Source organism: Mesorhizobium sp. M0968 (assembly GCF_040319065.1).
Taxonomy (GTDB): domain Bacteria; phylum Pseudomonadota; class Alphaproteobacteria; order Rhizobiales; family Rhizobiaceae; genus Mesorhizobium.
Window position 1 is genome coordinate 1 of the sequence record NZ_JAMYNL010000020.1, and the last position, 54,757, is coordinate 54,757.

Annotated in this window: 58 protein-coding genes (1 of these 58 cut by a window edge); 42 read left to right on the plus strand and 16 right to left on the minus strand. The window is 62.7% G+C overall.

Annotated features, from left to right (window positions below; all coding sequences use genetic code 11):
* Positions 1-328: 328 nt before the first annotated feature.
* Positions 329-2,368, minus strand: coding sequence for a lytic transglycosylase domain-containing protein (locus NKH67_RS25540; protein ID WP_352501911.1), 2,040 nt, complete (start codon positions 2,366-2,368; stop codon positions 329-331).
* 327 nt (positions 2,369-2,695) lie between these two features.
* Here NKH67_RS25540 and dapA point away from each other — a divergent pair, with 327 nt between their 5' ends.
* The 4 genes from dapA to NKH67_RS25560 all read left to right on the plus strand — a co-directional run bounded on the left by dapA (position 2,696) and on the right by NKH67_RS25560 (position 5,548).
* A complete protein-coding gene (dapA, locus tag NKH67_RS25545) occupies positions 2,696-3,577 on the plus strand; it encodes a 4-hydroxy-tetrahydrodipicolinate synthase (protein ID WP_352501812.1) in 882 nt (293 codons plus the stop codon).
* Between the two features lie 25 nt (positions 3,578-3,602).
* Positions 3,603-4,082 carry an SsrA-binding protein SmpB gene (smpB, locus tag NKH67_RS25550; protein WP_023768487.1) on the plus strand — a complete coding sequence of 160 codons (480 nt, stop codon included), beginning with the start codon at positions 3,603-3,605 and terminating at the stop codon, positions 4,080-4,082.
* A gap of 106 nt (positions 4,083-4,188) precedes the next feature.
* Entirely contained in the window at positions 4,189-4,917 is a 729-nt protein-coding gene (locus NKH67_RS25555; protein ID WP_352501813.1) for a GH25 family lysozyme, read from the plus strand.
* Positions 4,918-5,026: 109 nt separating this feature from the next.
* Entirely contained in the window at positions 5,027-5,548 is a 522-nt protein-coding gene (locus NKH67_RS25560) for a hypothetical protein (protein WP_352471043.1), read from the plus strand.
* Positions 5,549-5,578: 30 nt separating this feature from the next.
* On the opposite strand, the gene NKH67_RS25565 is transcribed toward NKH67_RS25560, so the two are convergent.
* Positions 5,579-6,256 (minus strand): uracil-DNA glycosylase, encoded by a 678-nt coding sequence (locus tag NKH67_RS25565; protein WP_245274739.1) that lies wholly within the window; start codon positions 6,254-6,256, stop codon positions 5,579-5,581.
* Positions 6,253-6,834, minus strand: a complete 582-nt coding sequence (locus tag NKH67_RS25570) for a LabA-like NYN domain-containing protein (RefSeq protein WP_023677774.1) — start codon at positions 6,832-6,834, stop codon at positions 6,253-6,255. The genes NKH67_RS25565 and NKH67_RS25570 overlap by 4 nt, the downstream gene beginning before the upstream one ends.
* Positions 6,835-7,112: 278 nt before the next feature.
* Between NKH67_RS25570 and rpoZ the strand changes: the two genes are divergently transcribed.
* The 19 genes from rpoZ (at position 7,113) to NKH67_RS25665 (ending at position 25,689) form a co-directional block, all read left to right on the plus strand.
* Positions 7,113-7,514, plus strand: coding sequence for a DNA-directed RNA polymerase subunit omega (gene rpoZ, locus NKH67_RS25575; protein WP_023677773.1), 402 nt, complete (start codon positions 7,113-7,115; stop codon positions 7,512-7,514).
* Positions 7,515-7,625: 111 nt separating this feature from the next.
* Positions 7,626-9,854 (plus strand): RelA/SpoT family protein, encoded by a 2,229-nt coding sequence (locus NKH67_RS25580; RefSeq protein WP_352501814.1) that lies wholly within the window; start codon positions 7,626-7,628, stop codon positions 9,852-9,854.
* 65 nt (positions 9,855-9,919) lie between these two features.
* Positions 9,920-10,498 carry an orotate phosphoribosyltransferase gene (gene pyrE / locus NKH67_RS25585; protein ID WP_352471045.1) on the plus strand — a complete coding sequence of 193 codons (579 nt, stop codon included), beginning with the start codon at positions 9,920-9,922 and terminating at the stop codon, positions 10,496-10,498.
* 42 nt (positions 10,499-10,540) lie between these two features.
* A complete protein-coding gene (locus NKH67_RS25590) occupies positions 10,541-10,951 on the plus strand; it encodes a VOC family protein (RefSeq protein ID WP_352501815.1) in 411 nt (136 codons plus the stop codon).
* Positions 10,952-11,181: 230 nt separating this feature from the next.
* Entirely contained in the window at positions 11,182-11,763 is a 582-nt protein-coding gene (locus NKH67_RS25595; protein WP_023677769.1) for a DUF2062 domain-containing protein, read from the plus strand.
* Positions 11,760-12,173 (plus strand): holo-ACP synthase, encoded by a 414-nt coding sequence (acpS, locus tag NKH67_RS25600; protein WP_352467214.1) that lies wholly within the window; start codon positions 11,760-11,762, stop codon positions 12,171-12,173. Before NKH67_RS25595 ends, acpS begins: the two co-directional genes overlap by 4 nt.
* Positions 12,174-12,250: 77 nt before the next feature.
* Positions 12,251-13,000: a signal peptidase I gene (lepB, locus tag NKH67_RS25605; RefSeq protein ID WP_352471047.1), complete on the plus strand. Its 750-nt coding sequence runs from the start codon at positions 12,251-12,253 to the stop codon at positions 12,998-13,000.
* Positions 13,001-13,004: 4 nt separating this feature from the next.
* Complete coding sequence (gene rnc / locus NKH67_RS25610) at positions 13,005-13,730, plus strand: ribonuclease III (RefSeq protein WP_352501816.1); 726 nt, start codon at positions 13,005-13,007, stop codon at positions 13,728-13,730.
* Positions 13,727-14,653: a GTPase Era gene (gene era, locus NKH67_RS25615; RefSeq protein ID WP_352501817.1), complete on the plus strand. Its 927-nt coding sequence runs from the start codon at positions 13,727-13,729 to the stop codon at positions 14,651-14,653. The genes rnc and era overlap by 4 nt, the downstream gene beginning before the upstream one ends.
* 369 nt (positions 14,654-15,022) lie before the next feature.
* Positions 15,023-15,727 carry an antitoxin Xre/MbcA/ParS-like domain-containing protein gene (locus NKH67_RS25620; protein ID WP_352501818.1) on the plus strand — a complete coding sequence of 235 codons (705 nt, stop codon included), beginning with the start codon at positions 15,023-15,025 and terminating at the stop codon, positions 15,725-15,727.
* Positions 15,728-16,090: 363 nt separating this feature from the next.
* Complete coding sequence (locus NKH67_RS25625; RefSeq protein WP_352501819.1) at positions 16,091-17,179, plus strand: porin; 1,089 nt, start codon at positions 16,091-16,093, stop codon at positions 17,177-17,179.
* A 116-nt stretch (positions 17,180-17,295) separates the two neighbouring features.
* On the plus strand, positions 17,296-18,084 hold the full coding sequence (recO, locus tag NKH67_RS25630) for a DNA repair protein RecO (RefSeq protein ID WP_352501820.1): 789 nt from the start codon (positions 17,296-17,298) through the stop codon (positions 18,082-18,084).
* Positions 18,081-18,278 carry a hotdog fold domain-containing protein gene (locus NKH67_RS25635; protein WP_352501821.1) on the plus strand — a complete coding sequence of 66 codons (198 nt, stop codon included), beginning with the start codon at positions 18,081-18,083 and terminating at the stop codon, positions 18,276-18,278. Before recO ends, NKH67_RS25635 begins: the two co-directional genes overlap by 4 nt.
* A 161-nt stretch (positions 18,279-18,439) precedes the next feature.
* The gene (locus tag NKH67_RS25640; RefSeq protein ID WP_352501822.1) at positions 18,440-21,157 is read left to right on the plus strand and encodes a DUF2339 domain-containing protein; all 2,718 of its coding nucleotides are present in this window, start codon (positions 18,440-18,442) and stop codon (positions 21,155-21,157) included.
* Positions 21,158-21,312: 155 nt separating this feature from the next.
* Positions 21,313-21,831 carry a sigma-70 family RNA polymerase sigma factor gene (locus tag NKH67_RS25645; RefSeq protein ID WP_023719875.1) on the plus strand — a complete coding sequence of 173 codons (519 nt, stop codon included), beginning with the start codon at positions 21,313-21,315 and terminating at the stop codon, positions 21,829-21,831.
* Positions 21,828-22,619 carry an anti-sigma factor family protein gene (locus NKH67_RS25650; protein ID WP_352471054.1) on the plus strand — a complete coding sequence of 264 codons (792 nt, stop codon included), beginning with the start codon at positions 21,828-21,830 and terminating at the stop codon, positions 22,617-22,619. The genes NKH67_RS25645 and NKH67_RS25650 overlap by 4 nt, the downstream gene beginning before the upstream one ends.
* Positions 22,620-22,827: 208 nt before the next feature.
* Positions 22,828-23,934 carry a peptidase C39 family protein gene (locus tag NKH67_RS25655; RefSeq protein ID WP_352471055.1) on the plus strand — a complete coding sequence of 369 codons (1,107 nt, stop codon included), beginning with the start codon at positions 22,828-22,830 and terminating at the stop codon, positions 23,932-23,934.
* Entirely contained in the window at positions 23,931-25,394 is a 1,464-nt protein-coding gene (locus NKH67_RS25660; RefSeq protein WP_352501823.1) for a RimK family ATP-grasp domain-containing protein, read from the plus strand. The genes NKH67_RS25655 and NKH67_RS25660 overlap by 4 nt, the downstream gene beginning before the upstream one ends.
* A 22-nt stretch (positions 25,395-25,416) precedes the next feature.
* Positions 25,417-25,689, plus strand: coding sequence for a DUF3303 domain-containing protein (locus tag NKH67_RS25665; protein WP_023719871.1), 273 nt, complete (start codon positions 25,417-25,419; stop codon positions 25,687-25,689).
* Between the two features lie 118 nt (positions 25,690-25,807).
* On the opposite strand, the gene NKH67_RS25670 is transcribed toward NKH67_RS25665, so the two are convergent.
* The 3 genes from NKH67_RS25670 to ygfZ all read right to left on the minus strand — a co-directional run bounded on the left by NKH67_RS25670 (position 25,808) and on the right by ygfZ (position 29,503).
* Positions 25,808-27,946: a putative bifunctional diguanylate cyclase/phosphodiesterase gene (locus NKH67_RS25670; RefSeq protein ID WP_352501824.1), complete on the minus strand. Its 2,139-nt coding sequence runs from the start codon at positions 27,944-27,946 to the stop codon at positions 25,808-25,810.
* 64 nt (positions 27,947-28,010) lie between these two features.
* Positions 28,011-28,643, minus strand: a complete 633-nt coding sequence (locus NKH67_RS25675) for a YfbR-like 5'-deoxynucleotidase (protein WP_352501825.1) — start codon at positions 28,641-28,643, stop codon at positions 28,011-28,013.
* The gene (gene ygfZ / locus NKH67_RS25680; protein ID WP_352501826.1) at positions 28,643-29,503 is read right to left on the minus strand and encodes a CAF17-like 4Fe-4S cluster assembly/insertion protein YgfZ; all 861 of its coding nucleotides are present in this window, start codon (positions 29,501-29,503) and stop codon (positions 28,643-28,645) included. Before ygfZ ends, NKH67_RS25675 begins: the two co-directional genes overlap by 1 nt.
* 83 nt (positions 29,504-29,586) lie before the next feature.
* On the opposite strand from ygfZ, the gene NKH67_RS25685 reads away from it, so the two are divergent.
* On the plus strand, positions 29,587-30,918 hold the full coding sequence (locus NKH67_RS25685) for a dihydroorotase (protein ID WP_352501827.1): 1,332 nt from the start codon (positions 29,587-29,589) through the stop codon (positions 30,916-30,918).
* Here NKH67_RS25685 and NKH67_RS25690 read toward each other — a convergent pair.
* From NKH67_RS25690 to NKH67_RS25705, 4 genes are all read right to left on the minus strand, one after another.
* On the minus strand, positions 30,915-31,718 hold the full coding sequence (locus tag NKH67_RS25690; protein WP_352501828.1) for a hypothetical protein: 804 nt from the start codon (positions 31,716-31,718) through the stop codon (positions 30,915-30,917). The genes NKH67_RS25685 and NKH67_RS25690 overlap by 4 nt on opposite strands.
* Before the next feature lie 80 nt (positions 31,719-31,798).
* Positions 31,799-32,056 carry a hypothetical protein gene (locus NKH67_RS25695; RefSeq protein ID WP_023677749.1) on the minus strand — a complete coding sequence of 86 codons (258 nt, stop codon included), beginning with the start codon at positions 32,054-32,056 and terminating at the stop codon, positions 31,799-31,801.
* A gap of 372 nt (positions 32,057-32,428) precedes the next feature.
* Positions 32,429-32,806: a TIGR02301 family protein gene (locus NKH67_RS25700; protein WP_023677748.1), complete on the minus strand. Its 378-nt coding sequence runs from the start codon at positions 32,804-32,806 to the stop codon at positions 32,429-32,431.
* Positions 32,807-32,854: 48 nt separating this feature from the next.
* Complete coding sequence (locus tag NKH67_RS25705; RefSeq protein ID WP_352471062.1) at positions 32,855-33,280, minus strand: NUDIX hydrolase; 426 nt, start codon at positions 33,278-33,280, stop codon at positions 32,855-32,857.
* A 123-nt stretch (positions 33,281-33,403) separates the two neighbouring features.
* Between NKH67_RS25705 and NKH67_RS25710 the strand changes: the two genes are divergently transcribed.
* The gene (locus NKH67_RS25710; RefSeq protein WP_352471063.1) at positions 33,404-34,165 is read left to right on the plus strand and encodes an SOS response-associated peptidase; all 762 of its coding nucleotides are present in this window, start codon (positions 33,404-33,406) and stop codon (positions 34,163-34,165) included.
* 56 nt (positions 34,166-34,221) lie between these two features.
* Here NKH67_RS25710 and NKH67_RS25715 read toward each other — a convergent pair whose 3' ends face one another.
* The gene (locus NKH67_RS25715) at positions 34,222-34,371 is read right to left on the minus strand and encodes a hypothetical protein (RefSeq protein ID WP_023677745.1); all 150 of its coding nucleotides are present in this window, start codon (positions 34,369-34,371) and stop codon (positions 34,222-34,224) included.
* Between the two features lie 413 nt (positions 34,372-34,784).
* Here NKH67_RS25715 and cysS point away from each other — a divergent pair, with 413 nt between their 5' ends.
* The 8 genes from cysS to rarD all read left to right on the plus strand — a co-directional run bounded on the left by cysS (position 34,785) and on the right by rarD (position 41,806).
* Entirely contained in the window at positions 34,785-36,254 is a 1,470-nt protein-coding gene (gene cysS / locus NKH67_RS25720; RefSeq protein ID WP_352471064.1) for a cysteine--tRNA ligase, read from the plus strand.
* On the plus strand, positions 36,251-36,637 hold the full coding sequence (locus NKH67_RS25725) for a VOC family protein (RefSeq protein WP_352448983.1): 387 nt from the start codon (positions 36,251-36,253) through the stop codon (positions 36,635-36,637). Before cysS ends, NKH67_RS25725 begins: the two co-directional genes overlap by 4 nt.
* A 6-nt stretch (positions 36,638-36,643) precedes the next feature.
* A complete protein-coding gene (locus tag NKH67_RS25730) occupies positions 36,644-37,135 on the plus strand; it encodes a GFA family protein (RefSeq protein ID WP_023677742.1) in 492 nt (163 codons plus the stop codon).
* Positions 37,132-37,608 carry a GFA family protein gene (locus NKH67_RS25735; RefSeq protein WP_352448982.1) on the plus strand — a complete coding sequence of 159 codons (477 nt, stop codon included), beginning with the start codon at positions 37,132-37,134 and terminating at the stop codon, positions 37,606-37,608. Before NKH67_RS25730 ends, NKH67_RS25735 begins: the two co-directional genes overlap by 4 nt.
* Entirely contained in the window at positions 37,605-38,561 is a 957-nt protein-coding gene (gene pip / locus NKH67_RS25740; protein WP_352501829.1) for a prolyl aminopeptidase, read from the plus strand. The genes NKH67_RS25735 and pip overlap by 4 nt, the downstream gene beginning before the upstream one ends.
* Positions 38,558-40,180 carry a citramalate synthase gene (cimA, locus tag NKH67_RS25745; RefSeq protein ID WP_352501830.1) on the plus strand — a complete coding sequence of 541 codons (1,623 nt, stop codon included), beginning with the start codon at positions 38,558-38,560 and terminating at the stop codon, positions 40,178-40,180. The genes pip and cimA overlap by 4 nt, the downstream gene beginning before the upstream one ends.
* A gap of 3 nt (positions 40,181-40,183) precedes the next feature.
* The gene (locus NKH67_RS25750; RefSeq protein ID WP_352501831.1) at positions 40,184-40,723 is read left to right on the plus strand and encodes a hypothetical protein; all 540 of its coding nucleotides are present in this window, start codon (positions 40,184-40,186) and stop codon (positions 40,721-40,723) included.
* Between the two features lie 150 nt (positions 40,724-40,873).
* The gene (gene rarD, locus NKH67_RS25755; RefSeq protein ID WP_352501832.1) at positions 40,874-41,806 is read left to right on the plus strand and encodes an EamA family transporter RarD; all 933 of its coding nucleotides are present in this window, start codon (positions 40,874-40,876) and stop codon (positions 41,804-41,806) included.
* 55 nt (positions 41,807-41,861) lie between these two features.
* Here the strand turns inward: rarD and NKH67_RS25760 are convergent, their stop codons facing one another.
* Positions 41,862-42,152 carry a muconolactone Delta-isomerase family protein gene (locus NKH67_RS25760; protein ID WP_352501833.1) on the minus strand — a complete coding sequence of 97 codons (291 nt, stop codon included), beginning with the start codon at positions 42,150-42,152 and terminating at the stop codon, positions 41,862-41,864.
* 100 nt (positions 42,153-42,252) lie between these two features.
* Between NKH67_RS25760 and NKH67_RS25765 the strand changes: the two genes are divergently transcribed.
* Positions 42,253-43,158 carry a LysR substrate-binding domain-containing protein gene (locus tag NKH67_RS25765; RefSeq protein WP_353032014.1) on the plus strand — a complete coding sequence of 302 codons (906 nt, stop codon included), beginning with the start codon at positions 42,253-42,255 and terminating at the stop codon, positions 43,156-43,158.
* Positions 43,159-43,259: 101 nt separating this feature from the next.
* Here the strand turns inward: NKH67_RS25765 and NKH67_RS25770 are convergent, their stop codons facing one another.
* Complete coding sequence (locus NKH67_RS25770) at positions 43,260-43,871, minus strand: LOG family protein (protein ID WP_352501912.1); 612 nt, start codon at positions 43,869-43,871, stop codon at positions 43,260-43,262.
* Positions 43,872-43,985: 114 nt separating this feature from the next.
* Between NKH67_RS25770 and NKH67_RS25775 the strand changes: the two genes are divergently transcribed.
* From NKH67_RS25775 to NKH67_RS25790, 4 genes are all read left to right on the plus strand, one after another.
* Positions 43,986-45,491: a LysM peptidoglycan-binding domain-containing protein gene (locus NKH67_RS25775; RefSeq protein WP_352501835.1), complete on the plus strand. Its 1,506-nt coding sequence runs from the start codon at positions 43,986-43,988 to the stop codon at positions 45,489-45,491.
* 60 nt (positions 45,492-45,551) lie between these two features.
* A complete protein-coding gene (locus tag NKH67_RS25780) occupies positions 45,552-45,926 on the plus strand; it encodes an ArsR/SmtB family transcription factor (RefSeq protein WP_352501836.1) in 375 nt (124 codons plus the stop codon).
* A 19-nt stretch (positions 45,927-45,945) separates the two neighbouring features.
* Positions 45,946-47,832, plus strand: a complete 1,887-nt coding sequence (locus NKH67_RS25785) for an ABCB family ABC transporter ATP-binding protein/permease (RefSeq protein WP_352501837.1) — start codon at positions 45,946-45,948, stop codon at positions 47,830-47,832.
* Positions 47,833-47,921: 89 nt separating this feature from the next.
* Positions 47,922-48,269 carry an antibiotic biosynthesis monooxygenase gene (locus NKH67_RS25790; RefSeq protein ID WP_352471114.1) on the plus strand — a complete coding sequence of 116 codons (348 nt, stop codon included), beginning with the start codon at positions 47,922-47,924 and terminating at the stop codon, positions 48,267-48,269.
* 5 nt (positions 48,270-48,274) lie between these two features.
* Here NKH67_RS25790 and NKH67_RS25795 read toward each other — a convergent pair whose 3' ends face one another.
* Entirely contained in the window at positions 48,275-49,141 is an 867-nt protein-coding gene (locus tag NKH67_RS25795; RefSeq protein ID WP_352501838.1) for an SMP-30/gluconolactonase/LRE family protein, read from the minus strand.
* 263 nt (positions 49,142-49,404) lie between these two features.
* On the opposite strand from NKH67_RS25795, the gene NKH67_RS25800 reads away from it, so the two are divergent.
* The 3 genes from NKH67_RS25800 to NKH67_RS25810 all read left to right on the plus strand — a co-directional run bounded on the left by NKH67_RS25800 (position 49,405) and on the right by NKH67_RS25810 (position 51,398).
* A complete protein-coding gene (locus NKH67_RS25800; protein WP_352501839.1) occupies positions 49,405-50,103 on the plus strand; it encodes a phosphatidylserine decarboxylase in 699 nt (232 codons plus the stop codon).
* 3 nt (positions 50,104-50,106) lie between these two features.
* On the plus strand, positions 50,107-50,922 hold the full coding sequence (locus tag NKH67_RS25805; RefSeq protein ID WP_023677728.1) for a CDP-alcohol phosphatidyltransferase family protein: 816 nt from the start codon (positions 50,107-50,109) through the stop codon (positions 50,920-50,922).
* 212 nt (positions 50,923-51,134) lie between these two features.
* Positions 51,135-51,398 carry a hypothetical protein gene (locus NKH67_RS25810; protein WP_352479217.1) on the plus strand — a complete coding sequence of 88 codons (264 nt, stop codon included), beginning with the start codon at positions 51,135-51,137 and terminating at the stop codon, positions 51,396-51,398.
* 121 nt (positions 51,399-51,519) lie between these two features.
* Here NKH67_RS25810 and NKH67_RS25815 read toward each other — a convergent pair whose 3' ends face one another.
* Positions 51,520-53,742 (minus strand): AMP-binding protein, encoded by a 2,223-nt coding sequence (locus NKH67_RS25815; protein WP_352501840.1) that lies wholly within the window; start codon positions 53,740-53,742, stop codon positions 51,520-51,522.
* Positions 53,743-53,899: 157 nt separating this feature from the next.
* Positions 53,900-54,307 carry a tautomerase family protein gene (locus NKH67_RS25820; protein ID WP_352501841.1) on the minus strand — a complete coding sequence of 136 codons (408 nt, stop codon included), beginning with the start codon at positions 54,305-54,307 and terminating at the stop codon, positions 53,900-53,902.
* Between the two features lie 112 nt (positions 54,308-54,419).
* Here NKH67_RS25820 and NKH67_RS25825 point away from each other — a divergent pair, with 112 nt between their 5' ends.
* Positions 54,420-54,757: the 5' portion of a LysR substrate-binding domain-containing protein gene (locus NKH67_RS25825; protein WP_352501842.1), read on the plus strand. 517 nt of this gene lie beyond the right edge of the window; the window shows 338 of its 855 coding nt (coding positions 1-338); its start codon is at positions 54,420-54,422; the stop codon falls past the right edge of the window.

The window sequence follows — 54,757 nt, forward strand, 5'->3', positions numbered from 1 at the left end:
GGCATGCGGCAGCGTTCCCTCCCCCTTGTGGGGAGGGTTAGGGTGGGGGTCCATCTTCGTAAGAATCCAAATGCGATTGCCCTGCGCTTGGGGGGATGTCTGGTGATTGGCAAGGAGGGCAGGACAGAGCGGGCCGCTGTCCCGCCAACTCCACGTCCGGAACCTTCATAGCCAGAAACAAAAAAACCGCCTCGGTGGGCGGGTCGTTGGAGCCAATTAGCACCATACCGAAATTAGTAGCATAGCTGCCGGCACAAAGCAAGAACAAAATACGCCGTGACCGACAAATTCGCGAAGGATCGCAGCTGACTTGGTTTGAGACCGGTCGTCACCCCCGGCCGTTCACCAGATCTCCGACAATATCGTACTTGCCGGAGATACGCATCTTGTAGACCTCGTAATTCTCCATCACGCGCTGAACGTAACTTCTTGTTTCCGTATAGGGAATCCGCTCTATCCAGTCGACGACGGCGTCGACGTCCTTGCCGCGCGGATCGCCGTATTTCGTCACCCACTGGGCGGCGCGTGCGGGGCCGGCATTGTAGCCGGCGAAGGTCAGCACGTAGGAGCCGTCGAAACGGCCGAGCTGCTCGCCGAGAAAGGCGGCGCCCAGCGTTGCATTGTAGCCGGCATCGGTGGTCAGCCGGGCCTGCGAGAAAGTCATGCCGGCCTTCTTCGCCAATTGCTTGGCCGTGCCTGGCATCAGCTGCAGCAGTCCGCGCGCGCCGGCGCTGGAGACGGCGCCGATGTTGAACTCGCTTTCCTGGCGGGCAATCGCATAGGCCAGCGCCTTGCCCGAGCCGGAAATGTTGGCGGTGTCGGGAATGACGCCGAGCGGATGCGACAGCGCGCCGACATCGATGCCACGTGCGCCGGCGATCTTGCCGACCTTCAGCGCCATGAAATGGTTGCCTTGTCTTTCCGCCAACACCGCAAGCAGCGCCAGTTCGCCGGGGCTGTTCAGCTGCCCGGCAAGGTCGCGGTAGAGGGTTTCGGCATAGCGGTCATAGCCTGCCTGCTGCAGCCGCTCGATGGCGCTGACCGCCTCGCGGGTGGCAAAATTCCGGCGGTCGGCGGCACTTGGCTGGGGGTAGACGATATTGTGGGTCTTCCGGCCGACACGCTCGCCGGCGAGCTGGCCGTAAAAGGTCGTGCCGTAGCTGGCGGCACGGCTGAAAAAATCCTTGGCATTGCCGGGCCCGCCGACTTCGGCGGCACGGCCGAGCCAGTAATAGGCGCGTGACAGCGACATCGGCCCTTGGGCGAGCTCCGCGATTTGCGCAAAATGCTTGGCGGCGGTGCTCGGGTCGTTGAGGCCGCGCAACGCGTACCAGCCTGCATGGAATTCCGCCTCGGCGGCATTGGCGGGACTTTCGGCGGCATGCGCGGCGACTATTCTGTAGGCGGTCTTCATGTCGCCCTGGTCGACCAGCTCGCGCGACAGCACCCGGCGTTCGACCCACCAGGCGTCCGCATCGACCAGAGCGTCACGATCGCCCGGCGCCTTCATCACCAGCGCGGCCGCGTCGGAAAATTTCTGTTGCTTGCGCAGATATTCGGCTTCGGCAAAGAGATAGCCGACCGCCCGCTGCGCTGCCGGCACCGCCTTCAGCAGCTTGGCCGCGTTCTTGTCGCCCTTGCTGACCGCCGCCCAGGCGTCGGCCAATTGCTGGGCGCCGGCGAGACCGGCGACGCGTAGCGCCGAAGCGACCCGGTCGGCATAAAACATGCGCTCCATGCGGAAGCGATGGTCGGCGGCCGGGATCAGCGCGCCGAACTCGCGGATGACCGCCGCCTCGTCCCCGGCTTCGAGCTTTTCGGTGCGCCAGAATGGCGACAGCACCGAGCGCGCCGCCTTGGTATTGCCTAGCGCTACATAGGAGCGCGCAAGGATCACCACGCCCTCGAAGGTCAGCGGCTGGCTGCCGTCGAACGCCCGCACCACGACCTGTGGCGCGGGGTTCTCGCGATAGAGCGCGCGCTCGCTGTTCTTGCGCAAGGCGATCGTGCCCGGCCAGTTCGGCAGCATCTTCGCGGCATCGGCGATGTCACCGCTCGGCACCTGGTCGCCGCCATAGAGCGCAATCGCCCAGGCAAGGATGTGCCGATCGAGCGATTTGGCCGGCAGCGCTTCACGCGCCTGGCGCGCGCGCTGAATGTCGTTTGCCGCCAGCGCATCGAGACCGCTCTTCAGCACCGCGACGCTGGCGGATGGCGAAGGGGACTGCTGCAGTGCATCGTTCTGCGGCTCCGTCATCGGGATCGCCGACGTGACCTGCCCATCGACGCTGCCGCCGATCGCCGCGCCGGGGACCAGCACAACGATCGCGCCGAGAAGCGCGAAAAGATGGGGCCGCCTGGTCGGCATGGATTTGGTCATTTCCTATTCTTCGATGCTATCACTGGCACAGATGAACTGCAGCCTATTCGTCTGTGATGAAGGGCCCGTAAAGAAAACCTTATCGAGGTCGTTCGAATTGCAATTGCTGGCGCAATGCTTGCCGCGCAACAATGTCGAGACTATGGTGCGCCGCTTCGCTTTCGGCTAGAAGGCGCGCACGACAAACACCTACAGCGCCGCGGGTCTTCTCAGACGCGCAAAGGACGATGTAGCAATTTAAATTTGGCGCATAACCCTTTCCGAAATCGACTGCGATTTTCGGGGTCATGCGCTAGTCCCAAGGAGTTGGACGACATGCTAAGAGGCTCGCTGACCGCGCTCGTCACACCGTTCGAAAAGAGCGGCCGTTTCGACGAGAAAGCCTTTCGCGCGTTCATCGCCTGGCAGATCGCCGAAGGCACGACGGGCGTGGTCCCGGTCGGCACCACCGGCGAGTCGCCGACGCTGTCGCATGACGAGCACCGCCAAGTCGTCAAGGTTTGCATCGAGGTCGCCAAGGGCCGGGTTCCGGTCGTCGCCGGCGCCGGCTCCAACAACACCGAAGAGGCGGTCGGCCTAGTCCAGTATGCCGAGAAGGCGGGCGCCGACGCGGCCCTTGTCGTCACGCCCTATTACAACAGACCGACACAGCGCGGCCTCTATGCGCATTTCGCCGCCGTCGCCAAGGCAACCGGCCTGCCGATCATCATCTACAACATTCCGCCGCGCTCGGTGGTCGACATGAGCCCCGAGACGATGGGCCAGTTGGTGCATGACTTCAAGAACATCGTCGGCGTCAAGGATGCCACCGGCAAGGTCGAGCGGGTTTCGGAGCAGCGCGCCACCTGCGGCAAGGATTTCATCCAGCTCTCCGGCGAAGACGCCTCGGCGCTCGGCTTCAACGCGCATGGCGGCGTCGGCTGTATTTCGGTGACGGCAAATGTCGCACCCAGGCTTTGCGCTGAATTCCAGGAGGCAACGCTTTCCGGCGACAGCGCTAAGGCGCTCGACCTGCAGGACCGTCTGTTGCCGCTGCACAAGGCGATTTTCATGGAGCCCGGCGTTTCCGGCGCGAAATATGCGCTGTCGAAGCTGGGCAAGGTCGAGAACGTGCTGCGCTCGCCGCTAATGACGGTCGAGCCGTCGACCGCCGAGAAGATCGACGCGGCGATGAAGCACGCCGGCTTGATAAACTAGGGATGAGGCGCCACCTCTCCGCATCATGAATCAAGTCAGAAAAGCCGATCCCAACAACAAGACCGTTGCGGAAAACCGCAAGGCGCGGTTTTCCTATGAGGTGCTCGACACGATCGAGGCCGGCTTGGTGCTGACCGGTACGGAAGTGAAATCGCTGCGCCAGGGCCAGGCCAATATCCAGGACAGCTACGCCTCGGTCGAGGGCGGCGAGATCTGGCTGATCAACTCCTATTTGCCGGAGTATCTGCAGGCCAACCGCTTCAACCATGAGCCGCGCCGCCGCCGCAAACTGCTGCTCAACAAGCGTGAGATGGCCAAGCTGGCGCAAAGCGTCGACCGCGAAGGCATGACGCTGGTGCCGCTGAAGATCTACTTCAACGACCAAGGCCGTGCCAAGCTGTTGCTCGCCGTTGGCCGCGGCAAGAAGCTGCACGACAAGCGCGAGACAGAAAAACAGCGCGACTGGTCGCGCGAGAAGGGCCGGCTGCTGAAGGAGCGAGGGTGAGGCGCGGTCCGCGAGGCGGACGAAAAGCCAGCGATTTGGCTTTTCGAGCGACGAACGCCCGGAGCCATAGCGGCGGGCAGGGCGGACAAAAAGGGGTAGGTCTCGTTTGAAAAACCGGATCGTCTTATGGGGCGCGGCCGGTCTGCTCGTGGCGGGCCTCGTTTTGGCCGGCGGCTATACCTACTTCCAGACGTTTTCTCCGGACCGCCGCAAATATCCGGTCAGGGGCATCGACGTCTCCCATCATCAGCGGCAGATCGACTGGCGGCGTGTTGCCGCCGACGATGTCGCCTTCACCGTGATCAAGGCGACGGAAGGCGGCGATCATGTCGACGATGCCTTCGCCGCCAATTTGCGCGCGGCCCGCGCCGCCGGTCTTGCCGTCGGTGCCTATCATTTCTTCACCTTCTGCAGACCGGGTGCGGATCAGGCACGCAACTTCATCTCGGTGGTGCCGCACGATCAGCCTTTGCTGCCGCCGGTGGTAGACATCGAGTTCGGCGGCAATTGCCCGCAGCGGCCAACTCCCGAACAACTGAGCGCCGAACTCTCCGCCTTCCTCGGCCCGGTCGAGGCGGCGTTCGGCAAGACGGCGATCCTCTACGTGACCGACGAGGCGGCGCAAGCCTATGCCGGGCAGCTAGCCAGCCGCCCGCGCTGGCTGCGTTCGCTGGCGCTGCGGCCGGGCCATGACAACTGGATCTACTGGCAGTATCACAACCGGGGCCGCGTCGACGGCATCAGCGGCGACGTCGACCTGAATGTTCTCCAGGGCGGACCTGCGACGCTGGCCGCATTGTTTGCCGCAGCGCCTGAAGCGACAGCGTCGGATTGATGCTATTCCTGTCCACCAAAACACCCTCGATGGCACGAAGACAGAGCGACGAAGCGCGTTCCCCATCTGGCTATTCATATCGCAGGCGGCGCCGTGCTAAGTACATTTGATGCCGGAGCGCCCTTCATCAACCAATGACAGCAACGCCCCGCCTGCTGCGACGGACGGCGGCGACCCCCGCCTGGCATTTGTCTATGCGGAGGCGGTGCGTGGCCTCCAGCACCAGCAGGGCGTGGTTGAAAGTCTCAATACGCGCGCCGGCAATCTGATCTTCGCAACCGCGTTCGCGAGTTCTCTCCTCGGAGGCAGGGCGCTCCTGGATGGCGTGGGGCCCTGGGACTGGCTGGCGCTGATATTGCTTTTTCTTATCGGGCTGCTGGTCGCGATTATGGTTTGGCCGTATTATAACTATACGTTCCGTTTCGATCCAGAGAAGCTGCTCCAGGACTTCGTCGATCAGCACCCTCCCGCAACCCTGGACGGGATGCACCGAGCGCTTGCGCTGCGCATCAAATCCGACATGGCCAGCAATTGGCGGATCATCCAACGCCTGCGCGTCGCGCTGCAGCTTGCACTATTTCTGTGGTTGCTGGATCTCCTGGCCTGGTTGTTCGCGATCGCCCGAATCTAGGGCTCGTGCCCTGGCCGGCGTCGTCCGACTCTATGTCTTCAGAAAAGCTTCTATCTGACTGAAGACGTTGACGAACATCGCTTCCGTCAACACGCCGGTATTGGTGTTGTAGCGCGAGCAATGATAGCTGGAAAACAGCGTGATGCCATTGGCCTGCTGCTGCCCACCATGCCGGAACGGATAGGCGGCAACGCGTTGGCCGAGCGCCCGCACGGTCGACTGGTGCGCGATCGAGCCAAGCGCCAGCACAGCGCGCAGATTTGGAAATCGCGCGATCGTCGGCACCAGGAACGTCCGGCAGGTCGCTATCTCGGCGCCAACCGGCTTGTTGTCCGGCGGCACGCAGCGCACCGCATTGGTAATCGCCGTACCGACAAGCTCCAGCCCGTCATCCGGTCGCGCTTTGAATTCGCCGCGCGCAAAGCCGTGCGCGATCAGCGTGTTGTAGAGCAGGTCGCCGGCAAAATCGCCGGTGAAGGGGCGCCCCGTCCGGTTCGCCCCGCGCAGTCCAGGCGCCAGCCCGACGATCAGCAGACGCACTGCGTCCTCGCCTTCCGGCGGCAAAAAGGTCGGCACCGGCGCGTTGAACCAGGACGGCTCGCGCCGCCGCCACTCGGCGATGAAATCGTGCAACCGCGGGCAGAGCGGGCAATCGCGATCGGGTTCGGGGGAGACGACCAGGGGAGCGGTCAAGGCAACGACCGTCAATAGTCTTCCTCGTCGACTTCGGCCGGTTCGGGCCGGCGCACCGGCCGCTCCGACGGGTCGCGGCCGACTTCATTCTTGAGCGTCATCAAGTCGATGAAATGGTCGGCCTGGCGGCGCAGATCGTCGGAGATCATCGGCGGCTGCGAAGCCATGGTCGAGACGATCGACACCTTGCGCCCGCGCCGCTGCAGCGCCTCGACCAGCGTGCGGAAATCGCCGTCGCCCGAAAAGATGACATAATGGTCGACGACATCGGCAAGCTCGAGCGCATCGACGGTCAGCTCGATATCCATATTGCCCTTGATCTTGCGCCGGCCGGTCGAGTCGGTGAATTCCTTGGCCGGTTTGGTCACCACCTTGAAGCCGTTATAGTCAAGCCAGTCGATCAGCGGCCGTATCGAGGAGTATTCCTGATCCTCGACCAGCGCGGTGTAGTAATAAGCGCGCAGCAGATAGCCACGTTTCTGGAAACTCGCCAGAAGTTTGCGGTAATCGATGTCAAAGCCCAGCGCGCGCGAGGTGGCGTAGAGATTGGCACCGTCGATAAAGAGAGCGATTTTTTCACGAGGATCGAACATGGAAAATGTCCTTTTTCGAAATAAGCGGTCGTCTAAATGCGTGGCGACTATCGGCCGGTCTGATAATAGACCTGTTGGCCTTCATCGTTCGAGATAACGCCAGTTTTACGGCAATCCAAGGCACCATGGCGCACCGCAAGCAATTGTGATCGGCGCTGTGTCGCCGCAGGCGGCCCGCGTCAGAGCTGCGCACCGCCATAAAAGCTTGTATTTTGGCGGCGTTCGGGTTATGGACCGCGCCTGTTTTCCATCAGATCCAGGCATGAAAGGGGCAACTCATGGCCCGCGTAACCGTTGAAGATTGCATCGACAAGGTCGACAACCGCTTCGAGCTGGTGCTCCTGGCCGGCCACCGCGCCCGTCAGATCAGCCAGGGCGCGCAGATCACCGTACCGCGCGACAACGACAAGAATCCGGTCGTTGCGCTCCGCGAAATCGCCGAAGAGACGCTGTCGCCGGACGACCTCAAGGAAGATCTCATCCATTCGCTGCAGAAGCATGTCGAGGTCGACGAGCCGGAAGCCGATGGCGAGGCGATTGCCGACCAGACCGGCAGCGCCGTTGCGGCCACCGATGCCGACGACGCCGAGGACAACGTCACCTTCGATCGCATGACCGAAGAAGACCTGTTGGCCGGCATCGAAGGCCTGGTGCCGCCGGAAAAAAGCGACGATTATTGATCTTAGCGACAACTGCCGACACTTTCGCGTCGGCAGTTTCGTGGCTATCTATGACATGCGCCGTACGCCAGTGCGGCGCATGATTCATTTCAGCATTGCGAGATCCCGCCCATGATGCGTCAGTATGAGCTTGTCGAGCGCGTCCAGCGCTACAAGCCTGACGTCAACGAGGCGCTGCTCAACAAGGCCTATGTCTACGCCATGCAGAAGCATGGCCACCAGAAACGCGCCTCCGGCGACCCGTATTTCTCGCATCCGCTCGAAGTCGCCGCCATCCTCACCGAAATGCACATGGACGAGGCGACGATCGCCGTTGCCTTGCTGCACGACACGATCGAGGACACCACGGCGACCAGGGCCGAGATCGACGAATTGTTCGGCCCGGAAATGGGCAAGCTGGTCGAGGGCCTGACCAAGCTGAAGAAGCTCGACCTCGTCTCGAAGAAGGCCGAGCAGGCGGAGAACCTGCGCAAGCTGTTGCTGGCGATCTCGGAAGACGTGCGCGTGCTTCTGGTCAAGCTCGCCGACCGCCTGCACAATATGCGCACGCTCGACCATGTGCCGGAAGCCAAGCGCCTGCGCATCGCCGAAGAGACGATGGACATCTATGCGCCGCTGGCCGGCCGCATGGGCATGCAAGGCATGCGCGAGGAGCTGGAAGAGATTGCCTTCCGCTTCATCAATCCGGAAGCCTACCGCGCCGTCACCGCACGGCTGGCCGAAATCTTCGAGCGCAACAAGGGCGTGCTGTCGGAGATCGAGAAGGCGCTCTCCGCGCTGTTCGACAAATATTCGATCAAGGCCGAGGTCAAGAGCCGGCAGAAGAAGCCGTGGTCGGTGTTCCGCAAGATGGAAGCCAAGGCGTTGTCCTTCGAGCAGCTGTCCGACATCTTCGGCTTTCGCGTCGTCGTCGATACCGTCGAGGACTGCTACCGGGCGCTCGGCGCCATCCACACCACCTGGTCGATGGTGCCCGGCCGCTTCAAGGACTACATCTCCACGCCGAAGCAGAACGACTACCGCTCGATCCACACCACCATCGTCGGCCCGTCGCGCCAGCGCGTCGAATTGCAGATCCGCACCTATCAAATGAACAAGATCGCCGAATACGGCGTCGCTGCTCATTCGATCTATAAGGATACCGGTGGCAAGATGAATGGTGCCGCCCATGCGATCTCGAAGGAAACCAATGCCTATGCCTGGCTGCGGCGCACCATCGAGCAGCTTGCCGAAGGCGACAATCCCGAGGACTTCCTCGAAAACACCAAGCTGGAACTGTTTCAGGACCAGGTATTCTGCTTCACGCCGAAGGGCATGCTGATCGCGCTGCCGCGCGGCGCCACGCCGATCGACTTTGCCTATGCCGTCCACACCGACGTCGGCGACACTTGCGTCGGCGCCAAGGTCAATGGCCGCATCATGCCGCTGATGACGGAGCTGAAGAACGGCGACGAGGTCGAGATCATCCGCTCGAAGGCGCAGGTCCCGCCGGCGGCGTGGGAATCGGTGGTCGTCACCGGCAAGGCACGCTCGGCCATCCGCCGCGCCACCAAGAACGCCATTCGCAAGCAATATTCAGGTCTCGGTATCCGCATTCTGGAGCGCGCCTTCGAACGGTCCGGCAAGACCTTCACCAAGGAAAGCCTGAAGCCGGTGCTGCACCGGCTGGCGCGCAAGGACATCGAGGATGTGTTGGCCGCGGTCGGCCGAGGCGAAGTTGCCTCCACCGATGTCATGAAGGCGGTGTTTCCCGACTACAAGGACGAGCGTGTCACGCTGGTAGCGCCCAAGCAGCGCGAGGAGGGCTGGTCGAAGATCCGCAACGCCGCCGGCATGCTGTTCCAGATTCCGGGCCGCGCCGCACGCAAGGACAAGAACCAGCCGCGCGACGACGCGGTGCCGATCCGCGGTGTGCGCGGCGATCTGCCGGTGCGCTTCGCGCCGGAGGGGGCAGTGCCAGGCGATCGCATCGTCGGCATCGTGCAGCCGGGAACCGGTATCACCATCTATCCGATCCAGTCGCCGGCGCTGCAGGCCTTTGACGACCAGCCCGAGCGCTGGATCGACGTGCGCTGGGACATTGACGAGCGCACCAAGGAGCGGTTCCCGGCGCGCGTCTCGGTCACCGCCATCAACGCGCCGGGTTCGCTGGCCGATATTGCACAGGTCGTCGCATCCAACGACGCCAACATCCACACTTTGTCGATGGTGCGCACCGCGCCCGATTTCACCGAAATGCTGATCGATCTCGAAGTGTGGGACCTCAAGCACTTGAACCGGCTGCTGTCGCAGCTAAAGGACAATTCGAGCGTCAGTGACGCAAGGCGCGTGAATGGGTGAATAGTGAATAGTGAAGAGGGTGCTCTCACTACCATTCACCATTCACCATGGACATGGAGTGAACGATGAACACCGATGAAGTGCTGGGTATTTTTCGCGAGGCCGGCGCCGTGCTCGAAGGGCATTTCATCCTGACGTCGGGCCTGCGCAGCCCGGTCTTTCTGCAGAAAGCGCGTGTTTTCATGCATGCCGACAAGACCGAGCGCTTGTGCAAGGCGCTCGCCGAAAAGATCCGCACTGACGTGCCCGGCAGGATCGACTACGTCGTCGGCCCGGCGATCGGCGGGCTGATCCCGGCCTATGAGACCTCGCGCCATCTTGGTGCGCCGGCGATCTGGGTCGAGCGGGAAGGGGGTGAATTCAGGCTGCGCCGCTTCGAGATCGCCAAGGGATCGCGCGTCGTCATTGTCGAGGACATCGTCACCACCGGCCTGTCGATCCGCGAGACCATCGACTGTCTGCGCGCACTTGGCGCCGATGTCGTTGCCGCTGCGTGCATCATCGACCGCTCGGCCGGCAAGACCGATGTCGGCGTGCCGCTGATCGCGCTCGCCGAATATGAAGTTCCGGCCTATCCGGCCGACAGGCTGCCGCCCGAGCTCGCCGCCATACCGGCGATCAAGCCCGGCAGCCGCAATATCTAATGCATGTCGCCCAAAAGTGTGCGGCGGTTTTGGGACAACGACATGCATAAAAACAAGTCAAGAGGCGCTTCCGTGATTGCCGGCATGGATCATTTCGTGCTGACGGTTCGTTCGGTGGACGATACCTGCGCCTTCTATCAGCGCGTGCTTGGCTTCAAGCGCCTCGACGAGCCGGACCGACCAACGGCGCTGCTGTTTGGAATGCAGAAGATCAATGTGCATCAGGTCGGGCGTACCTTCGAGCCGAAGGCCAAGGCGCCGACGCCGGGCTCCGGAGATTTCTGCTTGATTGCTGCCCGGCCGCTCGCCGAGATATGTGCCAACCTCGCCGCCAATGGTGTGGTGATAGAGGTCGGCCCGGTCGAGCGTGCCGGCGCTCGGGGGGCGATGATGTCGGTCTATTTCCGCGATCCGGACGGCAATCTCGTCGAGGTCAGCGAATATCGATCCTAAGTGACGCTCCTTAAATTCGCCGCGATCATGCCCTGTTCAGAACGGCGATACCCAAGGCTGGCGCGAGCGGCCACCGAGCGGATGCCCCGGCCTCGTTGTTCTTCGGCCAGCGCATCGCTATATCAAAGTCGTAGTTGCTTTTCGGCGACCGCAGAGCGCAGCATGGGGCTGTCGCGCCTGGCTGGAAAAGCCGGCGTGAAGCCATCGATGGAACTAGGAACAGGAACAGAGTGCTTTTTCGACGGCGCAAGCCTGATGGTTTTTTCGAGCGGGTGCGTACTTATTTGTGGCCGCGCCGCTCGTTCTCGCGCTCGCTGCGGTATTTTTCCAAGCGCATCCTGCGGCTTAGGGCCACGCCGCATGCCGTGGCCGCAGGTGTTGCGGCGGGCGTATTCGCGTCGTTTTTCCCGCTTGGCTTTCACTTCATCATTGCTGCCATCCTGTGCTGGCTGATCGCCGGCAATCTGGTCGCGGCAGCACTCGGCACGGTCTTCGGCAACCCCCTGACCTTTCCGCTGCTATGGGCCGCCTCCTGGGAGGTCGGCAAGCTGATCCTGCATGAACACCTGCCGGCGCATGGCCCGCCCGCGCATCTCGGCGACATGCTGCATAATCTTTCCTTTGCGCAATTGTGGGGACCGGTGCTGAAGCCGATGACGATCGGCGCAATACCGCTCGGCCTGGTTTTCGGCCTGCTGTTTTACGGCATCACCCGCTGGGGCATGGTCACTTTCCACGAGCAGCGCCGCAAGCGGCTGGCCGAAAGAGCGGCAAAGGCTGGAAAAACCGGGCCGGAAGTTCCTGCCGAATGATTATCGGTATTGGCAGCGACCTCATCGACATCAGACGCATCGAGAAGTCGCTGGAGCGCCATGGCCAACGCTTCATCCAGCGCATCTACACCGAGATCGAACAGGCGCGGTCCGAAAACCGCGCGGCGCGTGCGGCCTCCTACGCCAAGCGTTTCGCTGCCAAGGAAGCTTGCGCCAAGGCATTGGGCACCGGTATGGCGCAGGGTGTGTTCTGGCGCGACATGGGGGTCGTCAACCTGGCCAGCGGCAAGCCGACCATGGCGCTGACCAATGGGGCGGCAGCGCGGCTGGACGAAATTCTGCCTGAAGGGCACCGCGCGGTGATCCACCTCACCATCACCGATGATTTTCCGCTCGCTCAAGCCTTTGTGATCATTGAAGCGTTGCCGGTCGAAGAAGCGCCACATTGATTGCATCTGACCACCGGCATGACGTTGCCCAGCGCGCGCCGAGACTCTATACCATCCAACGCACAATCGAGGACGACATGAGCGTGGCTGAAAAAACCCAGAAGAAATCCGGCGGACTTGGCGAAACCGTCAGCGTCATAGTCCAGGCCCTGCTGCTTGCGCTGGTCATCCGCACGCTCCTGTTCCAGCCGTTCTCGATCCCGTCCGGGTCGATGCGGCCGACTTTGCTCGAAGGCGACTATCTCTTCGTCACCAAGTGGTCCTACGGCTTCTCCCGCTATTCACTGCCGTTCGGGCCGAACATCTTTTCGGGCCGCATCTGGGGCTCAGAGCCGAAGCGCGGCGACGTGGTGGTGTTCAAGTTTCCGCCGGATCCTTCTGTCGATTATATCAAGCGCGTCGTCGGCCTGCCGGGCGACAAGATCCAGGTCAAGGATGGCCAGCTCTTCATCAATGACGTGGGCGTGCCGCGCGTCAAGGTCGGGCAGATCGACAACCGCGACATCACCGAGGAGAACGGGCCGGTCGATGTCTATCGCGAGACGCTGCCGAACGGCGTCAGCTACGACACGCTCGACCTGACGCAGGCTTCGATCGGCGACAATACCAAAGAGTTCAAGGTGCCGCCCGGTCACTATTTCATGATGGGCGACAATCGCGACAACTCGTCGGACAGCCGCTTCACCGTCGGCTTCGTGCCGGACGAGAATTTGGTCGGCCGCGCCAACCTCATTTTCTTCTCGATCGGCGGCAGCGCCAGCCCGCTCGAAATCTGGAAATGGCCGTCACTGATGCGCGCCTCGCGCCTGTTCCACTTCGTCAATTAGGGCCATGGCGGCGACGAAACGGCTGACCGCCGATGCGCTCGCCGAGGCGCTCAGGGAGCGCACCGGCCACAGTTTTGGCGACCATCAGCGCCTGCAGCGGGCGCTGACCCATGCCAGCGCTCGCGGCAGTCACGCCGGCATCGACTACGAACGTTTCGAATTCCTGGGCGACCGCGTTCTCGGCCTTGTCGTTGCCGATATGCTGCTGGCGGCATTTCCCGACGCCGCCGAGGGTGAGCTGTCGCTGAGATTGAACGCTCTGGTCAACGCTGAAGCCCTGGCGGAAATTGCCGAGGAGATCGGCCTGCCGGAACTTATTCGCGCCGGTTCGGACGTACGCGGCCTCGACGGGCGCAAGCGCGTCAATCTGCGCGCCGATGCATTGGAATCGCTGATCGCCGTGCTCTATCTCGACGGAGGGTTGGAAGCGGCCCGTGCCTTCATCCACAAATACTGGCAGCCGCGCTCGCAAGCCATTGACGCCGCCCGTCGCGATGCGAAAACCGAACTCCAGGAATGGGCGCATCAGGCGGCAGGCGCAGTGCCGGTTTACATAATCGACAGCCGCGAGGGACCGGACCACGATCCGCTGTTCACCGTCAGTGTCAAGGTTGGCGCCTATCCGCCGGCGACCGGCAGCGGGCGCTCCAAGCGCGAGGCGGAGCAGGCTGCAGCCGCGGCACTTCTGCAGCGGGAAGGCGTCTGGCTCGATCAAGGGAGTGCCGCATGACCGCCACCGAAGCTCCGGCAACAGAAGCTCCCGCTACCCGCTCCGGCTTCGTCGCGCTGATCGGCGCGCCCAATGCGGGGAAATCGACGCTGGTCAACCAATTGGTCGGCGCCAAGGTGTCAATTGTGACGCACAAGGTGCAGACCACCCGTGCGATCGTGCGCGGCATTGCCACCCACAACAACGCGCAGATCGTCTTCGTCGACACGCCGGGCATATTCAAGCCGAAGCGCCGGCTGGACACGGCGATGGTGACGACCGCGTGGGGCGGCGCCAAGGACGCCGATATCGTGCTGCTCTTGATCGACGCCGAGCGCGGCATCCGGGGCGATGCCGACGCCATCCTCGAGCGGCTGAAGGATGTTCGGCAGCCGATGGTGTTGATCCTCAACAAAGTCGATCGGGTCAAGCACGAGACGCTGCTGGCATTGTCGGCTGCAGCCAACGAAAGGGTGCCGTTCAAGCGCACCTTCATGGTTTCGGCGCTGACCGGATCCGGCTGCAAGGACCTGCTCGACTATCTCGCCGAGACCCTGCCGGCCGGACCCTGGTACTACCCGGAAGACCAGATCTCCGACCTGCCGATGCGCCAGCTCGCCGCCGAGATCACCCGCGAAAAGCTCTATCTCAGGCTGCATCAGGAACTGCCCTATTCCTCCCATGTCGAGACGGAGAAATGGGAAGAGAAGAAGGACGGCTCGGTGCGCATCGACCAGACCATCTATGTCGAGCGCGACAGCCAGAAGAAAATCGTGCTCGGCCATAAGGGCGAGACGATCCGCGCCATCGGCCAGGCGGCACGCATGGAAATAGCTGGCGTACTCGAACAGAAGGTGCACCTCTTCCTGTTCGTCAAGGTGCGTGAGAACTGGGGTGACGACCCCGAGCGCTACCGCGAAATGGGGCTCGAATTTCCGCACTGAGCCTGTTTGGGCGATCCGCAGAGCGGCCTGTTGGCCGCCTCAGGTTTCTGAGCGGTCGCCGGGCTGCCCGATCGGTCGACTTGCATATTGAACAGCCGACCGAATCATTCCGGGAGACCATGCGCCGGCCATGTCGGGTCGACCCGTTCCTATTGGTACCGGCGCGACGGGAAATCCTGAGCGGGTTCTGAAAAATTTGCGATATTTCATGCAGAACCGGCCAGTTAGACCGGTTCGAGCACCTGCCGACACTGCGATCGTCCATGGTTCCCGTTCGTCGTCTCTCCGTCACACACTCTGCCTATAGGCTGTGCGAAAGACCCGCTTCCGAGCAAACCGGAACCGGCGGGCAAGCAGCCAGATCAGGACATGACAGGGACTTGGAATCGCATCGACCGCATCCGTCAGATCGAGTTTGCAAACGCCGTCGCTGTTGAGATCGAGCGCGTGCTGGCGCGGCAAGGCAAGGTGACGAACAGCGATGCGGTCGTTGCAGCGGGCAGGGTCGCCGGCGCCGTTGCCGCCGCCGTCGCTTTGCTTGCGCCGACCGACATCAGTGCGATCGACACCATGCGGGAAAGATTACCCGGTATGGCGTCGCGTTTCGTGCGGATATTGGCAGCCGAAGTTGCGGAACGCCGTGCCAGGAGGCCTCTGTCGACGGCGCACGAAGGCCAAGGGGCAGACATCCAACGCCTGGCCGGAACGGGCGACCTCGACTCGATGCGGGTCGAGGACTGGGCCGGTCGGGTCGCCGGGTCGACGTTCCTGCAGCACAATCTCGGCATATCGCGCTCGACTCTGCATCGCTGGCAGCGCAGCGGCACGGTCGTTGCGTTGCGCACCGGTGGCCGCAAACATGTATTTCCTTTGGCGCAGTTCATCGACGGCAGGCCGGCGCCGGGTATCAAGGAAGTGTTATCCGCGATGCCCGATCCACGGCATGCCTGGTCGTGGCTGATCCGCCCCGCGCCCGGCCTCGCCGGACGTATTCCCATTGAAATGCTCAAACGGGATCTGGTGGCGGAAGTCGTTCTTGCCGCACAGAACGCAGCGATGGCGAAGTCGGCTTGATCTCGCTGCCAACGTTAGAAGTCTATTCTAAAAAAAGAACACGCACAAGGAATGTATGTCGGATTCCGATCGGTTTGCCGGCTAATGGCATAAGTATATTTTTGTTCAATTGTGACAGTGTCTCGTTTGTGCCGATGGGCAAATGTGAAGCAAATATGAAGTGATATTTGTGCAACATGGATTTATTCTGTTATGCAAACAATTATTATTTTTGGAATCGTCATTGAGACTGGAATGCGGATGAGTATGTTCGCCGCCTGAAGAGGGGGTGCGGTGCGCGCCTTTTTCGACGTGGGTGAGGCGTTCAGCCGTTCAACCCATGAATCCAAAGCCATTTTTAACTTTGACTGGAGAGGTCAGAAAATGAATATCAAGAGCCTTCTTCTCGGCTCAGCCGCGGCATTCGTCGCGGTCTCCGGTGCGCGCGCCGCCGACGCTGTTGTGGTCGCCGAGCGGGAACCCGCCGAATACGTCAAGATTTGCGACGTCTACGGCGCCGGCTACTTCTACATTCCCGGCACCGAGACCTGCCTGCGCATCGGCGGCTATGTCCGCTATGACGCCAGCTTCGGCGACGCCGGCCGCGTTTTCGATGGCGCGACGACACACGACCTTTTGGACGGTGACGAGCAGCAGACCTGGAACAAGAATGCCCGCTTCACGCTCAAGACGTGGACCGGCCAGGAAACCGAGCTCGGCACGTTGAAGACCTATACCGAGACCCGTTTCAACTTCGGCAATACCAAACGCACCGTGAGCGGTGTTGATTTCAGCGTGCAGGACAACAAGGCGGTTACCCTGAACTTCGCCTGGATCCAGCTTGGAGGTTTCCGCGTCGGTAAGGATGAAACTGTCTATGATTCGTTCATCGGTTACGCCGGCAACGTCGTCCAGGACACTATCATTCCTTACGGCACCAAGGACACCAACCTGATCAGTTACTATTTCGACGGCGGTAATGGCTTTACGGCAGTCGCCTCGGTCGAAACGGGCTCCGGCGCTGACCAGTCGATCGACAGCTACGTTCCGTTTGTCGTCGGCGGCGTGAAATACAAGGGCGACTGGGGTGCGATCACCGCGGTCGGCGCCTATAACAGCACGTCGGAAGAATGGGCCGGCAAAGCTCGCCTCGACGTCAAGCCGATTACTGACCTGACCCTGTTCGTGATGGCGGGCTACGGCAGCGACGACAACGTCGCGAAGAACTTCTACAAGCCGTGGACTGGCAACTTTGCCGTCTGGGGCGGCGGCAGCTATGCCGTCAACAAGAAGACCTCTTTGAACGCCCAGGTCTCCTATACCGACGACCAAGACTTCGCCGTTGCGGCCAACGTCGCCTACACCATCGTTCCTGGTTACACGATCACCGCCGAAGTCGATTATTACGACAATTTCGATGCCGACGATGCCGACGCAATCGGCGGCATCTTCCGCTTCCAGCGCTCGTTCTGATCAAACGACGATCTCGTAAAAAACGGCCCGTAGCGATACGCTACGGGCCGTTTTGGTTTGGCGGCGGATAGTCGCTCATCTTGATTTCGCCATCCAACCGGTGACAAGCTCTCGTCATGGAATGGCACGACGAGGGAATCATTCTCGGCACCCGCAAGCATGGCGAAACCAGCGCCATTCTCGAGGTGATGACGCGCGCGCATGGCCGCCATCTCGGTCTCGTGCGCGGCGGCCGTTCGCGCAAACAGCAGCCTGTCTTGCAGCCCGGCAATCGCGTCGACCTGTTGTGGCGGGCGCGGCTAGACGAGCATCTCGGCACCTTCCAGGTCGAGGCTATCGAGATGAACGCCGCCCGGCTGATGGACAGCGCCGTTGCCGTCTACGGCCTGCAGACGATGGCCGCGCATTTGCGTCTTCTGCCTGAGCGTGACGCCCATGGCGGCCTTTACGAGACGCTTGCGGTGATGATCGCTCATCTCGACGATGCCGATGCCGCCGGCGAGCTGGTGGCCCGCTTCGAGCTGCTGGTACTCGACGAACTCGGTTTCGGCCTCGATCTCAGCCAGTGTGCGGCGACCGGCACCAGGCAGGACCTTGCCTATGTCTCGCCGAAATCCGGCCGCGCCGTGTCGCGGGCGGCGGGCGCGCCGTGGCGCGACAAGATGCTGGCGCTGCCTGCCTTCCTGCAGCGCGGCTCCGGGCTGCGCGCCGATCCGGCGGCGATCGAGGACGCCTTCCAGCTGACCGGCTTCTTTTTGACCCGCCATGTCTACGAACCGCGCGGCATCGAGCCTCCCGGCGCCCGCGCCGGGTTTCTCGCCGCCTTGCGCAGGCATCATTCACCCGGCCGTGAATCCGGCAAGGCAAGCGCCGGGGAAGCCGCCACCGGGGAAACCACCAGATGAGCGAAGTTGAACCTGATCCCGAAAACGTTTCGCCGCTCGGCCTTGGCACCATTTCGCAGGTGGGCGAGGCCTATGCGACGGCCGAGTTCAAAGTGAATTTGACGCGGCCGATCACGCCAAGGACGGGCGAGGTGGTGTGCGAGGGCAAAGTGGTGCACAAGGGCCGCACGCTGACGGTTTCGGAAGCAGCGTGAACGACGCCAACGGCAAGCTGCTGGCTTTCGGCACCGAAACATGCTCGATCTTTCCGGCCAATCTGGCGGCACGTTGAATGGACCGGCCGTTTGGCCGCCGCATTTGAATGTCACTGAACATTGAATGTCAGTGACAACTGGCTTGGTTTGGGGGAACCGCCATGTTTGAAAGCCTGATTGGCCTCGTCGCCATCATCGCGCTGTTCGTCATCATTTCACGCCAGCAGAGCCGCATCGGCCTGATCGAGCGCGAGCTTGGCGCCTTGCGCAGCCTTGTGCTTTCGGGCACGCCCGCGCTGCCGCCGCAAGCCAAGGAACCGGCTGCAAACGACAGCAAACCGGCGGATGCCGCAATCCCGCTTGCGGTCACAGCCGACATGGCCGTATCGCCACGGCCCGCAGCGGTCGTGTCAGCTACAGAGGCCGATGCCGATACAACGGCGCCGTCCGCGCCGGAGTCGGCGCAACCGGCGGCAGCGGCGAAGGCAGCTCGCCAGTCCGACGTCGAAACGGCGCTCGGTACCCGCTGGGCGGTCTGGGTCGGCGGCATCGCGCTGGCGCTGGGTGGCTTGTTTCTGATCCGCTACACCATCGAGGCCGGCATTTTCGGGCCACGCGTGCGGCTTGTCATGGCGGCGGCACTCGGGCTGGTGCTGGTCGCCGGCGGCGAGTTCATCCGGCGCACCGGCTTCAGGGTGCCGGTGCAAGGTGCTGCCGGTGCCTATATCCCGGCGATCCTGACGGCGGCCGGCGCTTTCATCCTGTTCGGTACCGTCTACGCCGCGTACAGCATTTACGGCTTCATCGGCCCGACGCTCGCTTTCACGCTGCTCGGCGCCATCGGGGTGGCGACGATCGCGGCAAGCCTGGTCCACGGTCAGGCGCTGGCCGGCGTCGGCCTACTCGGTGCCATGGTGACGCCGCTGCTGGTCGCCTCGCAGGCGCCCAATCCGTGGGCGCTGTTCGGCTATCTGGCGATCGTGCTCGCCGCCACCTGCGTCATTGCTCGCATCCGCGACTGGAGGCTTTTGATGGCCGCAGCCTTCGTCGCCACGGGCGTCTGGACCATCTTCTATATGACCGACGCGCCGGGGGCGAACCTTGCCGTCATCCTCTTTATCGACGGAGTGACACTGGCCGTGCTCGCCTTCGTCTGGCTTGGCCGCCGCGACGATGCGGGCGCCGGCAGCGGCTTCGACTGGCCGTCGATCGCGCCGGGCTTCTTCGTCGGCCTTTCGGCGCTGGCCCTGTTTGTCGATCCGGCCTTCGTCGCCATCCGCGGTGCATTGCCGGGGGCCGCCCTTGTCGCAGCCCTGGTGGCGGTGGCGCTCTACCGGCCGCGGGCGCTTGCACTGCTGCACGCCGCCGGGCTGGCGACGGTACTGGTCTATCTCGGCATCATTCCGCCGACCACGATCGCTTCAGATTTTTCGGGTGGCGCTCTCGGCGTCGACGGCATGCCGGTCGTGGCGTCCGATGCCTTGATGTTCAGGGTCGGCATCGCTCTCGGCCTGGTCTTCATCGGCGCCGGCTTTTGGGCGGCGCGCCGTTTTGCGGCCTCTGGCTGGCTGCGCGCCGCCGCATGGGCGGCCTGGAGCGCTGTCGCGCCACTGGTCATCCTGCTGGCGCTCTGGTCTACCTTCGGCAATCTCGACCGAGACCTTGCTTATGCGGCGGTCGCAGCCGTTTTGGTCGGAGTCTTCGTCGCCGGCGGCGAATGGATAGCGCGCGGCGAAGCGCCGCCGCTAACCGGCGGCGCTGCTGTCTCCTTTGCGCTCGGCGGGGCGGCGATTGCCGGCCTGCTGATGCTGCACATGGCCTTTGGTTCCGGCTGGACAACCATCCTGCTCGGAGCAGCCGCCGCCGTGCCGGCGCTGGCGACGCGCTGGCGTAGCTATCCGGTGCTTGGCTGGATTTCCGTTGGTGCGGTGATTGCAGTGCTTGGTCGCGCTGCCTTCGACCCGACCATCGTCGGTGCCGAGTTCCTGTCGAAGACGCCGGTGTTCAACTGGCTGCTGCTTGGATATGGCGTGCCGGCGCTCGCTTTCGGTTTTGCCGCCTGGCAGCTTGCCCGAACCACCAACGGCCGACCGCGCCTCGCCATGGAGGCCGGCGCCGCGCTGTTTGCCCTGCTCACCGTCGCCATGCTGGTGCGCCATGCCATGCATGGCGGCGTCATCGATACGGCTGCTGCGACGCTTGCCGAACAGGCGATCTACACGCTGATCGCCATCGGTGCCGGTGCCATCCTGGTCGCCATCGACATGCGCTCGCCAAGTTCGGTGCTGCGCTACGGCTCGATTGCAGCGGGCGTGGTCTCGGTCGCGTTCATCGTCCTCCAGCATTTTCTGGCGCTGAACCCGCTGCTGACGGATGAATCGACCGGCAGCATTCCGGTGTTCAATCTTCTGTTCCTCGCCTACCTCTTGCCGGCGGTTGCGGCCGGCGCACTGGCGCTCTATGCCCGCGACAAACGACCGAAATGGTATGCAGCGATGCTGGCGATGGTGGCGGCGGTGCTCGGCTTCGCCTATGCCACGCTGTCGGTCAGGCGCCTGTTCAAGGGCGAGTTCATCGGGCTGTGGAGCGGTCTCGGCCAGCTCGAGACCTATACTTATTCGGCACTGTGGCTGGTCATCGGCGTGGTGCTGCTCACCGCAGGTGTATGGCTGAAGTCGCAGGTGCTGCGCATAGCGTCGGCGGCGCTGATCTCGATCGCCGTGCTCAAAGTCTTCATCTTCGACATGTCGGAACTGGAAGGCGTGTTGCGGGCGCTGTCCTTCATCGGCCTCGGCGCGGTGCTCATCGGCATCGGCCTGTTCTATCAGCGGCTGCTGACAAGGGCGGCGAAAGCAAAGCTCGAGACGAGCAATAGCTGACGATTTCAATTTGGCCGGGAATAAACCTGCCACTGGCAGCGTTATTCATTTGCTTGGGTGACCGGGGCGGCGGACCGCTTCGCGCTGGCCGCTTGCGCCGCGCTGCAAAGGCGCGTTCAATCATCACGGACAGGGGCCCTCCAGAACCAGCGGTCATGGACGAAAAGAAGGCAGCAATCCTTGGTGAAATACCGCGTCTGCGCCGCTATGCACGCTCGCTGTTGCGCGACCGCGATTCCGCTGACGATCTCGTCCAGGATTGTCTCGAGCGGGCACTTGTGCGGCTCGACAATTGGCAGACAGGAGAAAGCCCCAGGAGGTGGCTGTTTACGATCATGCATCATTTGTTCATCGACCAGATGCGCAAGGTGAACCGGCGCGGCGAGGCAGCGATGCTGCCGCTCGAGGCGAGCGAGGCGCAGGCAGCACCCGCCGAGCAGGTCGAGAGCATCGCCTCGCGCGAGATCGTCGACGCGCTGCAGGCGATCAGCCCTGACCGGCGCGCGGCACTTGTGATGGTCGCCATCGAAGGGTTTTCCTACGCCGAAGCCGCCAACATCCTTGGGGTTCCCGCCGGCACCTTGATGTCGCGCATCGCGCGCGGGCGCGAGGAACTGCGCGCGCTGCTTGATGATACCGCGCGCCGCCGGTCGATAAGGATCGTCGAGAAATGAGCCGACGCGATTTCTCCGAACGCGACATCCACATGGCTCTCGATGGCGAGTTGCCGGGCGATGAGCGGACGGCCTATGAGGCATGGCTCGAGGCCAATGCCGAGATGAAGGCCAGGAGCGCACGCTACGCCGCCGACCGGGCAGCGTTGCGCGCAGCCTTTAACGGCGTGCTGGACGAGCCCGTCCCGGTGCGGCTGACCAAGGTGGTGCTTGGCGAGGCGCCGGTGGTCAGAGTGTCGCCATCGCGCTCGCGTTGGTGGCTTGCGGCCGCCGCTGCCGCCATCCTGGTGATTGGCGGCGCTGGCGGCTACCTTGCCGGCATCGGCCGCCTCGGCCTGGAAAACACGGCCGAAGACCAGCTTGCCGAAGAGGCGATCGCCGCCCATGTCATCTATGCCGCCGAAAAGCGGCATGCGGTGGAAGTGCCGGCAAGCGACAAGGATCATTTGCAGAGCTGGTTGTCGAACCAGGTGGGTTTGAAGCTCGTCGCACCGGATCTGGCCGCGCAAGGTTTCCAACTGGTCGGTGGCCGGCTGCTGCCTGCCGGCCAGGGCAAGGCCGCGATGCTGCTTTACGAGGACGACAAGGGCGAGCGCATTTCGCTCTTCGTCATCGCCGAATCGGCAGCCAAGGCCAAGGGCACTTATGGGGAAGAAGATGGTCCTGAGGCCGTCTACTGGCTGGACAAGGGTTATGGCTGCGCCGTCGTCGGATCGCTGCCGCGCGAGCAGCTGGCCGCAGTGGCCAAGAGCGCCTATGGCCAGCTTCTGGCGGGCTTGAAAAGCTGAGCAGGATCTCGTTTTCCGGAGCCGCGCCGATGCCGAAACACGAAGGTCGTTTCAAAGCCTTTGCGCGACCTGCCTGCCTTGAAAACTGTCACAATTCGGCCCTAATCGAGGTGCGATAGCGCTTGCTGAATGCTGGCACTTCGGCTGGTGTGACCGATGTTTAGACTAGGGCAGTTTCCACAACCCAATCGAGGTTTTCTGAGCCCGCATGCCTGCCGAGATTCGCAAGGCCCGCGCGTCCGACGTCGATGACCTCGCCGCCATCGAAAAAGCTGTTTTCTCGAGCGACCGCATTTCTCGCCGCTCTTTTCGCCAACTGATCGAACGCGACACCGCCGAACTGCTGGTTGGCGAGAACGATGGCCACGTCGCCGGCTATGCGGTCGTGCTGTTTCGCAAGGGCAGCGGCGTCGCGCGGCTTTATTCGATCGCCGTCGGTCCATTTTTCGGCGGCCGTGGCGTTGGCCGCCTGCTGCTGGAACAGGCTGAAGCCGCCGCTTTCGAGCATGGCCGCATGATGCTTCGTTTGGAAGTCCGCGAGGACAACCCGCGCGCCATCCAGATCTACGAGCAGAGCGGCTACCGCAAGATCGGTCGTGAACCGGACTACTATGAGGATGGCGCCACTGCGCTGCGCTATGAAAAGACCTTGCGCGGCGACATTCCGGTCGCCACCGAAGTGCCGTTTTATCAGCAGACTTGCGAATTCACCTGCGGACCATGCTGCCTGATGATGGCGATGGCTAACTTCGACCCCGGATTCGTGCCGGATCCGGTTATGGAAATCAGGCTGTGGCGTGAGGCGACGACCGTTTTCATGATGTCGGGGCCGGGCGGCTGCGAACCGTTCGGGCTGGCCGTCGCTGGCTATGAGAGCGGGCTTGCTGCTGAGATCTATGTCTCCTTCTACGGCGCGCTGTTCCTGCAGTCGGTGCGCAGCGAGGACAAGCGCCGGGTGATGGAGCTGGCGCAGGTCGACTTTCGCCGCCGCGCGGAACTTTACGGCATCCCGGTGAATTACCGTTCATTCGGGCTTGACGACATTCGCACCGCGATCGCAGAGGGAAAACTGGTACTGGTCCTGATCAGCGGCTTCCTGATGTTCGGCAAGAAGGTTCCGCACTGGGTATTGGCCATCGGTGACGACGGCGATCATATCCTGATCCACGACCCTTGGGTCGAGGACGAGCGGCAGGAGACGATCCTCGATGCTGCCAACATTCCCGTGCCTTACGGCATCTTCATGAACATGGCGCAATTCGGCCGCGACGGATTGCGCGCCGCCATCACTCTCGGAAAGCGCGACAGCCAATGACCTGGGTCATCCTTACCGGCCGGCAGAACGATCTCGACCAAGTGGCGACGCCGCACAAGATCATCACCAATCGCGACTACCTTGCCCATCCGGCACTCTTTCGCGGTCAGCGGCCGAAGGTAATCAACCTGTCGAACAATTACGGCTACCAGAGCCGCGGCTACTACGCCTCGCTGCTCGCGGGTTCGCGTGGCCATAAGGTCATCCCGACGGTCGAAACAATGATCGATCTGTCGGAGCGCAAGCTCTATGAGCACGCGTTGCCGGAACTCGAACTCGCACTCAACAAGTGCCGCAAGGATCTGGGCGGCGCTTTCCCGCAGAAGGTCTGCATCTTCTTCGGCATCGGACCGTCCAGGATCTGGGACCGCTTCGCAAAACTTCTGTTCGACTGGTTCCGTGCCCCGGCACTCGAGGTCCACATCAGGGACAGCGCCGAATGGGCCTCGATCCGCAAGATCGGCTTCCATCCCCTGGCCAGGATGACCGAGGACGAGGAAACGCACTTTCTCCAGTGCCTGGAGATCTACACCAACCGCGAGTGGCGCGACACCAAGGGCCGCACGCCGGCGCGCTACACTTTCGCAACGCTGGTCGATCCGCATGAGGAACTGCCGCCGTCGGAGATTTCGTCGCTGCGCCACTGGGCCAAGATCGCTGAAAAGATGGGCGTCGAAATCGAGCCGATCACCAAGCGGGATCTGGCCAAGCTCGCCAACTACGACGCGCTGTTCATCCGCGAGACCACTTCGATCTCCAACCACACCTACCGCTTTGCCCGCCGCGCCCAGCAGGAAGGCATGCCGGTCATCGACGATCCGCTGTCGATGATCCGCTGCACCAACAAGGTCTATCTCAACGAGCTGATGACCTACAACAAGGTACCGGTGCCGCCGACGGTGATGATTGCTGGCACTTCGGACCTGGAAGTTGCGGCACAGACGCTGGGCTTCCCGCTGGTGCTGAAGATCCCGGACTCCTCGTTTTCGCGCGGCGTCAAGAAATGCGGCACCTTCGAAGAGTTGAAGACGCTCGCAACCGAATGGCTGGAGGATTCCGACCTCCTGATCGCGCAAAAATTCATTCCGACGGAATATGACTGGCGCGTCGGTGTCCTCGGCGGCCAACCCTTGTTCGCCGTCCATTATCTGATGGCCAAGAAACATTGGCAGATCGTCAATCATAAGGCCAACGGCAAGCCCGACCAGGGCGGCATCAAGACGTTCACCCTGAAGGAAGCACCGGCCCATGTCGTCGAGACGGCGGTGAGCGCGGCGCGCTGCATTGGCGATGGCCTCTACGGCGTCGACCTCAAGGAAACCAGGGACGGCGTCTTCGTCATCGAGGTCAACGACAACCCCAACCTCGACCACGGCTGGGAAGACTCCGGCGAAAAAGACGAGGTCTGGGTCCGGCTGACGCAGTGGTTCCTGGAGCGGCTGGACCGGCCGGGGCGATAATATCCGAACTGAGGGGAAAAAGATGCTGTTCTTCGTAACCGAGGATTTTCGTGGCTGCGACCGCAAGGAGATCTACCGCCGTTTCCGCGACCAGGGCCGCCTGAAGCCGGACGCGCTTCTCGTGCACCACAGCTGGATCGCAGCGGATATGAGCCGCTGCTTCCTGCTGGTGGAGGCCGATGACGTCACGCTCCTGCAGCGGTGGGTCATCGAATGGGCGGATCTGGTCGAATTCGAGATCGTTCCCGTGGCGACGAACAAGGATATGGTGGAGGCATTGAGCGGACATCTCTGACCCGTTGGGAACCTCCTGGTTCGCCACACCTGAATGCCGCCTTCTCCTATCAAGGAATTCGCGGATCGAGCGTCATCTCAAGGAGCCGGTTGCCCGCGCTTCCGCGAGACTGTCGCACTTAGCCGGATTGCCGGATCGTCGCGCTCGACTTCAGCAGCCGTTTAATGTCCGACGCCTTTGACGGCACCCCGATCAAATAGCCCTGGGCCTCGACACAACCCTCCTTTTGCAGGAATTCAAGCTGCGCTTCGGTCTCGACACCTTCGGCGGTGACGGTGATGCCCAGCTGTGCGCCAAGCCCGATGATGGCGCGCACGATCGCCCCGGTATCGCGACTGTCGATGTCACGGGTGAAAGAGCGATCGATCTTGATCTTGTCGACGGGAAAGCGCCTGAGGTAGCCCAGCGACGAATAGCCGGTGCCGAAATCGTCCAGCGCGATGCGGACGCCCAGATCGCGTAGCTGCCTGAGTGTCTTGAGCACCAGATCGCTCTCGTCCATCAGCACCGTTTCGGTGATTTCCAGTTCAAGCCGGTTGGCCGGCACGCCCGAGAACGCCAGTGCCGAGATAACGCTGCGGGCAAAGGTACCGCTTTTGATCTGCACGGCGGAGACATTGACGGCGATGCGCCAAGCCGCCCAGCCTGCCGCGGTCGTGCAGGCTTTTCGCAGCGCCCATTCTCCAAGCGGCACAATCAGCCCGGTCTCCTCGGCGGCCGGGATGAAGTCGTCCGGCCGTACCAGGCCGCGCACCGGCGAACGCCAGCGCATCAAGGCTTCGGCACCGACGATTTCGCCGGAGGCGATGTTCATGATCGGCTGGAAATCCAGCTCGAATTCCCGTCGCGACAGCGCTGCCCTGAGATCGATTTCGAGCGCCCGGCGTGCCCGCACCATCGCGTCCATGGCTGGTTCGAAGAAGCGGTACAGGTTGCGCCCTTCGCTCTTTGCCCGATAGAGCGCCATATCGGCATTTTTCAGCAAAGTGTCGGCGTCCTTGCCGTCATTCGGAAACAGCGCAATGCCGAGACTGATGCCGACACGCATGTCGTGTCTTTTGTCGCGAAACGGCTTTCCGATGATCTCGACGATGCGTTTGGCCAGCTTTTCCGCGTCGCCCGGGCTTTTGAGATTGAACTGGATGATGACGAATTCGTCGCCGCCGAAGCGGGCGACAACGTCCGTTTCATTGCGCAGGCACCGTTGCAGCCGTTCGGCCACGCATTTCAGCAGCCAGTCGCCGGCGGGGTGGCCCCAGCTGTCGTTGACCGCCTTGAAATGGTCGAGGTCGAGCGAGAATATCGCCAGCGATCCGTCTCTCGTCTCACTCAGGGCTTGGTCGAGCCGTTCGCGAAGCATCGAGCGATTGGGCAGGTTGGTCAGTGTGTCGTGGTGCGCAAGATGGGTCATGCGCTCTTCCACGCGCCTGCGCTCGGTGACGTCGTCGAACGTCGCGACCCAGCCGCCGCCGCTCATCGGCCGGCGCGCAACCAGCAGCGTTCTGCCATCAGCGAGATGGCGATGCGTTACGTGTGTTTTCCCCGCCCGCAGGCAGGCTTCGATTTGCGAGATTTCGCTGTCGGGGTCGAGCTTTGTATAAATGCCCAGTTCCAGCAGCCGCTTGAACGCATCACGGTGGCTCATACCAAGCGGGAAGTCGGCCGGCCTGACATGATAAAGTTCCAGGAAACGTTCGTTGCGCACGATCAGCTTGCCATCCGCATCGTACATCAAAAGGCCTTGCGACATGTTGGCAAGTGCCGCGTCGAAACGGCGGTGCTGCTCCTTCAACTCCTGCTCGGCGCGCCGTTGCTCGGTGATGTCCTCGTAGATCGATACCCAACCGCCTGACGCCAGCGGCCGGTGCGAAATGTTGACGATACGCCCGTCTGCAAGCGTTTCCTCATAGGTGGAAGGTTTTGCCTGGTCGATATAGGGCTTGCGGATAGCATAGAGTTGCTCAGCGCTTTGCGAGGCGATGCCGATATCCACGCTGTGCTGGAGGATGTCGAAAAACCGGATGCCGGGCCGCACCACTTCGGCGTCGAGGCGAAAGATATTGATGTAGTTCCCGTTGCAGATGATCATCCGTTCATCGGCATCGAACATGCACAGGCCATGCGACATGTTCTCGACCGCTGCCGAAAAACGCTCGTTCTGTTCGCGCAGCTCGTCTTCAATAGGTTGCGGCTGACCAACGCCTTTGGCCCTCTGTCGGCGGACGGACGAACCAGCCTTGATACCGGCAACGGGCATGAGGCAAGCCTATGGACCATGGTTAACCATGGCACTGTTGTCCCTGCCGGTTAATTTACCGTTTTCAGCCGGCTGGAACGGCAGTCTGGCGTCGCGACTTTTCGATCGCCGCAAAGCGTTTGAGAAAGGCATTCTGCGCCCAAGTCACCGAGCGCGGCGTGACGTCGAAGCGCTCGGCATTGAAGCCGCGCGGCCTGCCGAAGAACTCCGTCGCCTCTGCCGTCGAAAAACCCGCAAGCAGCGTTGCTTCGAAATAAGCGGCGATCTGATCCGCTCGCTTGATCTCCTTGCGCAGTCCCGCGTCGAGTTCGGCCGGCAGTGCAAAGCGCAGATGGATGGCGCGCTGCAGCCTGATCTCGCAATCCCTGTAGCTGCCGCCCATCACGGATTTGAACGGCGAGATCATGTCGCCGATGACATATTCCGGCGCGTCGTGCAGCAGCGCCGCCAACCGCGCGTCGGCGTCGGCATCCGGCGTCAGCTCGCCGACAAGCGTTTCGACCAGCAGCGAATGCTGGGCGACCGAAAAGGCGTGCTCGCCTCTGGTCTGGCCGTTCCAGCGTGCGACGCGGGCAAGGCCATGGGCAATATCGGAGATCTCGATGTCGAGCGGCGAGGGATCGAGCAGATCGAGCCGTCGGCCGGACAGCATGCGCTGCCAGGCGCGCGGCGGCGCCCCGGCGCGATCGGCAGCCATCAGGCGTCCTCCGCGCCGATGGCTTCCCGCGGAAAGCTGAACGTCGCCCAGGACGGGATAGCGAGCGACACGGCGACGTCCTCCGCAAGGATCGGCAGGCCGGCGTCGAGCGCTGCCTTGACCCGGTCGATGCGGGCAATGGCAAGGCCTGTCCTGGCCGCGGTCGAGCCAAGCGTGCCGACCGGTCGCCCCTCCACGGTCAACTCTGCGCGCGAAGTGGGCAGGGTGCGTTCGGCCGAGACAATCAACACCCGACGCCTGGCAGTGCCTCGATGCTGCATGCGCGAGACGACCTCCTGGCCGACGTAGCAGCCTTTCTTGAAGCCGACACCGCCGATCTCGTCGAGCAGCACGTCATGCGGAAAAGCGTCGCCGAGTTGGTAGTCCGCACCGCTTTCGGCAATGCCATGGGCGATGCGAAAGGCTTGCCATGCGGCAAGGTCGCCGCCATCTGCGGTGTCATCGTAGAAGCGCTTGACGGCAGTATCGACAAACCGCGCATCAGCAAACGGTGCTGATTCAAATTGCGAAGTGGTTGAATCGCTTCCCCATGCGACGGCCACAACCGGCTGATCCAGCTTGGCAATTTCGACTTTGGCGCGCAATTTGTAGAGCGTCAGCCGGCGCATGAAATCATCGGCGGTCTCGGTACGGCATTCAAGTCGGAAAGCATTTTCGCCGGCGCGCGAGATCAGGAAGTCGAAAAGGATCTTGCCTTGCGGCGTTAGCAGCGCGCCGGGCTTTGCTTCGCTGCTGCCGAGCACGTCGAGGTCGGTGGTCAGGATGTTCTGTAAAAAGTGCTCGGCATCCGGCCCGGACACGGAAACGAGTGCGCGATCTCTGAGCGGGGCAAAGGGCATGGTGGGAAAACGAGCCTGATCTTGCAAAACTATCGGCCATTACGTAAGCCGCTGGAACTTCCCCCGCAAGAGACCGGATCCGTATGGCCCCCATCTACGATCTCATCCTGACAGGCGGCACCGTGGTCAATCACGACGGCCAGGGTTTTCGCGACGTCGGCATCAATGGTGGGCGCATCGCTGCCATCGGCGACCTCCGCCAGGCGTCGGCCGGTGAGACGATCGACTGCCGTGGGCTGCACATCCTGCCGGGCGTCGTCGACAGCCAGGTGCATTTCCGCGAGCCGGGCCTGGAGCACAAGGAAGATCTGGAGACGGGCTCGCGGGCAGCGGTGCTCGGCGGCGTCACCGCCGTCTTCGAGATGCCAAACACCAATCCGCTGACCACCAGTGAGGCAACCCTTGCCGACAAGGTGCGGCGTGCCACCGGCCGCATGCATTGCGACTTTGCCTTCTGGGTTGGCGGGACCCGCGACAATGCAAAAGACGCTGGCGATCTCGAGCGGCTGCCTGGTGCGGCCGGCATAAAAGTTTTCATGGGCTCGTCCACCGGCGACCTGCTGGTCGAGGACGACGAAGGCGTTGCCTCGATCCTGAGGAACACACGCCGCCGCGCCGCCTTTCACTCCGAGGACGAGTTCCGGCTGCGCGAGCGGCTTGGCGAGCGCATCGCGGGCGATCCGTCCTCACATCCGGTGTGGCGCGACGAGATCGCTGCGTTGCGCTGCACGGAGCGCCTTGTGCGAATCGCGCGCCAGGTCCGCGCCCGGATCCATGTGCTGCACATCTCGACCGCCGAGGAGATAGGCTTCCTCGAACAGCACAAGGATGTCGCGACCTGCGAGGCGACGCCGCATCATCTGACGCTGAGCGCCGACGATTATGCGCAGTTGGGCACCCTGATCCAGATGAACCCGCCGGTGCGCGCCACGCGCCATCGCGACGGGGTCTGGTACGGCGTTGCGCAAGGCATCGTTGATGTGCTCGGCTCCGACCATGCGCCGCACACGCTGGCCGAGAAGGCAAAGCCTTATCCGGCGTCGCCGTCCGGCATGACCGGGGTGCAGACGTTGGTGCCGATCATGTTGGATCATGTCAACGCCGGCCGGCTGACGTTGCAGCGCTTTGTCGACCTGACCAGCCACGGCCCGCAGCGTATTTTCGGCATCGCCAGGAAAGGCCGTATTGCCGCCGGCTACGATGCCGATCTGACCATCGTCGATCTGAAGCGCCGCGACACCATCGCCAACGCCCAGCAAGGCTCCAAGGCCGGCTGGACGCCTTATGACGGTAGGCAGGTGACCGGCTGGCCCGTCGGCACCATCGTGCGCGGCCGGCGCGTGATGTGGGAAGGCGAGATCGTCACGCCAAGCCAGGGCAGGGCGGTGGAATTTTCCGAGGCGCTGGCGCGCTAGTCGCCGGCGACGAAGAACGTCCATTGTCCGGTCGGCGTGATGCCGACGCGGTAGAAAATGTAGGCACCAAACTGCTTCATGTCGTCATAGTCGCTGGCGGTGACGATCTTGAACAGCTCGACCCGTTGTCTGGCGTCGAGCTTGTCCAGTGGCAGGGCGAAGAAATAGGGCCAGACATAGAGATCCTGCGGCGTGCCGGCATCGACATGGACAAAACCGGCACTGAGCACTTCTTCCAGGATGGCGAGGATCTCCTGGCCTTCCGTATCGCCCGAAAGGCCCTTCAGGAAGGCGATCGGGTCGCCCTCGATGTCCCCCAGCGACAATTGGGTCATCGTGTCGCCCTTGCCGATCAGCGGCCGAAGTTTTTCGATGTCGCCGCTTTTGCAGGCCTCGACTATCAGATCGTGCATGCGCCTGACCGGTTCCGGCAACTTGGCCAGGTCGTAGACGACTTCGGGCACGGGCGCGTCCGGATCGACATGCGGATTGGCCATGCCGCCATCGTTGGCCGGCCCTTTCGGTTCGGTTTGTTCCGGCTCGTCGGATGGCGTCGGCTGGCTGGCCGGTGGTGGCGTCGTGCCGAGCGGGCCGGGCATCGGCACGGTACTTCCGGGCGGCGACATGTCAGCGTCGGGCGGCGGCGTGACCGGTGAGGGAAGGTCTTCGCGCTTGATCTCGCTGAGAGCTTGAGAGGGACTGCTCGCAAGAAACAGTGCAGAAGGAATCATCGCGCAGGAAGCGGTGAACCAAATGCTGAGGACCAGGCCGCGCGGCTTGCCTGATATCGAAAAATTCACCGCCTGCTACTCCCTGGTTCCAGCCCATCCATGTGCCCGGACATGATGTCCGGCGGCGCGCCGTCGTCAAAGAACCGGGGTCAGTGACGCAGTCTTTCGGGCTCGAAGGCCCCGGCAATCACCTTTTCACGCATGCGATCGAGCAGGGCAAGCGCCGAGGTCTCGCCATTGGTGCGCAGCATTTCGCCGAATGCCGTTTCGAGGGCCGCCTCGGCGATGATTTCCGGCTCGATCCCGGCCGACAATCCTTCTGCCCAGGCTTCGCTGTGGCTTTCCACGGCGGTCAGGCGCTTTTCTTCCCTGACCAGCGCGTCGATGTCGTTGACGCCATGTTCCATTGCGATGTCCACCCTTTCAAGCGGTGATCCGTTGGACAGGGATCAAGCTTGAGTTGTCCCTTTTACACGCAGGCGCAGTAAGTATTTGTAAATGCGACATTTTTTTGGTCGTCGTCTACAAATTCCGTCGCGTCCAGCAAACCTGCGTCCGATCCGTTTCAAACTTAGCCGATTAGGCAGGCCAAGGGGACGGAAACCTTCAGTTTGAGTTAATTTCACATCTGCGCGCTAACGTTTCGTTAACATAGTTGCAAAAGTGCAACATCAGGTTTGCACCAAGACCTCACTCGAGGCAAGCGGAGAAGCGTCGAACGCGTCCGCCGCAACGGCGCCGACCCTTGATGCGGCTTTTCCGCAAAGCGGCTGCCGCCGTCAGTTTCCATAGCGCGAGGCGATGTCGCGAGACAGCGTCTCGCCTTCCTTCATGTAGCGGCTGATGGCTTCCGTCGCCGAGGCGGTGCATTGCGTATAAGTGCCGCCGAACGACCGGTAACCGCGGTTGAAGCTGGCGATGAAGCGGGCGCGCCGCTCCGGGTTCGGATTTTCCGATGCGATCAGTTTTTCCATCTCGGCTCGCCACCGATCGCCCTTCTCGCCACACAGATTACGCAGGAAATGCAGCGAGCCGAGCACTTCCGCCAGCCGCATCAGCCCGGGCTCGAACGGTGCTTCGGCGGCAATCGCCGGGCGCGCACCGACAACCACGCTGACGGCGAGGCATGCGGCGAGAAACGAAGACGTGCGGCTCATGGGTCCTTGTGCTGAAACAATTTGTCGCCTGCAAGGCGATTCTCTGGCTCAGGTCTCGCCGTCTTTGTTGGGACCGAGTAGATCGTCGGCAATTTCAAACACTGCATCGGCGAGCGGCATCGCTGTCATTTCGGCCAGCGTATAGAAAGCCGCGGTTTCGGCGTCGTCGCTGGCCACCGCCTCGCCGCCAGCATAATCGGCCCCAAACACCGTCAGCCAGTAGTCGACCGGATGCCCATCGCCGCTGCCGTCGATGTGGATTTCCCGCAGCGGCCGGTAGCTGCACGCCTGCAATCCGGTCTCTTCCAGCAATTCGCGCCGTGCTGCCTGTTCCAGCGTCTCGCCGGCTTCGACCTTGCCGCCGGGAAAGGCATGGAGGCCTTGCGAGGGCGGCCTGGCCCGCTTGACCAGCAGCACCGTGTTCCCGCGCACGACGCAGACCGAGACTGCCGGAATGATCTTGCGTGCTTCCATGGGCTTCGGATCGCTCGATTGGCATAGCCCGTTGTGGACCGGCCGTCGGCGAACAGCTTTAGCGGTTGCGAAAGGCGGGTTCCATGGCCACTTTCACATGCCACCAATTCGAGAGCTGAATTCATGTGCGGACGCTTTGCCTTGACCGCCACTCCGGACCAGACCGCCGCCTTTCTCAGCCTGGCGGAACTTGAGGAGTTTCCGGCCCGCTACAACATCGCGCCGACGCAGCCGGTGCTGATGGCGCTCGCCGGATTGCCGCAGGCGCCGGGCTCGAACCTGCCCGCCCGCCGCTCGATGCTGGTGCGCTGGGGCCTGATCCCGGCCTGGGTCAAGGATACGCGTAACTTCCCGCTGCTGTTCAACGCGCGTTCTGAGGGGGCGTCGGAAAAGGCGTCGTTTCGCGCTGCCATGCGCCATCGCCGCGCTCTGGTACCGGCTTCGGGATTCTACGAATGGCACCAAACCGGTGGAAGAAGAGGGCAGCCCTATTGGGTGCGGCCAAGGCGTGGCGGGCTTGTCGCCTTCGCCGGGCTGATTGAGACCTATGCCGAGCCGGGCGGCTCGGAAATGGACACCGGCGCCATTCTGACCGCCCACGCCAATGCCGACACTGCCCATATCCACGACCGCATGCCGGTGGTGATCCATCCCGAAGATTTCGCGCGCTGGCTGGATTGCCGCACGCTCGAGCCGCGCGACGTGGCCGATCTGCTGAGACCCGCCCAGCTCGATTTCTTCGAAGCGATCCCGATTTCCGACCTCGTCAACAAGGTCGCCAATACCGGGCCGGAGATTCAGGAGAAGGGCGTCGTCGAGCTTGAGCCCGACAAGGTCAAGCGCCGGAAGTCCGGCGCGAACGACAGTCAGATGAGTTTATTTTAGCAAAAGCTACTATTACTGGTTGGCCGTGAGCGCCTCAATCTTTCCCGACGGCATTCTCAGGCAGCGCGCGGCGAAACGATTTTTTGCGCCGGCTTCTTCTTCTTCGCGGTGTGCAGAAGAGCTGCGACGATTGCTGCCGGGCCGATCGCCCGGTAATGGCTGGCGAGCGCCGGTTGCTTGGCGCGGTTGGATTCTTGCTTAGGCATTGTTCTCTTCCCTGGTAACGTCTTCGTGTCTGCGTTTGCTGGCCGAATCCGACCAAATCGTGACGCTTGCTGATCTAGCCGGCGAATGTTTCATCACAGTGCCGACCTGTTTAATAAAATGTTTCAGTGGCTCAATTCCTGTGAGCCAACGATATTTTTGGCGAAGGTAGCGACTTGACGGCAACACCGGGCAAGGCGATAAAGCCGGCCATGAGAACGTCTTTCGCCATTTGTGGCATTTGCATTATTGGCTAGCCTCGCGCTGGTCCTGGACGTTTTCGCCTCATCTCCTCCCAGATTGGACAAACGCCCCGGCCAGCAGGCTGGAGCCGATTTGCGCCTCGGCGCAACCGACTCCATCCAGAGCACGATCCCAAAAGGTCATGCCAAAGTAACGCACCGGGAACGCACGTATGTCTGACGCATCGAAGAGCCTGCGCCTCTACAACACGCTAACGCGGAGCAAGGAGGATTTCTTCCCGATCGATCCGCGCAACGTGCGCATGTATGTCTGCGGCCCGACGGTCTATGACTTCGCCCATATCGGCAATGCGCGGCCGGTGATCGTCTTCGACGTGCTGTTCCGCTTGCTGCGCCATCTCTACGGGCAAGCGCACGTCACTTACGTCCGCAACATTACGGACGTCGACGACAAGATCAACGCTCGCGCGCTGCGCGATTTCGGCGGCGAAATTGCATCGGGCAAGCTGTCGCTGAACGAAGCGATCAGGCGGGTCACCGAAAAGACGGCCGGTCAGTTCCATAAGGACGTTGCGGCGCTCGGTTGCCTGGAACCGACGGTCGAGCCGCGCGCCACCGAGTTCGTCGAGCCCAGGCCCGACGGCAAGGTCGACATGATCTTCTTGATTCAACGCTTGATCGAACGCGGCCATGCCTATGTCGCGGCTGGAGAAGTCTTGTTCGACACCGCTTCCATGCCGGATTATGGGCAGTTGTCGAAGCGCAATCTCGATGAGCAGCAGGCCGGCGCCCGCGTCGCCGTCGATGAGCACAAGAAGAACCCGCAGGATTTCGTGCTGTGGAAATTGTCTTCGCCCGAGGAGCCGGGCTGGGACAGCCCGTGGGGCAGGGGTCGGCCGGGCTGGCACATCGAGTGCTCGGCGATGTCGGCCGCCTATCTCGGCGAGGTGTTCGATATCCATGGCGGTGGTCTCGACCTGATCTTTCCGCACCACGAGAACGAGATCGCGCAATCGCGTTGCGCCCACGGCACCGAAACGATGGCCAAGGTTTGGATGCACAACGGATTCCTGCAGGTCGAGGGCCAGAAGATGTCCAAGAGCCTGGGCAATTTCTATTCGATCACCGAATTGCTGGAGACGGATACCTTTGGCGGCCGCAAATGGCCGGGCGAGGTGCTCAGGCTGGCGATGCTGATGACGCACTATCGCGAGCCGATCGACTTTTCCGTGCGCAAGCTGGAAGAGGCGGAGAATACGCTGCGCAAATGGAAGCGGGCGGCCGATCTGGCGCCGCCGACGGCAAAGCCGGTGCCGGCGGATGTGATCGAAGCGCTGTCGGATGACCTTGCCACCTACGCCGCATTCCAGTTGCTGACGCAGTTGGCTGGTGATGCTGTTGATTTCAACGCAGGTAGCGGCAACGCAGCCGCCGAAGACAACGATGCTGCCGCTTCACTGAAGGCATCGCTTCTGTTCCTCGGCTTCGACATCGCAACAGCCAAGGTGGATGAAGACGCCATTGCCAAGGCGATCGCCAAACGCCTCGCGCTGATCGCCGCCAAGAACTGGGCCGAGGCCGACCGCATCCGCGACGAGTTGCTGACGCAAGGCATCCAGTTGAAGGACGGCAAGGACCCCGTCACCGGCGAACGCATCACCACCTGGGAGGTAAAAAGATGATCGATCATCTCGGCATCACCGTTTCGGATTTCGACGCGTCGAAGGCTTTTTACGACAAGGCGATGGCGCCGCTCGGCGCCTCGCTGCTCTACATGGTGCCGCAGGAATATACCGGCGGCGCCAAGGTCGGCGGCTACGGCCGCGACCGGCCGGTGTTTTGGCTGCATGCCGGCAAGGACAAGCCGAAGGATCATCAGCATGTCGCCTTCACCGCTCGCAGCCGCGCCGAGGTCGATGCCTTTCACGCCGCGGCGATTGCCGCCGGCGGCAAGGACAATGGCCGGCCGGGCCTGCGCCCGCACTACCATCCGAACTATTATGGCGCTTTTGTTTTCGATCCCGACGGCAACAATGTCGAGGCGGTTTGCCATGCCCCGGAGTAGTGCGCGATGAGCCTCGACAACAGACCAGTCTATACAGGCGGCTGCCAGTGCGGCGCGGTGCGCTTCCGCGTCGAAGGAGCTCTCGGCGATGCTTCCGTATGCCATTGCCGCATGTGCCAGAAGGCGAGCGGCAATTTCTACCTGCCGCTGGTCTCGGTGCGCGGCGCAAGGCTGGACTGGACGCGCGGTGAGCCCAAACGCTTCCGCTCGTCCAACGCGGCTTTGCGCGGTTTCTGTGCCGAATGCGGCACGCCGCTGACCTTCGAAGCGCCCGACGGGGTGGCCCTCGCCATCGCCACATTCGACCACCCCGAGGAGATTGCGCCGACCATCCAATGGGGTGTCGAAGCCAAGCTCCCGTACGTGGATCACGTCCACGAATTGCCAGGTGAGGAAACGATGGCCGACGTCTCGTCGGCCTCCTATCTCGCCGATCTCGTGTCCTACCAACATCCCGACCACGACACCGAACAATGGCCGCCGGAGGAAAAATCATGACCGAAACCGTTCGTACCGGCGGCTGCCAGTGCGGCGCCGTGCGCTTTCGCATCCACGGGGCGCTCGGCCGCCCGTCCATTTGTCATTGCCGCATGTGCCAGAAACAGTTCGGGTCGTTTTTCGGCGCGCTGGTGACAGTGCCGAGCGACGGCGTCGAATGGGTGCGCGAGGAGCCGAGTTACTTTCAGTCGTCGGTCAACATCGATCGCGGCTTCTGCGCCCGCTGCGGCACACCGCTGACCTACCGCCAGCCCGGCGCGCTGGAGATCGCCATCGGCGCCTTCGACGACCGTTCCGATCTGGCGCCGCAGATCCAGGTTAACTACGCCGCCAGGCTGCCTTGGGTCGAGACGATCTTCGACGCGCCGATCCATGACGACCCGGATTTCTACGCGCGACAGGAATCCATCATCTCCTTCCAGCATCCCGATCACGAGACGGCCAACTGGCCGCAGCAGGGCCTGAAATTATGAGCAGCGAATTCCGTACCCTCTATCCCGAGATCGAGGCTTTCGAGTCCGGCATGCTCGACGTTGGCGATGGCCATCAGGTCTATTGGGAGCGCTCCGGCACCAGAGGGGCCAAGCCGGCTGTCTTCCTGCATGGCGGGCCGGGCGGCACCATTTCGCCAAAGCACCGGCGGCTGTTCGATCCGAAGCTGTACGATGTCATCCTGTTCGACCAGCGCGGCTGCGGAAAATCGACGCCTAATGCCTCGCTTGAAGCCAACACCACCTGGCACCTGGTCGCCGACATCGAGCGCCTGCGAAAAATGTGCGGCTTCGACAAATGGCTGGTGTTCGGCGGTTCGTGGGGTTCGACGCTGGCGCTGGCCTTTGCCGAGACCCACCCCGAGCGGGTCAGCGAACTGGTCGTGCGCGGCATCTACACGCTGACCCGCGCCGAACTCGAATGGTACTACCAGTTCGGCGTGTCGGAGATGTTCCCCGACAAGTGGGAGCGGTTTCTGGCGCCGATCTCGGAGGCCGAGCGCGGCGACATGATGGCCGCCTACCGCAAACGGCTGGTCGGCAGCGATCCTGTGGCGCAGGTCGAGGCCGCCCGCGCCTGGAGCCTGTGGGAGGGCGAGACGATCACGCTGCTGCCGGAACCGGAAACCAGCGGTCCCTTCGGCCAGGATGATTATGCCCTGGCTTTCGCCCGCATCGAGAACCACTATTTCGTCCATGCCGGCTGGCTGGAAGAGGCACAGCTGCTGCGCGATGCATGGAAGCTTAAGGATATCCCGGGTACCATCGTTCACGGCCGCTACGACATGCCGTGCCCGGCGCGCTACGCCTGGGCGCTGCACAAGGCGTGGCCGAAAGCGGATTTCCATCTGATCGAAGGCGCCGGCCACGCCTATTCGGAGCCGGGCATCCTCGACAGGCTGATCCGCGCAACGGACATGTTTGCCGGGAAATGACCATGGCTCGCGAGCGCCTTTATCTGTTCGACACCACGCTGCGCGATGGTCAGCAGACGCCGGGTATCGACTTCTCCGTCGAGGACAAGATCGCCATCGCCAAGCTGCTCGACGAGTTCGGCATCGACTACGTCGAGGGTGGCTACCCCGGCGCCAATCCAACCGACACCGCCTTCTTTGCCGAGCGTCGCACGGCCGATGCCAAGTTCGTTGCCTTTGGCATGACCAAACGGGCAGGAGTGTCGATCTCGAACGATCCTGGGCTTGCCGCGCTGGTCCAGTCGAAGTCGGACGCCATCTGTTTCGTCGCCAAGAGTTGGGACTACCATGTCCGCGTCGCGCTCGGCTGCACCAATGAGGAGAACCTCGAGGCGATCAAGGCCTCGGTCGAGGCGGCGCTCACTGCTGGCAAGGAGGCGATGGTCGACTGCGAGCATTTCTTCGACGGCTTCAAGGCCAACCCCGATTATGCGCTGGCCTGCACCAGGACGGCCTACGATGCCGGCGCGCGCTGGGTGGTGCTGTGCGACACCAATGGCGGCACGCAGCCCTCCGAGGTGCGCGCCATCGTCGAAAAGGTGATCGCCGCTGGCATACCGGGCGACCATCTCGGCATCCACGCCCATGATGACACCGGCCAGGCGGTGGCGAATTCGCTTGCCGCCGTGGAGGCCGGCGTCCGCCAGATCCAGGGCACGCTGAATGGCATCGGCGAGCGCTGCGGCAACGCCAACCTGATCTCGATCGTGCCGACATTGGCGTTAAAGCCGGCCTTTTCGGGCCGCTTTGCTACAGGCATTTCGGCAGAGGCGTTGACCGGTATATCGCGCCTGTCCCGCGCCTTCGACGAGTTGCTGAACCGTGCGCCCGAAGCGCAGGCGCCCTATGTCGGCGCCTCCGCTTTTGCTACCAAGGCCGGCATCCATGCCTCGGCGCTGGCAAAGGAGCCGGCGACCTACGAGCATGTGCCGCCAGAGACCGTCGGCAACCGCCGCCGCGTCATGGTTTCGGACCAGGGCGGCAAGGCCAATTTCCTGGCTGAGCTGAAACGGCGTGGCATCGACATGCCCCGGGACGACCATCGCCTCGACGCGCTGATCGCCGTGGTCAAGGAGCGCGAGGCCGAGGGCTATGCCTACGAAGGTGCCGACGCCAGCTTTGAGCTTTTGGCGCGCAAGATGCTGCACGGCCTGCCGGAATTCTTCCGCGTCACTTCGTTCCGCTGCATGGTCGAGCGCCGCTTCGACGCCAACGGCCAGCTGAAGACGGTCTCGGAGGCGATCGTGAAAGTGCTGGTCGAGGGCGAGGAGAAGATGTCGGTGGCCGAAGGCCACGGCCCGGTCAACGCGCTCGACATTGCGCTGCGCAAGGATCTCGGCAAATTCCAGAGCGAGATCGCCGATCTCGAACTGGCCGACTTCAAGGTGCGCATCCTCAACGGCGGCACCGAGGCGATCACCCGCGTGCTGATTGAATCGCATGACGGCACCGGTGCGCGCTGGTGGACGGTCGGCGTCTCCGAAAACATCATCGATGCTTCCTTCCAGGCGCTGATGGATTCGATCGTCTATAAGCTGATGAAGAACCGCGACATGGCGGGCTTGGCGGCGGCGGAGTAAGAAATGGGCTTTTCGATAAGCTGGCTGGGCTTTCGCGGTTACGGGATAAAGGAAGCTGCGGCGTTGTTCGGGCGCGAGATTGGCGATCCATCGGAGATTTTCGAAGCGCCTGTGAACGCCTATGCCAGCGAAAAGAACTGGGCGATCATCATCCTCGATCCCTGCAGCTTTCCGAACCCGCCTCAGCAATATCTGGCCGCGATTTCGCAAGAGCGGGAAATCGTGATCGCGCACATAGAAGAGCATGTAATGTTCGCGCGCGCCGAGCTCTGGCGCGACGGAAGGAACATCTGGAAAGTCTGGCACAGCGGCGACAAGACCGTGCGGGACTTGCATGTCACGGGTGATCTCCCCGCGTCTTTCGAAGCGCTGAAGCAACAGTGTTTTTCAAAGCAGGATGAAGAAGATAGCAAAGGTACAGAGGTCGATCTTGTTTTTGACCTTCCCCTCGATCTTGCGGCGGAACTGACGGGCTTTAGGCACGATGAAGGTTCACCCGACAACGTCTTTTTCGAACTCAAGGAGAAGCCTGCTCCGCCTTGAGACCGTGTCGTGCCGGGCCTGCAATCACTCTCGCAGACAGCGGCAATTGTTCGACGTTTAGCGGTCGTGTTGAACCATCAGCAAGACTCCATTGATCCATCAGCAATTTGCGATGGTTTTGGGCAAGCCGCTGGCGCATAGCCTTGGGCCATGGCTACCCAAGCACTTCAAATCGATGCCGATACCAAAGCTCGTCGCGGCTTCCTGCTGGCGCTCGGCGCCTACCTGCTTTGGGGGCTGCTGCCCTTCTACATGAAGGCTGTCGCGCATCTGCCGCTGGCCGAAGTTATCGCCCACCGCATCGTCTGGTCGGTGCCGATCGCGGCCGCTGTCCTGGTCTGGGCCGGTCGCACTGCCGATTTCAAAGCGGCAGTTCGTTCGCCGCGCATCATTTCGATGGCGGTGCTGACGGCGGCGCTGATCTCGGTCAACTGGGGCATCTATGTCTGGGCGATCGCGGTCGACCGCACCATCGAGACCGCGCTCGGCTACTACATCAACCCGCTGGTCAGCGTCGTTGTCGGCGCGCTGCTCCTCGGCGAGCGGCTCGACCGCCTGCAGATCGCGGCGGTGGTGCTGGCGGCAATCGCGGTCGCGGTGCTGACCATCGACGCCGGCAAACTGCCCTGGGTGTCGCTGGTGCTGGCCTTTTCCTTTGCCGCCTACGGCTTCTTCCGCAAGACGCTGCCAATCGGCCCGAGCCAGGGCTTCCTGCTTGAAGTGCTGCTGCTGTCGGTGCCGGCACTCGGCTACATCATCTTCCTGATCGCCACAGGACAGGATCATTTCGTCTCGAGCTCGCTGAACGACACCGCCTTGCTGATCGGCTGCGGTCCGGTCACCGCCGTGCCGCTGCTGTTGTTTGCGTTCGGCGCCAGGCTGCTGCGCCTCTCCACCATCGGCATCATGCAATATATCGCGCCGACGATCGTCTTTTTGATCGCGGTGCTGATTTTCGGCGAACCTTTCGGCAGTGTTCAGGCCATAGCCTTCGGGCTGATCTGGGCGGCACTGGCGATGTACTCCTGGTCGATGGTTTCTTCGGCGCGCAAGACCGTTTCCGCATCAGCTCGAGCCGCGTAACGAAGAAAGGCGGCTGGCCGGTCTTAATGCCGGCAGCCGCGTCTTTCACGAGCGCTCAGCGCTTCGGCCCGAAGCCGGGATATGGCTGCAGCGGCACGACGGCGGCAATATCCATCATGCCGGCCTTGACCAGCGGCAAAGTTGCAAGATCGTGGCGCACGTCGGCATCGCTGCCGGCTTCGAACATCATGCCGCTGCCGGGAATGTCGCCCCGATTCCACACCTGACGCACGGCGCCTTCGGCATAGAGCGTGCGGCGCTGCTCGGCCTCGCCAGGCAGCAGCGGCGCGAAATCGGCGTCGGTGAACTTTTCGGTGTTGCGCGCTAGAAGGGCAAAGAACTGCATCGGAATCTCCTGATGTTGGCCGTTGGAATGGCGGAAATATTCGCTTCTGCTGGCCAGACAGTCCAAGACTGATTAGGCTAAATTTGAGACCTCACGGGACTTGAGCATCGAAGCAACAATGTTCGACCTGCGCCAGCTTCGCTATTTCATCACGGTGGCCGAAACCGGCAACGTCGGGCGTGCCGCCGAATTGCTGCACATCTCGCAGTCGCCGCTCAGCCGTCAGATCATTCAGCTGGAGGAGCAGCTGGGCGTCGCACTGTTCGAGAGGGCGAGGCAGCGTGTTCATCTCAATGCCGAGGGCCGCGCTTTTCTTGCCGAGGCGCGTGCGCTGCTGGCCCATGCAAGACGGCTGGAGGAGCTCGGCCGCAATCTCGCCAGCGGTACGGTCGGCCGTCTCGCCATCGGTTATGTGGAAGGTGCGGTCCATGCCGGGCTTGTCGCTCGGATGCTGCGCCAGTTTCGCCGCGACCGGCCCGAATTTCATCTTCAACTTAAGGGTCAGCGTTCCGCCGCCCAGATCGAAGCGCTGCGCGAACGATCGCTCGATCTGGGCCTCGTCTACACGCCTCCTCCTGCCGACGATCCCGACATCGCCGCCATGCTCATTATGCGCGAGCCGCTGGTTCTGGCGATCCCGGAAGGCGATCCATTGGCAGAAATCGCGGAGATACTGCCGCAGCAACTGGACGCACGCACCTGGATCACGGTGGTGCGCCAGCCTGACGACACCAACCGCAGCCAATTTCTCGCCGCCTGCGCGAAGGCGGGCTTCCTGCCCGACATTGCCTATGAGACGACCGATCCGTTGACGTCGTTGGGCCTGGTCAGCGCCGGGCTTGGGCTGGCGACGGTGCAGGCCAGCCTGCGGAGTGCCGCGCCGCCTCAGACCGTGTTTCGCGATCTGCCGTGGTTTGAACGCACCGTCTCGATCCATCTCGCCTGGCGGCGTCAGGACAAGCGTGCGGTCATCGGAGACTTGAGGAAGGCAGTAGGCAAGGAGTGAATAGTGAATAGTGAATGGACAGGCGCCGGTTTGGAAAGTCTTCTACTTCACCATTCACCATTCACCATTCACCATTCACCATTCACCATTCACCATTCACTCTACATCTTATCAATCACCGACTGCACACCCTCCGTCGGTGCATCGACGGAGGATCCCGCCACCATGATAGCGGCGACGATTGCTTCCGGATCCTCGACCACCAGCGGCTTGACCCGTTGCGCCGTGTGGATGAAGCCCTCCGTTGCCATGTGGTCGAGCAACGCCAGCATCGGATCCCAGAACCCTCCGACGTTGCCGAAGACGATCGGCTTGCGGTGATGGCCGAGCTGCGCCCAAGTCATGATCTCGACGATCTCCTCGACCGTGCCGATGCCGCCGGGCAACGCCACAAAGGCGTCGGATTTCTCAAACATCCTGTGCTTGCGCTCGTGCATGTTGTCGGTGATGACGAGCTCGTCGAGCCGGTTAAGCGCGGTTTCGGTCGCCTCCCGGTTGATCAGAAAGCGTGGAATTATGCCGGTTACCTTGCCACCGGCCTTCAATGCCCCTTCAGCGACGGCACCCATGATCCCTTTAGTGCCGCCGCCATAAATCAGACGCAGGCCGGACTTGGCGATCGAGCGGCCAAGCAGGTGTCCGGCCTTGATATAGGTCTCATCTCGGCCCGAGGACGAGCCGCAATAGACGCAGACAGATCGAATCGTGTTCATGTTATGATTGGTGATAGGGACTATAGGCATGGTCAAGCCCCGGGGCGGGCTTTTTCTTGTCGGCTTTGGCAAAACAGGCTAGACCGAAATTAGGTGGCTAAGGGGCAGGGAAACATGGCAATTAATCCATTGAAGGCGTTTTTGTTCGCGGCTGGCGGCTCTGTCGCAGCAGCGGGAACCGCCTATGTATCGGGCGCACTCGACCCGTATCTCAATTCTACCCGGCCTGCGGAGGTCGCGGCGCTGACGCCGCCGGCTTCGAAACCGGCCGCTCCGGCGACCGAGGACCGGCTGCCGCCTGCGTCTGCCGCGTCCACCGATGCGGCAGCGCCCGCCGCGCCGGCCACAGCAGGTGCAATCGTGCCGACCTTCGACATCGTGCGCGTCGAAAGCAACGGCTCGATCGTCGTCGCCGGCAATGCGGCGCCCAACGCCAAGGTCGAGATTCTCAACGGTTCGGCTGTGCTCGGCTCGACGGTCGCCGGTCCCGACGGCGCCTTTGCCATTATTCTCGACGATCCGCTGAAGCCCGGCGACTACACGATCACGCTGCGCTCGACGGCTGGCAATGTCGTGACCGCCTCGGCGCAGACCGCGGTCGTTTCGATCCCCCAGAATTCCACCGGCCAGGTGCTGGCAATGGTCGAGGAGCCGGGCAAGCCGTCCGAACTGCTCACTGTTCCGGCCCCTCAGGCGAAATCTGACGCCTCGCCGCCTGTCGGCGAACAGGCGGCCGTTCAGCCACCCGCCACGGGCACCGAATTGCCGGCTGCCGCAGCGCCGGCGCCAGCCGCCCCGGCGGCTGACGTTCCAGCAGCGTCTGCTCCTGCCGCGCCGGCCGCTGTTGAAGCCGCGCCGGCTCCGGCAGCGCCCGCCACACCGGCAGCGCCCGCTACTTCCGCGGCGGAGCGGAAGATCGTCGTCGAAGCTGTCGAAATCGACGGCAACAAGATTTTCGTTGCCGGCGTCGCCGATCCCGGCCGCAAGGTGCGTGCGTATGCCAACGATATCCTGCTCGGTGACGCGAAGACCTCGCCCGACCGCCACTTCCTGGTCGAAGCGACACGCGACATCCCGGTCGGCACCTACACCATCCACGTCGATGCGCTCGACGCCGACGGCGTGACGGTGGTTGCCCGTGCGGCTGTGCCGTTCGAGCGCGAGCCTGGTGAGGCGGTTGCGGCCGTGGCGCCGGCCGAGCAGAAGCCTGCCGGGATAAAACCAGCCGAGCCGAATGCTCCGGCGACCGAAGGCGCACCGGCAACGGCCGCCGAAACGCCCGCAACTGCCCCCGCTCCTACAACCGAGGCCCCGGCCGAAATGGCTGTCGCAACGCCTCCGGGCGAAACGCCCGAGACCGTGGCGCCAAAGCTCGAACATGCCGATGGCGCAGTCATCATCCGCCGCCATGACACGCTGTGGCGGATTTCGCGGCGGGTCTATGGCCAGGGCATGCGCTACTCGACCATCTATCTCGCCAACCAGGACCAGATCAGCAATCCGAACCGAATCTGGCCGGGGCAGGTGTTCAAGGTGCCGGAGAAATCGAAGGAAGGCGAGCCCGCCGATCTCAAGGCAATGGGCGACCAGATGACGACGGCGCCAGTCAAGGCCGAATAGCCGTTCTGCCCATCAGGATAGCTTGCGGCAGGGCCAGTCATCGTTTATCGCCGATGGACGATGACCGAATCCCCCCTCGTAACGGACCGAAGCCGCGCGGCAGATGAACGCGCGCCGGCCAACTGCCCGCCGGCCAACTGCATGCCGGATAGCCGCGCTGTCGCTGTCCGGCTCGCGGCCCTTTCGCATCCAGCGCGGATCGAAATTCTCAAACACCTTTCCGCAAGCCGTTCCTGCTGCTGTCGCGAGGTCGTCGAGCATCTCGACCTGGCGCAGTCCACCGTTTCCCAGCATTTGAAGATCCTGGTCGAGGCCGGGCTGATCCGCTTCGAGCCTGACCGCCAGCGCTCCCGCTATGAGCTCGACCGCGCCGCGCTCGGCGATGTTTCGGCATCGCTGGCCGCGCTGGTCGATTCCTGCTGCTCCGGCCGCTAAAATCATAAGGTAAACAAGAATGGCCGAGAAAACCGTTTCCGCAGATTCCGGCTCGACCTTCAGAACGTTGCGCAATCTCTGGCCCTATATGTGGCCGGCCGACCGCGCCGACCTGAGGGCCCGAGTGGTATGGGCCACCGTACTGCTGGTTGTCGCCAAGCTGACCCTGGTGGCCGGACCCTATTTCTTCAAATGGGCGACCGACGCACTGGCCGGCGATAGCAAATCGCCGCCGCCGCTGCCGGCCCTGCTGCTGGCGCCGGTCATGCTGGTCGTCGCCTACAATGCGGTGCGGCTGGTGCAGCTCGGCTTCAACCAGTTACGCGATGCCCTGTTTGCACGGGTCGGCCAGCATGCGGTGCGCCGGCTCGCCTTCCGCACCTTCGTGCACATGCACGAACTGTCGCTGCGCTTCCACCTCGAACGGCGCACCGGCGGACTGTCGCGCGTCATTGAGCGCGGCACCAAGGGCATCGAGACGATCGTCCGCTTCACCATGCTGGCGACGGCGCCGACAATCGTCGAATTCGCGCTCACCGCCGGCATCTTCGCCGTCACCTATGGCTGGCTATACGTCTTGGTGATCGCGGTCACGGTCTGGCTCTATGTCTGGTTCACCGTCAGGGCGAGCGATTGGCGTATTTCGATCCGCCGTGAGATGAACGAAAGCGACAATGAAGCCAGCACGAAGGCGATCGACTCGCTGCTCAACTACGAAACAGTCAAATATTTCAATAACGAAACCATGGAGGCCGAGCGGTTCGACCGGTCCACGGCGCGCTACGAGTTGGCGGCGACCAGGACCTGGACCTCGCTTGGCTGGCTGAACTTCGGCCAAGGTGTGATCTTCGGTATCGGCATGACCGTCGTCATGGTGATGTCGGCGCTCGAGGTGAAGGCGGGCACACAGAGCGTCGGCGATTTCGTCTTCGTCAACGCCATGCTCATGCAGCTTTCGGTGCCGCTGAATTTCATCGGCATGATCTACCGCGAAATTCGCCAGGGCCTGACCGACATCGAAAACATGTTCGATCTGCTCGACGTCAAGCGTGAGATCGTCGATCGGCCGGGCGCCAAGCCGCTGGTCGTCGATGCAGGCAGGGTCGAGTTCCGCGACGTACATTTTTCCTACGACCCCAACCGCAAGATCCTGAAGGGCATCAGCTTCGAGGTGCCAGCTGGCAAGACGGTGGCCATCGTCGGCCCCTCCGGAGCCGGCAAGTCGACCATTTCGCGGCTTTTGTTTCGCTTCTACGACATCCAGCGCGGCAAGATTCTGATCGACGGCCAGGACATTCGCGACGTGACGCAGGAGAGCTTGCGCGCTGCCATCGGCATGGTGCCGCAGGACACGGTGCTGTTTAACGACACCATCGCCTACAACATCCGCTACGGCCGCGTCGGCGCCAGCGAGGAGGATGTGCGCAAGGCGGCAGAATTGGCCCAGATCGGACCGTTCATCGAGCGGCTGCCCGACGGCTATCGCTCAATGGTCGGCGAGCGCGGATTAAAACTGTCCGGCGGCGAGAAGCAGCGGGTGGCGATTGCCCGCACCATTTTGAAGGCACCGCCGATCCTGATGCTCGACGAGGCGACCTCGGCACTGGACAGCCACACCGAGCAGGAGATCCAGGCGGCACTCGACCTGGTCAGCCAGGGCCGCACCACCCTCGTCATCGCCCATCGGCTGTCCACAGTGATTTCGGCCGACGAGATCATCGTCCTGCAGGATGGCCAGATCGCCGAGCGCGGCACCCATGTCGCCTTGATAGCCAAGCGCGGCCTTTATGCATCGATGTGGGACCGCCAGCGCGAGGCAAGCGAGGCCGAGGAGCGGCTGCGCATTGCCCGCGAAAGCGACGAGTTCGGCGTCGTCGTCCGCCGCCGCACCTCGGAGGTGAGCTGAAAATTCGTGCTTGACCTCAACTTAAGTTGAGATCGTAGGCCGTTTTGGATCGCAGCAAAATGCGTCGTTCAAAAACGGAGACAATCGATATGAATGGGATAAATCAGGCAGGTACTGGCGGCAGCGTATTCCGGGTGGACAAGTTTGTCGTTCCGGCCAACGCCCGCGAGGAGATTCTTGCCAAGGTCCGGATGACGCATGAATTGCTGCGCCAGCAGCAAGGGTTCGTCCAGGATTTCCTGCTCGAGCAATTCTCGGGGCCGGGCGAGTTCAACCTCGTGACCATTGTCGAATGGGAAGGGCAGGCCGCCGTCGACAAGGTCGTGCCGATCATCAAGGCTGCGCATGAGCGCAGCGGCTTCAATCCTCAGGAGACCATTTCGCGACTTGGCGTCAAGGCCGATATTGCCAACTATCAGCGGATTCCCGGGATGTAAGCTCTCTACGGCCAGCCGGCGCCCGGCGCAGTAGCGTCGACGCTGAGCACTTGGCCGGTACGGGCATCGCTGATCATATGTTCGAAGCCGCGCCATTCGGCGGCGACGATGAACAGCGTTTTTCCCTCGCTGCCGCCGAGCATGCAGGCAAAGCAGCCGCGGTCGACATCGACGCTTTCGAGCATCGCGCCGCCCTCGCGCACCCGCACGCAATGCCGGTTCGGAACGTCGGCATACCAGGCCGCACCTTCGGCATCGAGGCAGATGCCGTCGGGAAAACCGTTGCCGAGATTGGCCCAGATCCTGCGGTTGGAAAGGCCACCATCGGCAGAGATGTCGAAGGCGGTCAGCCGGTTGGCGTGGGACTCGGCAACGACCAGCGTCTTGTTGTCGGGCGTCACCGCCATGCCATTGGCGAACGCGAGGTTCTCAGCCACCTGCTGAACCGAGCCATCCGGTGCAACTTGCACGATGGTGCCGGGACCGAAATGCTGGCCGAGGGCCGGAGCAGGCCCACCGCCATTGACGTATATGTTGCCGCGCCCATCGACCACCATCTCGTTCCAGGGGCTCTTTGATAGTTGTCTCAGATCGGCATGGGTGACCAATGTCCCGTCTGCCTCCTGCCTGAGGATCAGCCCTTCGCGGCCGGACACGACAAGCAGGCGCCCGTCCGGCAGCCAGTCAATGGAATAGGGCAGGGTGGCCGGCACGGTGAGCACGATCTCGCTGTTGCCCAGGGCGTCAACGGCGATGATCTGGCCCGTGCCCCAGTTGCAGAGCCACAGCCGGCCGTCGTGCCAGCGCGGTGACTCGCCGAAGGCCAAGCCGTTCATCACCACTTGCACTTGCCTAGCTGCTGATTTCTGCATGGGCCGAGAACCTCCGGGTTTGCGCAAATCGTCATGGCCGAAAGGCCGATGAGAGGCGCCGTCTTGCCAAGGACGGGCGAGAGTGCTGCGTTCCGACAATCGCAATGAACATTTCCGGTTGATCACTTCGGCAGTCCGGATGCTGCTAACGGCATCCTGAAACGGCGGTGATCGCCACCCCCGAGCGCTCTCATTGTCGCGTTGCGACCGCGGGGTGTTTCCGCTATTGAGGCCGGACTTGGAACCAAGGTTGCCCTCATCCCATGAGCCTCGTTGACACGATCAAGAATGCGTTCGTTCCGATCCACCGCGAGGGTTATCCCTTTATCGCTGCGTTCGGCACGGCGACGCTCTTTCTTGGCTATTTCTCCTCGACCCTGTTCTGGATCGGTCTCATCCTGACGGCCTGGTGCGCCTATTTCTTCCGCGATCCCGAGCGCGTCACGCCGATCGACGACCGGCTGGTTGTCAGCCCGGCCGACGGCATCGTCTCGGCGGTTGGCCCGGCCGTGCCGCCGCGCGAGCTTGGCCTCGGCGGCGGCGAAATGACCCGCATCTCGGTATTCATGAACGTCTTTTCCTGCCACATTAACCGCTCTCCGGTGCGTGGCCGCATTTCCAGGATCGAGCATCGGCCAGGAAAATTCCTCAACGCCGAGCTCGACAAGGCAAGCACCGAGAACGAGCGCAACGGGCTGGTCATCGAAAGCCCCAATGGAACGGTCGCCGCGGTACAGATTGCCGGCCTGGTGGCGCGGCGCATCGTCTGCTGGGCCGAGCCCGGCGGCGCCATCGGCACCGGCCAGCGCTTCGGGCTGATCCGCTTTGGCTCGCGCGTCGATGTGTTCCTGCCCTCGACCGCGACGCCGCGTGTCGCCGTCGGCCAGACCGCGGTTGGCGGTGAGACGGTGCTGGCGGAATTCGGCGGCGTTGCTGCAACGCCGCTCGTGCGGGTCTCCTGACCGGTGGCGCCGCCGTTCAAGAAATTCGAGGCGCATGGCGGCGGTGGCCCGCGCATTCGCGAAATCCCGATGCGCATGGTGCTGCCCAATCTGGTCACGGTGCTTGCCATCTGCGCCGGCCTGTCCGGTATTCGCTTCGGCTTCGAGGGCCGCTTCGAGCCAGCGGTGGTGATGGTGCTGCTCGCCGCCTTCCTGGATGGTATCGACGGCCGTCTGGCGCGAATGCTGAAGGCGACTTCCAAATTCGGCGCCCAGATGGATTCGCTGGCCGATATCGTCAATTTCGGCGTGGCACCGGCGCTGGTGCTCTATGCCTTTCTGCTCGACAGGGCAGGTTCGCCGGGCTGGATCGCCGCGCTGCTGTTCACCATCGCCTGTGGGATGAGGCTTGCCCGTTTCAACGTGCTCGACGAAGAGCTCGACCGTCCGCAGTGGCAGACCGAATATTTCGTCGGCGTGCCGGCGCCGGCGGGTGCGGTGCTGGTGATGCTGCCGCTCTATCTGTTCTTCCTCAGGCTTGGGCTTGAACCCAGCCGCCTGGCAGCCTTCATTGCCACCGGCTTTACAATATTGGTGGCGTTCCTGCTGGTCAGCAGGCTGCCCGTCTATTCCGGCAAGAGCGTCAGGATACCGGGCGACAGGGTGCTGCCGATCATCCTCGCAGTCGTCCTCTACGTCCTGCTTTTGATGACCTATCCCTGGTATACGCTGACGGCCTCGGTTGCCGGCTATCTGGTCTTCTTGCCGTTCAGCGTGCGGGCCTATTCGAGACGCGCCAAGCGCGAAGGCGAGAAGGTGCCGTCCTCGGATATTGGCTGACGGATTTGGTGCCAGTTCGCGTTGCGCCTGGGAGTGCATGATTCCAAAAAGGCTCGCAGAGCACGCGGCGCTGTGGAACGCACCTCAAAAACCCCGTTTTCGGAACTTGCTGGGCGGCTAGACCGTTTGTGTTGGTAGGTCCGTTTGAGCGGCTGCTCGTGATACGTCGCAAGCTGCGGCATAGGGCGCAGAACCATCGGAACCGAGGAGAAATGGCTGTCATCCTCATCGGCGCGTTACTGACTGTCGCCGGCCTCGTCTATATGGCGGTAGCAGCCATCATGCGCGGGCGGCTTAGTGAACCGGCCGCTGTCTCCACCGCGCCGGACAGTCCGACGCCTAATCTCGCAACACCAGGCCCGACCCTGGAGCCGCGGCGGCGCGGGCTCCGTTTTCTCGGCCTGTCGCAGAACTGGCCGGGCCTGCTGATGATGGCCGTCGGCGTCATTCTGCTGTTGTCGGTGGTAGTCCTCTAGTGCATTCGCGCAAAAGTGTGCAGCGGTTTTGCGATAACGACATGCATAAAAACAAGAATCTAAAGCGCGTCGCACAAGGCCGGTCGAACGCGACGCGCTTTAGAGTTTTCGACAGCAAGCCTCAGGCGGCTGCGCTCAGTCCCAGCCTCTCGAGCGCCAGCTTTCTAGTCGAGACATAGTCGGTCTTGCCGGAGCCCAGTACCGGGATCTCCTCGACCTTGACGATGTCGTTCGGCACCATCAGTTCGGCCGCCCCGGCTTTTTTGCCGAATTCCCGCAATTCGTCGGGATCGGCATTGTCGGCCGTGGTGACCAGAACGAGGCGCTCGCCGCGCCGCTTGTCCGGCACTGCCACCACGGCGTGATGCTCTTCCGGCCACAGCGACTGCACCAGCATCTCGACCGCGCCAAGCGATACCATCTCGCCGGCTATCTTGGCGAAGCGCTTGGCGCGGCCGCGAATGGTGATGAAGCCTTCGCGATCGACCGAAACGATATCGCCGGTGTCGTGCCAGCCTTCGAGCGGCTGCAACTCGCCCGGTCGGTCGCCGGTCATGTAGCCCATCATCAGGTTCGGCCCGTCGAGCCACAGCCGGCCGGCGTCGCTGATGCCTTCGACCGGTTCGAGTTTCATGCGCATGGCCGGCAGCAGCCGCCCGACCGTTCCGTCGCGGCCGTGGATGGCGGTGTTGACGGCAACCACTGGTGCGGCCTCGGTCAAGCCAAAACCTTCGATGATCTCGGCCTGGAAGCGCTCGCGGTAAACTCGGCGCGTTTCCGGCTTTACCGCCTCGGCACCGGCCACGACGAAGCGCAGGCTGGAAAAATCGCCGTCCTTGGCGGTGCGGGCATAGTTGGCGAGGAACGTGTCGGTGCCGAACATCACCGTCGGCCGGACCTTGCGCGCCACCTCCGGAATAAGTTTGAAGTGCAGCGGTGACGGGTAGAGGAACAGCTTTACTCCGGTGACCAGCGGCAGGATGGTGCCGCCGGTCAGCCCGAACGAGTGGAACACCGGCAGCACGTTGAGCAGGATATCGGCCGGCGAGATGGTGATGCGGGCTTCCGCCTGCATCGCATTGGCAAGAAGATTCCGGTGCGACAGCACCACGGCCTTGGGCGTGCCTTCCGAGCCGGAGGTGAACAGGATCACCGCCGGCTTGGCCGCATCCTGGCGCTGCAACGGCCGGCGCCACAGCAAGCCGGCTGCGGCCTTGTCCAGCACGGTCACGCTTGCGCGGACATCCTCCAGCCACAGCAGTTTCGCCCCGCCCTTTTCCACCGCCTCGACGATGTCGGCGAGGTTGGCCTTTTCGACAAAGGCGCGTGAGGAGACCACGGTGCGGATCATTGCCGTGCGGACGGCGGCGGTGACGCTGGCCGGGCCGGCGGTATAGTTGATCATTGCTGCCACCCGCGCTGCCGACAGAAGTCCGACGAACGACAGCACGACGCCATTGGCGTTGGGCAGGAGCAGCCCAACCGCTTCGCCCGGCGCTGTTATTGCCTCGAACCGTCGGCCCAAAACCCTGGCGCCGATGAACACTTTCCGGTAGCTCAGGGCACCGCCAATGACGTCCTCGATTATTGGGTGCGAAGCGCCAACGCGGTCGGCCGCATCGCGCATGGCGAGGAACAGCCCTCGGTCGAGATCACTGCCGAAAAGCCTGGCCTCGGCGAAGCGATCAAACAGCGCATTGGTGTTGGAGGCCTGATCTGGGTTCCGCGCCACCAGCTCGGCGATGGTCATCGGCTCCAGCGCGCTGATCGACAGCTGCGGAAACCAATGGCGCGGCGCCTTGTCCGCCGGCGTCAGCGAGGCCGGCAGGCTGCGTGCGCCGGCAACGAAGATCGGCACGATACGGGCGTCGGCCTGCATGGCGATACGGGTGATGGCGCGAAACAACCGAAACGACTTGACGTCTGGCTCGACCGCATCCGGCAGGTAAACGGCGAGCCGGCCCTTGCCCTTCAGCACCCGCACCAATCTGCGGCTGACGAAGACATGCTCGGCGTTGAAGGCGATGGTGCGGCCGAGCTCGCGCCACGGCTCCAGCCACGGCGATCTGGCCGAAGCCTGGTCGAGGATGTGCAGCGTGTCTTCCGGCAGCAGCGACAGCATCAGCGCCGGCTCGATGCGTGACTGATGCCAGATGACATAGATGACCGGGGCCACCGACCTGCGCGCAATCTTGATGCGCTCGTCGCTGATCCGGTAGGCGAGCTTGAACGGCACGTAGAGCAGCGCCTGGCTCAAACGCAGGCCGAGGCGGAACTTCTCCACCACGCCGATCAGCAGCCAGGCCGCGACAAGACCCGCAAGCAGCGCCAGTGTCAGGATCATCGCCGCATCTCCCAACGATCTCACGTCGCGGCTCTTCACCGGCCGCTTCGGGTGAGAACCTAGCCGAAGTTGGATCAACGTCAATGCGGCTCCATTTTTCCTTCTCTCCTATGGTTTGATTCGCCTATGTTTGATTCGGCTCGGCTGCTTATCGCAGCTACGCCGCTTTCATCCTTCCGCTGATGAAGCGGAATTCCTGCGTCTTGCCGCCAAAGCCATAGGCGGCCGCAGGCACTTCATGCACGAGGGCGTAGCTTTCCTCATGCACCTTACCCAGCAGCCGGCCGAATGCCGCGAAAATTGCCTGTAGATACGCCTCCAGTTCGCGCTTGGTGTTGGTACCGTCGACAACCTTGATGTCGAGCCAGGCCGTGTTGGTGCCATGCTCGGCCAGCGACTTGCCGCCGGCGAACCAGTGCTCGGGGTCGTGATAGGAAATGGCAACAGCTGTGATCGTGGCGTCCTTGCGCAGATGCGTGGCCGTCAGTTCGGTCACTTCCTTGGCAATGGCGGCGGACAAAGCGGCATCGGGCTTGCCGGTAACGCTGACATTGATGATCGGCATGTTTCTTCTCCTCGGTTTCAAGCGGCCTCTTCGCCGTCGAGAAAATCATGCCATCGTCCTTTGATCAAAAAAATCGAATTGTTTTTGATAAACACTTTGATAATATCGAATTATGCAGTTGTTCGATCCCGACCTCCTCAAGACTTTCCTCGCTTTCGTCGATGGCGGTTCCCTGGCGCGGGCCGCGTCGATCGTCGGTCGCTCGCCGTCCGCAGTGACCGCGCAGATGCAGCGGCTGGAGGATGTTGTCGGCGAACCGCTGCTGGTGCCGCAGGGGCGAGGGCGCGGCCTGACGCCGGCAGGCGAGGATCTGATCGTTCACGCGCGTCGCATCCTTGCCGCGCACCGCGAGGCGTGGCTGGCCCTCAAAGGCGCGCACGCCGACGGGCGCGTCGCCATCGGCACCACGCAGGATTTCGCCGACAGCGGCTTGCCGCAGCTTCTCAGGGC

Excerpts from the sequence above, each read along its gene's own strand:
- era (WP_352501817.1), top strand. The coding sequence starts at position 13,727 with ATGACCGCCACCGAAGCTCCGGCAACAGAAGCTCCCGCTACCCGCTCC.
- NKH67_RS25795 (WP_352501838.1), bottom strand. The coding sequence starts at position 49,141 with ATGCAGAAATCAGCAGCTAGGCAAGTGCAAGTGGTGATGAACGGCTTG.
- NKH67_RS25635 (WP_352501821.1), top strand. The coding sequence starts at position 18,081 with ATGAGCGAAGTTGAACCTGATCCCGAAAACGTTTCGCCGCTCGGCCTT.
- NKH67_RS25815 (WP_352501840.1), bottom strand. The coding sequence starts at position 53,742 with ATGATCCTGACACTGGCGCTGCTTGCGGGTCTTGTCGCGGCCTGGCTG.
- NKH67_RS25770 (WP_352501912.1), bottom strand. The coding sequence starts at position 43,871 with ATGAACACGATTCGATCTGTCTGCGTCTATTGCGGCTCGTCCTCGGGC.
- NKH67_RS25820 (WP_352501841.1), bottom strand. The coding sequence starts at position 54,307 with ATGCCGATCATCAATGTCAGCGTTACCGGCAAGCCCGATGCCGCTTTG.
- NKH67_RS25700 (WP_023677748.1), bottom strand. The coding sequence starts at position 32,806 with ATGAGCCGCACGTCTTCGTTTCTCGCCGCATGCCTCGCCGTCAGCGTG.
- NKH67_RS25710 (WP_352471063.1), top strand. The coding sequence starts at position 33,404 with ATGTGCGGACGCTTTGCCTTGACCGCCACTCCGGACCAGACCGCCGCC.
- NKH67_RS25705 (WP_352471062.1), bottom strand. The coding sequence starts at position 33,280 with ATGGAAGCACGCAAGATCATTCCGGCAGTCTCGGTCTGCGTCGTGCGC.
- NKH67_RS25725 (WP_352448983.1), top strand. The coding sequence starts at position 36,251 with ATGATCGATCATCTCGGCATCACCGTTTCGGATTTCGACGCGTCGAAG.
- NKH67_RS25775 (WP_352501835.1), top strand. The coding sequence starts at position 43,986 with ATGGCAATTAATCCATTGAAGGCGTTTTTGTTCGCGGCTGGCGGCTCT.
- NKH67_RS25580 (WP_352501814.1), top strand. The coding sequence starts at position 7,626 with ATGATGCGTCAGTATGAGCTTGTCGAGCGCGTCCAGCGCTACAAGCCT.
- NKH67_RS25810 (WP_352479217.1), top strand. The coding sequence starts at position 51,135 with ATGGCTGTCATCCTCATCGGCGCGTTACTGACTGTCGCCGGCCTCGTC.
- NKH67_RS25800 (WP_352501839.1), top strand. The coding sequence starts at position 49,405 with ATGAGCCTCGTTGACACGATCAAGAATGCGTTCGTTCCGATCCACCGC.
- NKH67_RS25780 (WP_352501836.1), top strand. The coding sequence starts at position 45,552 with ATGACCGAATCCCCCCTCGTAACGGACCGAAGCCGCGCGGCAGATGAA.
- NKH67_RS25620 (WP_352501818.1), top strand. The coding sequence starts at position 15,023 with ATGACAGGGACTTGGAATCGCATCGACCGCATCCGTCAGATCGAGTTT.
- NKH67_RS25750 (WP_352501831.1), top strand. The coding sequence starts at position 40,184 with ATGGGCTTTTCGATAAGCTGGCTGGGCTTTCGCGGTTACGGGATAAAG.
- NKH67_RS25715 (WP_023677745.1), bottom strand. The coding sequence starts at position 34,371 with ATGCCTAAGCAAGAATCCAACCGCGCCAAGCAACCGGCGCTCGCCAGC.
- NKH67_RS25655 (WP_352471055.1), top strand. The coding sequence starts at position 22,828 with ATGCCTGCCGAGATTCGCAAGGCCCGCGCGTCCGACGTCGATGACCTC.
- NKH67_RS25625 (WP_352501819.1), top strand. The coding sequence starts at position 16,091 with ATGAATATCAAGAGCCTTCTTCTCGGCTCAGCCGCGGCATTCGTCGCG.
- smpB (WP_023768487.1), top strand. The coding sequence starts at position 3,603 with ATGAATCAAGTCAGAAAAGCCGATCCCAACAACAAGACCGTTGCGGAA.
- rarD (WP_352501832.1), top strand. The coding sequence starts at position 40,874 with ATGGCTACCCAAGCACTTCAAATCGATGCCGATACCAAAGCTCGTCGC.
- NKH67_RS25640 (WP_352501822.1), top strand. The coding sequence starts at position 18,440 with ATGTTTGAAAGCCTGATTGGCCTCGTCGCCATCATCGCGCTGTTCGTC.
- acpS (WP_352467214.1), top strand. The coding sequence starts at position 11,760 with ATGATTATCGGTATTGGCAGCGACCTCATCGACATCAGACGCATCGAG.
- NKH67_RS25590 (WP_352501815.1), top strand. The coding sequence starts at position 10,541 with ATGCATAAAAACAAGTCAAGAGGCGCTTCCGTGATTGCCGGCATGGAT.
- NKH67_RS25660 (WP_352501823.1), top strand. The coding sequence starts at position 23,931 with ATGACCTGGGTCATCCTTACCGGCCGGCAGAACGATCTCGACCAAGTG.
- NKH67_RS25735 (WP_352448982.1), top strand. The coding sequence starts at position 37,132 with ATGACCGAAACCGTTCGTACCGGCGGCTGCCAGTGCGGCGCCGTGCGC.
- NKH67_RS25760 (WP_352501833.1), bottom strand. The coding sequence starts at position 42,152 with ATGCAGTTCTTTGCCCTTCTAGCGCGCAACACCGAAAAGTTCACCGAC.
- NKH67_RS25670 (WP_352501824.1), bottom strand. The coding sequence starts at position 27,946 with ATGCCCGTTGCCGGTATCAAGGCTGGTTCGTCCGTCCGCCGACAGAGG.
- NKH67_RS25665 (WP_023719871.1), top strand. The coding sequence starts at position 25,417 with ATGCTGTTCTTCGTAACCGAGGATTTTCGTGGCTGCGACCGCAAGGAG.
- rpoZ (WP_023677773.1), top strand. The coding sequence starts at position 7,113 with ATGGCCCGCGTAACCGTTGAAGATTGCATCGACAAGGTCGACAACCGC.
- NKH67_RS25785 (WP_352501837.1), top strand. The coding sequence starts at position 45,946 with ATGGCCGAGAAAACCGTTTCCGCAGATTCCGGCTCGACCTTCAGAACG.
- NKH67_RS25560 (WP_352471043.1), top strand. The coding sequence starts at position 5,027 with ATGCCGGAGCGCCCTTCATCAACCAATGACAGCAACGCCCCGCCTGCT.
- NKH67_RS25645 (WP_023719875.1), top strand. The coding sequence starts at position 21,313 with ATGGACGAAAAGAAGGCAGCAATCCTTGGTGAAATACCGCGTCTGCGC.
- cysS (WP_352471064.1), top strand. The coding sequence starts at position 34,785 with ATGTCTGACGCATCGAAGAGCCTGCGCCTCTACAACACGCTAACGCGG.
- cimA (WP_352501830.1), top strand. The coding sequence starts at position 38,558 with ATGACCATGGCTCGCGAGCGCCTTTATCTGTTCGACACCACGCTGCGC.
- NKH67_RS25570 (WP_023677774.1), bottom strand. The coding sequence starts at position 6,834 with ATGTTCGATCCTCGTGAAAAAATCGCTCTCTTTATCGACGGTGCCAAT.
- NKH67_RS25650 (WP_352471054.1), top strand. The coding sequence starts at position 21,828 with ATGAGCCGACGCGATTTCTCCGAACGCGACATCCACATGGCTCTCGAT.
- NKH67_RS25685 (WP_352501827.1), top strand. The coding sequence starts at position 29,587 with ATGGCCCCCATCTACGATCTCATCCTGACAGGCGGCACCGTGGTCAAT.
- dapA (WP_352501812.1), top strand. The coding sequence starts at position 2,696 with ATGCTAAGAGGCTCGCTGACCGCGCTCGTCACACCGTTCGAAAAGAGC.
- recO (WP_352501820.1), top strand. The coding sequence starts at position 17,296 with ATGGAATGGCACGACGAGGGAATCATTCTCGGCACCCGCAAGCATGGC.
- lepB (WP_352471047.1), top strand. The coding sequence starts at position 12,251 with ATGAGCGTGGCTGAAAAAACCCAGAAGAAATCCGGCGGACTTGGCGAA.
- rnc (WP_352501816.1), top strand. The coding sequence starts at position 13,005 with ATGGCGGCGACGAAACGGCTGACCGCCGATGCGCTCGCCGAGGCGCTC.
- NKH67_RS25695 (WP_023677749.1), bottom strand. The coding sequence starts at position 32,056 with ATGGAACATGGCGTCAACGACATCGACGCGCTGGTCAGGGAAGAAAAG.
- NKH67_RS25540 (WP_352501911.1), bottom strand. The coding sequence starts at position 2,368 with ATGCCGACCAGGCGGCCCCATCTTTTCGCGCTTCTCGGCGCGATCGTT.
- pyrE (WP_352471045.1), top strand. The coding sequence starts at position 9,920 with ATGAACACCGATGAAGTGCTGGGTATTTTTCGCGAGGCCGGCGCCGTG.
- ygfZ (WP_352501826.1), bottom strand. The coding sequence starts at position 29,503 with ATGCCCTTTGCCCCGCTCAGAGATCGCGCACTCGTTTCCGTGTCCGGG.
- NKH67_RS25675 (WP_352501825.1), bottom strand. The coding sequence starts at position 28,643 with ATGGCTGCCGATCGCGCCGGGGCGCCGCCGCGCGCCTGGCAGCGCATG.
- NKH67_RS25730 (WP_023677742.1), top strand. The coding sequence starts at position 36,644 with ATGAGCCTCGACAACAGACCAGTCTATACAGGCGGCTGCCAGTGCGGC.
- pip (WP_352501829.1), top strand. The coding sequence starts at position 37,605 with ATGAGCAGCGAATTCCGTACCCTCTATCCCGAGATCGAGGCTTTCGAG.
- NKH67_RS25790 (WP_352471114.1), top strand. The coding sequence starts at position 47,922 with ATGAATGGGATAAATCAGGCAGGTACTGGCGGCAGCGTATTCCGGGTG.